Raw genomic sequence first — 57,671 nt, 5'->3', positions numbered from 1 at the left:
ACGCGGCACGCTGATCGGGACACTCTGGTTGTAAACGACGAGTACGATGCACAAGACTTACTGCATGCGTTACTGCAGGTCTACTTCGAAGATATACGCCCAGAAGAGTGGACGCCAAGTTATGCAGGAGGTAGCTCCAGAGTTGACTTCCTCCTGAAAGACGAACAGATCATCATCGAAGTCAAGAAAACTCGCGCAACCTTAAAAGCAAAGAACGTCGGCGAAGAATTAATCATTGATTCTCAACGTTACAGAGCGCATCCAGACTGCAAGAAGTTGCTTTGTTTTGTATACGACCCCGAAGGATGGATCGCCAACCCGAGGGGGCTGGAGAATGACCTCAATAAGAAAGAAGAAGGCTTCGAGATCAAAGTTCTAATTGTTCCAAAAGGTCATTGATTAAATTGAATTCATGGCCAGTGTCGGTGCGCTTCGCGCTCCGGCGCCGGTTAACCTGGGCGTTGAGCGTCACTTTCACCTGCCACCACCGACTAATCCTGGCCGCTAGTACGTGTTCCCCGTAAATCCGTAGATCACTGCACCCATCTCGCAGTGGTCGCCCCCATCTGGCTAAGCGTCTCAGACCCTATAGCCCGTGAACCTTCAGGATTGATCCGGCAACTGCCCGCTGCGGCTCGCAGCCTTTGGCAAATGATCTGCCTGCTCCTCCGTTGCCAAAGCCAGCAGCCGCGCCAGCGCCCGGTCGTGGATGCCCATTTTCAGCAAGCCTTCGTAGGTGGCGCGGGCGTAGTCGTGCGTGGTGCCGTACCGGCCCCGGGCCTGGGCAAAGATGCGGGTGTATTCAGGGTCGGGCAACACGCCCGTGTGGTTGGGGCTGCGGCGTGAGAGGGTGAAGGCGAGGGCGCGCACGGTGCCGTGGGGCGTTTCGCAGTCCAGCCAGCGCGGGTCGTACACGGCGTTGACCATTTCGCGGGCCCACAGCGGGGGCATGACCTCGGGCACCCGGTGCCGCTCGATGCGAAACACCATGCCCCGGCAGCTGCCCCCGGTCAGCAGCGCAAACACCAAGCCTGGGCATTCCGGGGTGCCCCGGTTCACGCGGCTCCACATCTTCAGCGCCCGGTGCCAGCCATGCACCTTGGCCGGGCGCTGCTCGGCATAGTCAAACTCGGGCCGCCAGATCAGCGAGCCATAGCCAAACAGCCACAGGTCGTGCCGCGCATCCCACTGCGCCATCGTCTGGGCCAGCATGGCGGCGGGGTCACGGCGGTGGGGGGCGGGCAGGGGTGTCATGCAAAGAAGGAAGCAGGAACGGGGCCAAAAATCAAAGCCAACGGGGCGTGAGGCGCATTATTGGAGGACGGCGCCGAGCGTGCCGCCAGCGTGGGGGAACCCTTGGATGCTGCTCGGCCATCGGATGGGGGATGAAATGCTCCTATATTCATAGCTGCCAGCGCTTATCCATAAAGCGCTAGAGCCCGATTTGGCTTGAAATACCGCCCAGCCTTGTTGCAGTGCGTCATGGCGCTGCCCCAGAGGAGGCTTGTGCCACGGGCTGGCACCTTGCGGCGCGGTATCATCCGGGCCTGCCCAGGTCGCCTGCAGCTTCCTGGTCAGCCTCTTTTGCATTGTTTGCGCTGTTGCCCTTGCCCCCAGCCCCCATCTGCCTGACCCGTGCGTCTTACCTCCATCAAGCTCTCCGGCTTCAAGTCGTTCGCTGAACCCACCAACTTCATGCTGCCCGGGCAACTGGTCGGCGTGGTGGGGCCGAATGGCTGCGGCAAGTCCAACATCATGGATGCGGTGCGCTGGGTGCTGGGCGAGAGCAAGGCCAGCGAGCTGCGCGGCGAGAGCATGCAGGACGTGATCTTCAGCGGCACCACCACCCGCAAGCAGGCCAGCCGCGCCAGCGTGGAGCTGGTGTTTGACAACTCCGACCACCGCGCAGGCGGCCAGTGGGGCCAATACGGCGAGGTGGCCGTGCGCCGCGTGCTCACCCGCGACGGCACCAGCAGCTACTTTTTGAACAACCAGCCCGTGCGCCGCCGTGACGTGCAGGACGTGTTTTTGGGCACGGGCCTGGGGCCACGCGCCTACGCCATCATCGGGCAGGGCACCATCAGCCGCATCATCGAGTCTCGCCCCGAAGAGCTGCGCCTGTTCCTCGAAGAAGCGGCCGGGGTCTCCAAATACAAAGAGCGCCGCCGCGAGACGGAAAACCGCCTGGCCGATACGCGCGAAAACCTCACGCGGGTGGAAGACATTCTGCGTGAGCTCAACGCCAACCTCGAAAAGCTGGAAAAGCAGGCCGAGGTGGCTGCCAAATACAACGCGCTGAACGCCGACGCCACGCTCAAGCAGCACCAGCAGTGGTTCTTGAAGCGCGCCGACGCCGAGGCCGAGCAGACCAAGGTGCGCCTCGATGGCCTGCAGGCCGTGAACGACCTCGAATCGCGCATGGCCGACCTGCGCGCCGTCGAATCTGACTTGGAAACCATCCGCCAGGCGCACTACGCCGCAGGCGACCAGGTCAACCAGGCGCAAGGCAAGCTGTACGAAGCCACGGCCGAAGTGGGGCGGCTCGAAGCCGAAATTCGCTACGTGGTGGAAGGCCGTGTGCGCGTCGAGCAGCGCCTGGTCACCCTGGCCGAGCAGATCGCCCAGTGGCAGGCCCGCAAGGAAGAGGCCGACATCGAGCTGGAAAACCTGGCCGGTGCGGGCGTGGACGCCGAAGAGCGTGCCGAGCTGCTGGCCGCCCAGATGGAAGAGCAGGCCATGCAACTGCCCGACCTGGAAGAAGCCCTGCGCCAGGCCCAAAGCCGCGCCAGCGAGCAGCGTGCCAGCGTGGTGCAGGTGCAGCAGCAAATTGGCGTGCTGGCCGCAGAGCAACGCAGCATTGACGAGCAAAGCCGCCAGCTCGACACCCGCTACGAGCGCTTGCGCACCGACCGCAACGCGCTGGCCGCGCCGGACGAAGCCCGCCTCATCAACCTGCGCAGCCAGCTCGAAGCCGCGCAGGAACTTGCCGAGACCACCGAAGCCCGCCTGGCCGAGCTGCAAGAAAGCGTGCCCCAGCTGGACGACGACCGCCGCGCCCGCCAGCAAGATGTGAACACCGAAAGCGCCCGCCAGACCGACCTGTCGGCCCGCATGGAAGCCCTCAAGGCGCTGCAGGAAAAGGTCAAGACCGACGGCAAGCTGCGCCCCTGGCTGGCCAAGCACGGCCTCGATGGCATGCAGGGCCTGTGGAGTCGCATTCACATCGAGCCCGGCTGGGAAAACGCCCTGGAAGCCGCCCTGCGCGAACGCCTGGGCGCGCTGGAAGTAGGGCGCCTGGACATGGTGCGCGGCTTTCTCGGCTCGAACGAAAGCGATGCGCCCCCGGCCCGTCTGGCCTTCTACAGCGCCCCCGCCGCCGGTGTGCCCGAGCCCACGGGCACGCACACCCGCCTGGCAGACCTGCTGCGCATCAACGACGCCAGCCTGCGCGCCGTGCTGACCGACTGGCTGCAGGGCTGCACCATTGCCCAGACGCTGGACGAAGCCCTGAACCGCCGCGCCAGCCTGCCGCCCGGCGAAGTGATCTACGTGCCCACGGGCCACGCCGTCAGCAGCCACAGCGTGAGCTTTTACGCGCAAGACTCTGAACAATCGGGCCTGCTGGCGCGCGCGCAAGAAATTGAGCACCTCGAGAAAGAACTGCGCGCCCAGGCCCTGATTGCCGACGAATCGCGCACCGCGCTGGTCCGCGCCGAAGCCGCCTACGCCGACGCATCGCAGCGCCTGGTGGCCGCCCGCCGCGAAGCCACCGAGGCCCAAAGCCGCGCCCACGAGCTGCAGGTCGAAACCCTGCGCCTGACGCAACTGGCCGAGCAGACCCGTGCGCGCAGCGAGCAAATTGGCGCCGACATTGCCGAGGTGGAAGCCCAACTGGCCGACCTGCAAGAACGCCGCGTGGCCGCCGAGGCCCGCTTTGAAGAGCTGGACATGCAACTGGCCGACAGCCAGGAGCGCGAAGCCCAGCTGGGCGACCGCGTGATCGAGACCGAGCGCAAGCTGAACGCCTGCCGCGAGCAGCAGCGCATGCTCGAGCGCCAGGTGCAAGAGGCCACGTTCTCGCAGCGCAGCCTAGAAGCCCGTCGCGCTGAATTGAACCGCTCCATCGAAACCGCCACCCAGCAAGCCACCGCACTGACCGACGAGCAGCAGCGCGCCCGCGACGAGCTGGCCCGCCTGTCAGACGCCGCCGCCCAGGGCGGCCTGCAGCAGGCGCTGGACTTGAAGATGGAGCGCGAAAAAGCCCTGTCGGCCCAGCGCAGCGAATACGACGAACTGACGGCCAAGCTGCGCGGCAGCGACGAGCGCCGCATGCAGCTCGAACGCGCGCTGGACCCATTGCGCCAGCGCATCACTGAATTCCAGCTCAAGGAACAGGCTGCGCGCCTGGGCCTGGAGCAATACACCACGCTGCTGACCGACGCCCAGGCCGACCTGGAGGCCGTGGCCCAGTCCATTGCCGACGGCAACGTGCGCATGCACGGCCTGCAAGGCGAAATCGACCGCCTGCACCGCGAGATTGCCGCGCTGGGCGCCGTCAACCTGGCCGCGCTCGATGAGCTGAACCTCGCGCGCGAACGCAAGGTGTTTCTGGACGCGCAAACGGCCGACCTGACCGAGGCCATGAACACGCTGGAAGACGCGATCCGCAAGATCGACGGCGAAACACGCCAGTTGCTGTCGGGCACGTTCGAGACGGTGAACGGGCACTTTGGCCGCATGTTCCCCGAGCTGTTCGGCGGCGGGCAGGCCAAGCTCATCATCACCGGCGATGAAATTCTGGACTCGGGCGTGCAGGTGATGGCGCAGCCGCCCGGCAAGAAGAACCAGACCATTCACCTGCTGTCGGGCGGTGAAAAAGCCCTCACGGCGATTGCGCTGGTGTTTGCCATCTTCCAGCTCAACCCCGCGCCGTTTTGCTTGCTGGACGAGGTGGACGCGCCGCTGGACGACGCCAACACCGAACGCTACGCCAAGCTGGTCTCCAGCATGAGCAAAAGCACCCAGTTCCTGTTCATCAGCCACAACAAGATCGCCATGGAAATGGCTGAGCAACTGATCGGCGTGACCATGCAGGAACAGGGCGTCTCGCGCATCGTGGCGGTGGACATGGAGTCCGCCCTGTCCATGGCCGATGCTTGACCATGACGGACGCACACCGAGGCTCAGCCCACCGGCCTGCCGCAAAGCAAGGCCCGTGCGGCATCCCCGTTTGCGCAAGTCCTATCGATTTGAACTGACTCCCCCATGAACTCATCCCTGTTACTGAGTCTGGCAATCACCGGTGGTTTGGTGCTGGCGGTCATCGTGGCCTACAACGCCTGGACCTTGCACCGCAACGCACCCAAAAAAGCCCTGCCACCAGACACCCACGGGTCCTTGCCCGGCGCGGGCGACGCCTTGACCGAGCCCACGCTGCGCCAGGAGCCATCGCTGGACGCTGATTTGGGGCCAGAGGCTGCCGCCATCTACGGAGGCCTGGACCGTGGGCCAGAACCCCACGAACATGCTGTGGACGCAAACGATGCCCTGCGCATGCCCGCTCCCTTGCCCATGCTGGAACGCCGCCCGGGGCTGGACCCGCTGATCGACGTCATCGCCGTGATGCAACTGGACCACCAGGTGTCTGGCGATGCCGCGCTGGTGGCCTTGCCTCCGACCCGCCGTGCGGGCAGCAAGCCCTTCGCCATCGAAGGCCTGAACGACGCCACCCAGCACTGGGAAACGCCCGCGCCCGGCCAACGCTACCGCAGCTTCCAGGCCGGGGTGCAACTGGCCAACCGCATGGGCGCGCTCAACGAGATCGAGTTTTCTGAATTCGTGATGAAGGCCCAGGGCTTTGCCGACGCCATCAACGCCGCCCCCGACTTCCCCGACATGCTGCAGGAAGTGGCCCGCGCCCGTGAGCTGGACCAGTTCGCCAGCGACCATGACGCGCAGCTCATGTTCATGCTGCGCGCCCGCCAAGCCGCCTGGAGCCCCGGCTACCTGCTGCAAAACGCCGCCCGTGTTGGCTTTGTGGTGGGCTCCATGCCCGGGCGCCTGGTGCTGCCCTCCAGCGCACCCGGCATGCCGCCCGTGCTCACCCTGGGCTACGACACGCAGGCCGCACTGGCCGACGACCCAGACCAGTCCGCCATCCGCGACATCAGCCTGAGCCTGGACGTGGCCCAGGTGCACCGCACCGAACAACCCTTTGCCCGCCTGCGCGACGTAGGCGCCGCCCTGGCCCAGGCCATGGATGGCGTGCTGTGCGACCAAAACGGCCAGCCCCTGCCTGCGATGGCCATGGACCCGATTGCCGCCGATCTGGAACTGTTGTACGACCAGCTCGATGCGCGCGATTTGTCGGCAGGGTCGGTGCTGGCGCGGCGGTTGTTCAGTTAGGACATGAAACACCCCCTGAGCCGCCTTCGGCGTCTTCCCCCTCCAGGGGGACGACACCTTTGCTGCGGGGCGGCCCTTGCTCGGTGTCTCTGGCGCTTACAGCGCCTTTTGCATGCACCGTGCCTTACTCAGCCGATGGCCCATCATGACCGAGAGTTTTGACCTTTTTTCGGCTCCAGCGCCTGTGAATCAAGCGCAAGCAGCTATCAATTTGGAAGCGCAAGCTGCCGCATTGCGCGCCCAGCTCAATGCCTGGGCGCACCAGTACTACGTGCTGGACGAGCCCACCGTGCCCGATGCCGAATACGACCGCGTGTTCCGCGAGTTGCAGGCGCTGGAAGCGGCGCACCCGCACCTGCTGACCCCCGATTCGCCCACGCAGCGGGTGATTGGCGCGGTGATGGAGGGGCTGGCCTCGGTGCGCCATGTGGTGCCCATGCTCAGCATCCACACCGAGACCGACACCGAAGCCACGGGCGCGCAGGCGTTTGATGCCCGCGTGCGGCGCGAGCTGGGGCTGAGCGATGCTGATCCTGCCATCGAGTACGTGGCCGAGCCCAAGTTTGATGGGCTGGCGATGAGCCTGCGTTATGAAAAGGGCCGCTTGGTGCAGGCCGCCACGCGGGGCGATGGCGAGGTGGGTGAGGACGTGACGCACAACATCCGTACTATTCGCCAGATCCCATTGAGCTTGCCCGAGGGCGTGCCCCCGGTGCTGGAAGTGCGTGGTGAGGTCTACATGCGCCGCGCCGATTTTGATGCGCTCAACGAGCGCCAGCGCGAGCAGGGCGGCAAGACCTTTGTGAACCCACGCAACGCCGCTGCGGGGGCGGTGCGCCAGCTCGACTCGAACATCACCGCCCAGCGCCCGCTGAGCTTTTTTGCCTACGGCCTGGGCGCCATCACGCCGCCCGACCAGGGCGGGCCGGTGTTTCGCACGCATTACGAGATGCTGCAGACCCTGAAATCATGGGGTTTTCCGGTCGCAGCGCAGGTGCAGATTGCGCAAGGTGCTACGGAATTGGTAGCGTTTCACCAGCAGGTGGGCGCCAGCCGCGATGCACTGCCGTATGACATTGATGGCGTGGTCTACAAGGTCAACGCACTGCAGTTGCAGCGCGACCTGGGCTTCAAGACCCGCGAGCCGCGCTGGGCCGTGGCGCACAAGTACCCCGCGCAAGAGATGGCCACCCGCATCGAAGGCATCGACATCCAGGTGGGCCGAACGGGCAAGCTCACGCCCGTGGCACGCCTGGCGCCGGTGTTTGTGGGTGGTGTGACGGTGACGAACGCCACGCTGCACAACGTGTTTGAAATCCGCAAAAAGAAGGTGCGCGTGGGCGACACCGCCATCGTGCGCCGTGCGGGCGATGTGATTCCTGAAGTGGTGGGCGTGATGGCGTCGGGCCCGCGCCCGGCCTACGTCCACAACTTCCGCATGCCCCGCCAATGCCCCATTTGCGGCAGCGATGTGGTGCGCGAAAAGGGCGAGGCCAACCACCGCTGCACGGGGGGGCTGTTCTGTGCAGCCCAGCGCAAAGAAGCCATCCTGCACTTTGCCGCCCGCCGAGCCATGGATGTGGAAGGCCTGGGCGACAAGCTGGTGGACCAGCTGGTGGACGCCAACGTGATCCGTACGCTGCCCGACCTGTACCGCCTGGGCCTGAGCGCCCTGGTGATGCTTGAGCGCATGGCCGACCGGTCGGCCCTGAACCTGCTGGCCGCGCTTGAAAAGTCCAAGCAAACCACGCTGCCGCGCTTTTTGTTTGCCCTGGGCATTCGGCATGTGGGCGAGTCCACCGCCAAAGACCTGGCCAAGCACTTTGGCACCCTGGATGCGCTGATGGGCGTGGATGCCGAGTCTGCCGCGACAGAAGAGCAACTGCTGCAGGTGCCCGATGTGGGCCCCATCGTGGCGCGCAGCGTGCACACCTTTTTCCAGCAGCCCCACAACCGCGAGGTGGTGGAGCAACTGCGCGCCTGCGGCGTGACCTGGCCCGAGGGCGCCCCCACCGAACGCGGCCCGCAGGTGCTGGCGGGCAAGACCATTGTGCTGACGGGCACCTTGCCCACGCTCAGCCGCGACGCGGCCAAAGACATGCTGGAAGCCGCAGGCGCCAAGGTGTCGGGCTCGGTCAGCAAAAAAACCAGCTACGTGGTGGCCGGTGAAGAGGCGGGCAGCAAGCTCGCCAAGGCCGAGGAGCTGGGCGTGCCCGTGCTGGACGAGGCGGGCATGCTGGCGCTGCTGGCAGGCACAGGTGAGGGCGGTGCTGCGTGAGCGTGGCTATGACTGCTGCCACTACCGCTGATTTAACGGTGGCCGAGCCGTGCCGATGTGGCTTGGCGTACCTTGGCTCGGCAACCCAACTCCCATGCGACAACCCCGCTGACCCCCAACCGTTCGGGCTGAGTCTGTCGAAGCCGGGGCACTACCGGCACCACCCCCAGCCGTTCGGGCTGAGCCTGTCGAAGCCTGGGCGCTCCTTGGCGCATCCCCTATCTCCCTCTATCGCGCAGCCCCATCCGGGCTGAACTGAACCATGCTCCGTTTTCTCTCCACACTGCGCACGGGCCTGCTGGCCGGGGCGCGCTGGGTGCTGCAAACCCTGCGCACCCTCTGGGGCCGCTTCCAACCCCGCAGCTGGCGCTCCTGGCTGCTGCTGGTGCTGGCCTTGCCGGTGCTGCTGGCGGTGTACACGCTGCTGCTCATCCCGTTCACCCCGTCGATTGCCGACATCACCAAGGCCAAGACCGAGCGGCCCGCGCAGCTCTTGTCGGTGGACGGCAAGGTGCTGGCCGAGTACCGCTGGGCCAACCGCGAATGGGTGGCGCTGAACCGTATCTCGCCCCATGTGGTCAACGCCCTGATTGCCACCGAAGACCACCGCTTTTACGAGCACTCGGGCATGGACTTCCGGCGTACCGCGTCGTCGGTGCTGCACACGCTGCGGGGCGATCCGCAGGGCGGCTCCACCATCACGCAGCAGCTGGCGCGCAACCTGTTCCCGGAAGAAATCGGCCGCTCGCGCACCCTCACGCGCAAGCTCAAGGAGGCCATCACTGCCTTCAAGATCGAATGGGCCTACTCCAAGGACGAAATCCTGGAGACGTACCTGAACACCGTGCCGTTTCTGTACAACGCCTACGGCATCGAAATGGCCGCGCGCACGTACTTCGACAAATCGGCCGACAAGCTCAACCTGCTGGAGAGCGCCACGCTGATTGGCATGCTCAAGGGCACGGCCTATTACAACCCCGTGACGCAGCCCGAGCGCTCGCAGGCGCGGCGCAACATCGTGCTGGCGCAAATGGTCAAGCGCGACAAGCTCGAACAAGACAAGCTGGCCGCCCTGCAAAAGCGCCCCCTGCGCATCGACTTTGAGCGCCAGACCGAGGCCATGGGCCTGGCCCCACACTTTGCGCAGCAGTTGCGCAAGCAGCTCATTGCCTGGGCCGATGCCAACGGCTACAGCCTGCATGCCGATGGGCTCATCGTGCGCACCACCATCGACTCGCGCCTGCAGGCCATGGCCAACCAGGCCGTGGTGCGCCAAGGCCGCCAGTTGCAAGGCATTGCCGACAATGCCTGGTCGGCCCGCAACGGCTGGAACCCCAAGAGCGAGCTGGTGCACACGCTGGTGCGCGAGACCAACGACTACCGCAACGCGCTGGCCGAAGGCGCGCCGCCGGACGAGGCCCTCAAAACCCTGCTGGTAGACAGCCGCTTCATGGCCGCGCTGAAGCAGGAAAAGACCCGCGTGCAGGCGGGTTTCATGGCCATGGACCCAGTCACCGGCCACGTGCTGGCCTGGGTGGGCAGCCGCGACTTTGCGGCCGACCCGTTCGACCACGTGCAGGCGGCCCGCCGCCAGCCCGGCTCCACCTTCAAGCCCTTTGTGTACGGCGCGGCCTTCATGCAAGGCGCGCTGCCCACCGACGAGCTGATGGACGAGGCGGTAGAGATACCGCTGGGGGGCAACCAGGTGTGGCGCCCCACCGATGGCGGTGCGCCCAGCAACGCCCCCATGACGCTGGCCGATGGCCTGGCGTTCTCCAAGAACACCATCACCGCCCAGGTCATGTACAAGGTGGGCCCCCAGCGCGTGGCCGAGCTGGCCCGCGCCATGGGTGTGCGCGAGAGCAAGCTCGAAGAAGTGCCATCGCTGGCCCTGGGCACCAGCCCCGTCACCCTGCGCGAAATGGTCACGGCCTACAGCAGCATCGCCAACGCGGGCCGCTACATCGAGCCCATCCTCATCACCAGCATTGAAGACCGCCACGGCAAGGTGCTGCAGATCTTTGCCCCGCCCGCGCCCGAGCAGGCCATGCCCCTGCAGGCCGCGCAAACCCTGCGCAACGCCATGCGCGGCACCATCGACCGGGGCACGGGCGCGGCCCTGCGCAGCCGCTGGGGCCTGCGCGCTGACCTGGCGGGCAAAACCGGCACCACGCAAGACAACACCGACGGCTGGTTCATCGCCCTGAACCCCCGCGTGGTGGCAGGCGCCTGGGTGGGCTTTAACGATGGGCGCATCACCCTGCGCAGCGATTACTGGGGCCAGGGCGCCCACAGCGCGCTGCCCATGGTGGGCGAGTTCTTGCAACAGGCCTTCCGCACCAACACCCTGGACGGCCGCGACCGCTTCATCGACGAAGAAGCCCCAAGCGTGCTGGGCGACGCCATGAACGGCGTGCGCAGCTGGGTGCGCGATTTGTTTGGCCGCGATGTGCCGCCACCGCCCGAGGTGGGGGCCGACCCCGTACCGCAACCGCAGCAACCCTTACCACCTGGCTCGCTGCCACCGGTGATCCGTGATGGCGACCCCTACACGCCGGGCGCACCACCGGGCGCTATGGGCAGCCAAGGTGGGCAGGGCGGTGCCGTGTTCGGCGGCCAGGTGCCGTTGACACCGACCGAGGCTGCGGCCAACCCCGTGCCTGGGGTGGTGGTGCCTTCAGCGACCGAGCGGCCTGGGGAGCAGTGACGCTGCGTTTCGGTTTGTAACGATTTTGGGGTGATTGGAATTAACGAATTGGCTAAGTGATTTTTAAGATAATAGTTAATGCATTCTGTTTTATGGTGTTTTTGATATTCTAGTTTATGCAAAATTTTAAAATCAGTGGCTGAAATTGCACTAGTATGTATTTTAATTCCGGGTATGAGGTTGAATATTGGGGTGCCAGAGCGCATTGGCTATGGGGTTTTGTTACTTAATTTATATCTTTGTCCACGCGTTCATTGTCCATCGGATCGTCAAATTGCGTCTGCAGCTAAAAGTTAAAATTTTGATGTGAATGTTTTTTGAAAATTAATGTGCAATGTGCGCTTAATGGATTGTGTTATAATTTTCATGCTATTTGAATTTCAATTTTGGTGTTGGCTTTTCAAGGTTGGATTCAATAGCTTAATAAAAATCCACTGAATTTTATCGGAGTGCAATGTAAATGAGGCGTTTTTTCACCGTTCTGGCTTTATTTTTGTCGACCCTTGTTGTTGGTTGTGCGACTTCGCCACAGCAGCCCTTACCAGTTTCCCCTGATTTGGCTACATCTGGTGGTCGCATTGCAGTCGCGATGACTAGCTTGCCCAAAGTGGATACTCAGTTCCCTGGAGCTAGTTGCTTGCTTTGTTTGGCCGCAGCTTCGATGAATCACCAGACTCTCACTAAGCATGTGCAGACCTTGTCCTATGAAGATCTTCCGCAGCTGAAGGAACGCATCGTGAAGCTTTTGGAGGCCAAAGGTATGCATGCAGTAGCGATAGCTGAACCTCTGGATATAAAATCTCTGCCAAGCGCAAGTTCTAAAGAACCAAACATTGCTCAGGCAGATTTCACCGGGCTGAAAAGTCGTTATAAAGCTGAGAGACTTCTGGTTGTTGATATTTCATCTTTGGGAATTTGGCGGAATTACAGTGCATATATTCCAACCGGCGACCCTAAGGCAGTTTTCAAAGGTGTGGGCTATATTGTTAACTTGAATACGAATGCGCTGGAGTGGTATCAGCCGGTTGATGTGCAGAAGGGTACTGACAAAAGTTGGGACGAGCCATCAAAGTTCCCGGGCCTGACTAATGCTTACTTTGAGGCCTTGGAGGTGGGTAAAGATGCGCTTAGTGCGCCTTTTTCCAAATAGGGTGCCGAGGTTAGGTGGATATTGTGCTTAATTTCCAACAGACAACCGCAATCATCGTTGCACTCCTGAGTTTGTGCGTCGTTTCGCCAAGTCAAGCAGTTCAGCCAGTCGAATCGACCGCAGACGTGCGGTCGATTGATCTCACCAGCTTTTTCCTTCGACCACCGTCATCTGGGACTATCGAGTACCGTGGCATCGTCGATCGAGATAAAGGCGCTGGTCAAGCTGGCGCCATGCTTTATCCCGCGTATGGTTTGGCCGGTTTTGTCGCTGCAATTGCTACTCATGGAGCCATGAGTGAGGTCAGTAAAAGTAGCGAGAGACAGAGGTTGCAGGCATCAGCTGACGAGGTTCTAAGACCCTATCAGGATGATATCGCTGGCTTTCAAGCCAAGGAGTTGATGCAGTCAGCCCTCATTAATTTAGGTGGTACTGGTGACCGCCGGCTAGTTGAGGGGACCGAGGGAAGTGAAAAAGGTTGGGTTATCGACAGTGCTCCGCAGTTTTCGCTTTCCAATGACCAGTCAGCGCTGGTTCTCGATAATATGGTTCAGGTTTACCGTGCCGAATCTCCTGCTCATATTCGGTATCGGAACTTGATCCGTGTGATTTCGGAAATCCGTGAGGTCGGAGAGGACTCAAAAGCGAATTGGCTACTTCTGAAAGAGGATAGTATGCGTTTAATGACTCATTCTCTACAGCTTCTCGTTTCTGAGTTGGGGATAGATCGCAGTGGTATGCCTGAAATAAATAAAACTTTCCGTTATCACGAAGGAAAGACTTTCCGTACTGAACGCGGACTTTTTTTGGGCGAAGTCTGCGGACGCGTGCATATCAAGACCCTCCGTGGATGGCTGATGTCGGTGCCGACTGGTCCAGAGACTATAGCCAATCCGAAAGAAGGAGCTAATAAATGCTAGCCTTCACTCAATATCAATGCAATGCAGCCCAAACGCCCCCGCCTTGCGGTCGGCAAAGTAGGCCTGCAGCGTCTCCTTGACGGTGCGGAAGGCGATCTCGTCCCACGGCACTTCGTCTTCGGTGAACAGGCGCGCTTCAATGGTTTCAAAGCCGGGGTTGAACTGGTCGCTGAGCAAGCGGGCCAGATAAAAGAAATGCACCTGACCCACACGGGGCACGTTCAGCACGCTGAAGAGGGGGCCCATCTCGATCTGTGCACCGGCTTCCTCATCGGTTTCGCGGGCGGCGCCTTGGGCGGTGGTTTCGTCCAGCTCCATGAAGCCTGCGGGCAGTGTCCACTTGCCCCAGCGCGGCTCGATGTTGCGCTTGCACAGCAGCACCCGGCCGTCGGCCAACACGGGCACGGTGCCGACCACGTTCAGCGGGTTTTCGTAGTGCACGGTGTTGCACGCGGGGCACACGGCACGCAGCTTGGTGTCGCCATCGTCGGGCTGGCGGTACACCACGGCGGTGCCGCAGTTGCGGCAGTGTTTGATGGGGCTGCGGAAGGTCATGCGGGGATTTTTAACCAAATCGGCCCGCAGCGCTGATCTAACATGCGCTGCCAGCTATGAAATATGTAGTGCCACAGGTGAAGAATTCGCGGTGTAGGCAGGTTCGGCTGCATGCATGGGGGCTGGCGTGGCGCTTGAGCGTCGCTGCCAGCCCCAGGCGGGCTTACACCAGCTTCAGGCGAATGCTGCCCAGGCCGTCCACGCCACCTTCCAGCACATCGCCCGTGACCACGGCGCCCACACCTTCAGGGGTGCCGGTGTAGATGAGGTCGCCGGGTTGCAGCTCCCAGGCGGTGGAGAGGTGCTCAATGGTTTCGGCAATGTTCCAGATCAGCTGGGCCACGGTGCTGCGCTGGCGGTCTGCGCCATTGACTTGCAGCCAGATGGCGGCCCGGCCCACGTCGCCCGCCTGCGCTGCAGGGGTGATGGGACCAATGGGGGCGCTGTGGTCAAAGCCTTTGCCAATGCACCAGGGGCGGCCTTGCTTTTTCATGTCGTTTTGCAGGTCGCGGCGGGTCATGTCCAGGCCCACGGCGTAGCCGTAGATGTGCTGCAGGGCGTCGGCCGCGGCGATGTTCTTGCCGCCCTTGCCAATGGCCACCACCAGCTCAATCTCGTGGTGCAGGTTGGCCGTTAGGCTGGGGTAGGGCAAGGGGGTGGTGTCGCCCGTGGCGGCGTACACGATGGTGTCGGCGGGCTTCATGAAGAAGAAGGGCGGCTCGCGGCCGGTAAAGCCCATCTCTTTGGCGTGCTCTTCGTAATTGCGGCCCACGCAATAAATGCGGTGCACGGGAAACTGCGCACCGCTGCCCACCACGGGCACGCTGGTGACGGGGGCGGGTTGAAACACGTAGCTCATGTCTGCCTTTCCTGGTTGTCTGTGTGAATGCGGTTTGGAAACGGGGCCAACGCATGGTCGTTTGCAAGGACTTTGCAGTGTGCCACGGGCTACGGTGGCTTGCTGTCGCTCGAGGTGCGCGGTGGGCTCTGCGGGGCGCTGTGGGCGGCTATCGCCACCAGGGTGGGGCGCTACACTCGCGCGCATGCCCCAGAGCTTCGATTTACACACCGCGCCAGGCCATTTGGTCAGGCGGGCGCACCAGCGGTCGGTGGCGCTTTTCATGGAAGAAGCCGCTGATTTTGACGTGACCCCTGTGCAGTTCGCCATCTTGCATGCGCTGCTGGAGCAGCCCGGCGAAGACCAGGTGACGCTGGCCGCCCGCGTGGCGTTTGATGCGGCCACCTCGGGCTCGGTCATTGGCCGCTTGGAGGCCCGTGGCTGGGTACGGCGCGAGCCCGACACCCAGGACCGCCGCCGCAAGCTCCTGTGGATCACCCCCGAGGGCGAAGCCGCCGTGCTGAAAATGCGCCCCGCCGCCCAGCGGGTGCAAGAGCGCCTGGTGGCCCCACTGACGCAGGAAGAACAACGCCAGCTCAATGCGCTGCTGACCAAGCTCGTGTTCAGCGGCAACCCGCTGGGGGGCGCTGCCTCCGCCTCCTGATCGGCCTGCCACCCCGTGGATGCCCGCGACGGTCCACGCCACCGCGCCTTCTTTCGTCTTTTGTTGCCTGTCTATGGGCCACTCACCATGAAGCTCTACAACTACTTTCGCTCTTCGGCCTCTTTCCGTGTTCGCATTGCGCTGCACATCAAGGGACTGCCGTATGACTACCTGCCGGTGCACTTGCTGCGCGGCGAGCACCGCGACCCGGCCTACGCCAGCCTGGTAGGGGATGCGCTGGTGCCCGCGCTGGTGACGGACGAGGGCGCCGTGCTGCCCCAGTCCATGGCCATCATGGAATACTTGGAAGAGCTGCACCCCAGCCCTGCCTTGCTGCCCAGCACCCCGCTGGCGCGTGCCCGCGTGCGCGGCCTGGCGCAAATGGTGGCGTGCGAGATCCACCCATTGAACAACCCCCGCGTGCTCAAGTACCTGACCGGCACCCTGGGCGCAGACGAAGACGCCAAGACCACCTGGTACCGCCACTGGGTGCGCCAGGGGCTGGAGGCTTTTGAGCGCCAACTGGTGCTGCTGGCCACTGAGCGCGCCGCCGCTGGCCTGGCCCCGTCGGTGTATTGCTGGGGCGATGCGCCCACGCTGGCCGACTGCTGCCTGGTGCCGCAAATCTTCAACGGCAAGCGCTTTGATGTGAACCTGGACGGCTTGCCGCTGACCATGGCCGCATTTGATGCGTGCATGGCCTTGCCCGCATTTCAGCAAGCCCAGCCCTCGGCCTGCCCGGACAACGCGGCGTGACGCGCGCAACCGACGCTGAGCCCACGCAGCCTGCCGCATGGGCCCTGCCCGAGCACTGGCTGGTGCCCCACTGGCCCGCGCCGCCCGGCGTGCACGCGCTGTGCACGGCGCGCACGGGCGGAGTGAGCCAGGGGCCTTACGCCAGCATGAACCTGGGCAGCCATGTGGGCGATGACCCGCAGGCCGTGCAAGCCAACCGCGCCCGGCTGCAGGCCCTGCTGGCCCAGCGCACGCCAGGTGCCCGCTCCGTTTTCTTGAGCCAGGTGCACGGCACGGCGGTGGCCGCGCTGAGCGAATCCTCCCCCGATGGCACCGAGGCCGATGCCTGCGTAGCCACCGACCCGGGCGTGGTCTGCACCATCATGGTGGCCGATTGCCTGCCGGTGCTGCTGGCCCACCGCAGCGGCACGGTGGTGGCCGCGGCCCACGCCGGTTGGCGGGGGCTGGCGGGGCAGGGCGGGGTGGGGGTTCTGGAATCTGCGATGCGCTCCATTTTTGAACAAAATACGGCGCTAGCGCTCATGCAACAAGCGCTATTAGCTATAAAAAATGTAGCAAATGATAGGGCTGGGATTGCGGCTGTGGCTGCCGACACCCTGGCCTGGCTGGGGCCTTGCATTGGGCCCGATGCGTTCGAAGTGGGGGCTGAAGTGCGTGAGGGGTTTTGTGCGCACGCGCCGCAATACACCACCTGTTTTGCCCCGTCGCCCACCCAGCCCGGCAAGTGGCTGGCAGATTTGGCCGCGCTGGCCCGTTTGCGCTTGCAGGCCCTGGGCGTCACGGCCATCTACGGCAACGACAGCAGCCCAGGCTGGTGCACCGTCACGCAGTCGTCACGGTTCTTTTCGCACCGGCGGGACACTGCGGTGCTCGGCGGCAGCGGGCGGCTGGCCGCTTGCATCTGGCGCGGCTGAAGCTGCTGCGTCCTCAGACTTGCGCGCCTGGGCTTCTTCGTAGGCCGCTTGCTCTGCCATCTCACGCGCCTTGATGGCCCGCTTGCGCGATGGCGTGCCCAGGATGTAACCCACGATGCCCATGGGCAGCAGGCCATACAGCACAAAGGTCATGATGGCGCCAAACAGGGTGCCCGTGGGGCTGCTGGCCTCGGCCACCGCCATCATCAGGGTGACATAGAGCCAGGCAATAAGGACAAGGTACATTGGTGTATGTGGGTGAAACGCTGAATGCGGGTTGCCATGCCCCAGGCAGTGGGCAACAATGACTTCAAAGCCCCGTGCGACTGACTAACCTTTGAGGAAGCAGCATGAATTCTGAAGCACTCTGGGCCCAAAGCGCCCAGCAATTCCAACAGATCTTTGGAGACAGCTGGGCCAAGGCACTGCAATCCTTCCAGCACTTGGACCTGGGCGGCGCGCCGGGCAAGGCGCCTTCCGTGCAGTTGGCCCCTGCCAAGTTGCAGGCGCTGCAAGATCAGTACATGAAAGAAGCCCAGGCGCTGTGGGCCCAAAGCCTGCAAGGCACGCCTGAGGTGAAAGACCGCCGCTTCAGCGGCGAAGGCTGGGCCAGCAACCCGGTGGCGGCATTTTCAGCCGCCGCTTACCTGCTTAACGCGCGCACCCTCATGGGCTTGGCCGATGCGGTGGAAGGCGACGAGAAAACCCGGGCGCGCATCCGTTTTGGCGTAGAGCAGTGGATGGCGGCCATGGCCCCCAGCAACTTCCTGGCTTTCAATGCCGAGGCGCAGAAAAAAGCCATCGAGACCAAGGGCGAGAGCATTGCCAAAGGCATGCAGAACCTGCTGCACGACCTGCGCCAGGGCCATGTGTCGATGACCGACGAAAGCCTGTTTGAAGTGGGGCGCAATGTGGCCACCACCGAGGGCGCGGTGGTGTTTGAGAACGAGCTGTTCCAACTGCTCGAATACAAGCCGCTCACGGCCAAGGTGTACGAGCGGCCCTTTTTGCTGGTGCCGCCCTGCATCAATAAGTTCTACATCCTGGACTTGCAGCCCGACAACTCGCTCATCCGTTACGCGGTGGAGCAAGGCCACCGTACTTTTGTGGTGAGCTGGCGCAACCCGCAGGACGAGCTGGCCCACAAGACCTGGGACGACTATGTGGAAGACGGCGCCATGGCTGCGATCGACGTGGTGCAGAGCATCACTGGGGCCGACCAGATCAACGCGCTGGGCTTTTGCGTGGGGGGCACCATCCTGAGCAATGCCCTGGCCGTGTTGGCAGCACGGGGGCAAGAGCCCGTGGCCAGCGCCACCTTCCTCACCACGCTGATCGACTTCACCGACACCGGCATCCTGGATGTGTTCATTGATGAAGCCTTCGTGAAGTTCCGAGAGATGCAAATGGGCCAGGGCGGGCTGATGAAGGGGCAGGATTTGGCGTCCACCTTCAGCTTCTTGCGCCCCAATGACCTGGTCTGGAACTACGTGGTGGGCAACTACCTCAAGGGCGAAACGCCACCACCGTTTGACTTGCTGTACTGGAACAGCGACAGCACTAACCTGCCTGGGCCTTTTTACGCTTGGTACCTGCGTAATTTCTACCTTGAAAACAACCTAGTGCAGCCCGGCAAGCTCACCGTGTGTGGCGAAAAAATGGACCTGGGGCAGCTCACCCTGCCGGTGTACATCTACGGCTCGCGCGAGGACCACATCGTGCCGATCAACGCAGCCTACGCGTCCACCCAGGTGCTGCCAGGCAAAAAGCGGTTTGTCATGGGCGCATCGGGGCACATCGCAGGCGTGATCAACCCCCCGGCCAAAAACAAGCGCAGCCACTGGATACGTGCTGATGGCAAGCTGCCTGCCACGCTGGACCAATGGCTCAGCGGCGCTACTGAACACCCCGGTAGCTGGTGGACCGACTGGTCGATGTGGCTCAAGACCCATGCGGGCAAGCAGATTGCGGCGCCCAAGGCCTATGGCAAGGGCGCCAAATTCAAGGCGATTGAGCCCGCTCCGGGCCGCTACGTTAAGCAAAAGTCCTGACTGCAAGGGCTGCGAGAATATTCACCGAGACAAGCCCCGCAGTGGCAACAGCGTTGGCCGGCTGCCGCTTCGGGCACATCTATTCACCTAGAAAGGACTTTCATGGAAGACATCGTTATCGTTTCTGCTGCCCGCACTGCGGTGGGCAAGTTTGGTGGTTCTTTGGCCAAGACGCCTGCGACCGAGTTGGGCGCGGTAGTGATCCGTGAGGCCATCGCACGCGCGGGGCTGTCGTCCGACCAGATCGGTGAAGTCATCATGGGCCAGGTGCTGGCCGCGGGCGTGGGCCAAAACCCTGCGCGCCAAGCCATGATGAAGGCTGGCGTTGCCATGGAAACCCCGGCGCTGACCATCAACGCCGTTTGCGGATCTGGCCTGAAGGCCGTAATGCTGGCGGCCCAGGCTGTTGCCTGGGGCGACAGTGAGATCGTGGTGGCTGGTGGCCAGGAAAACATGAGCCTGTCTCCCCACGTGCTCAACGGCTCGCGCGACGGCCAGCGCATGGGCGACTGGAAAATGGTGGACACCATGATTGTGGACGGCCTGTGGGACGTCTACAACCAGTACCACATGGGCATCACCGCCGAAAACGTGGCCAAGCAATACGGCATCACCCGTGACATGCAGGACGCCCTGGCCCTGGCCAGCCAGCAAAAGGCAGCAGCGGCGCAAGACGCAGGCAAATTTGCCGATGAAATCGTGGGCGTGAGCCTGGCGCAAAAGAAGGGCGACCCGATTCTGTTCAATGCCGACGAGTTCATCAATCGCAAGTCCAACGCTGAAGCCCTGGCCGGCCTGCGCCCCGCCTTTGACAAGGCAGGCAGCGTGACGGCGGGCAATGCCTCGGGCATCAACGACGGCGCTGCTGCTGTCGTGGTGATGAGCGCCAAAAAGGCCGCAGCCTTGGGCCTCAAACCCCTGGCCCGTATTGCCGCTTTTGGCACCAGCGGCCTCGACCCCGCCACCATGGGCATGGGCCCTGTGCCCGCATCGCGCAAGGCGCTGCAGCGCGCGGGCTGGAATGCGGCCGATGTCGATCTGTTTGAGCTGAACGAGGCATTTGCCGCGCAAGCCTGCGCCGTCAACAAAGAACTGGCCATTGACCCTGCCAAGGTCAACGTCAACGGCGGCGCCATCGCCATTGGCCACCCCATTGGTGCCTCGGGCTGCCGCATCCTGGTGACGCTGCTGCATGAAATGCAGCGCCGTGACGCCAAGAAGGGCCTGGCCGCACTGTGTATTGGCGGTGGCATGGGGGTTTCGTTGGCGCTGGAACGCTAAGTTCTTCGGCTGACTTGATCGTGTCAAGGCCGCGCACCACGCAAGGTGCGCGGCCTTTTTCATGCCCGTTGTAGCCATGCGACGGCTCAGCTGTTTCCGTACTTTTTTTCAAAAAGACCACATGCCCCAGTGTTTACCTGCACTGGGAGCACATAAATCTTGGGTAGAGTGGTGCGAGGCAGATTACTAACACAAGGAGAAATCGCATGAGCCAAAAAGTAGCGTATGTAACCGGTGGCATGGGCGGCATTGGTACCGCCATCTGCCAGCGTTTGCACAAAGATGGCTTCAAGGTCATCGCTGGCTGTGGCCCTACACGCGACCATGGCAAATGGCTGGCAGAACAAAAGGCGCTGGGGTACTCGTTCTACGCATCGGTTGGCAATGTGGGCGATTGGGATTCCACCGTGGAGGCCTTTTCCAAGTCCAAGGCCGAGCACGGCACCATCGATGTATTGGTGAACAACGCCGGTATCACCCGTGACCGCATGTTCTTAAAAATGTCCCGCGAAGACTGGGATGCGGTGATCGAAACCAACCTCAACAGCATGTTCAACGTGACCAAGCAAGTGGTTGCCGACATGGTGGAAAAGGGCTGGGGCCGCATCATCAACATCAGCAGCGTGAATGGCGAGAAGGGCCAAGCAGGCCAGACCAACTACTCCGCAGCCAAAGCGGGCATGCATGGCTTCTCCATGGCCTTGGCGCAAGAGTTGGCCACCAAGGGCGTAACGGTGAACACTGTAAGCCCTGGCTACATCGGCACCGACATGGTCAAGGCCATTCGCCCGGACGTTCTGGAAAAAATTGTGGCCACCGTGCCCGTCAAGCGCCTGGGTGAGCCCAGCGAAATCGCGTCCATCATTGCCTGGCTGGCCTCGGAAGAGGGGGGCTACGCCACGGGGGCCGACTTCTCCGTAAATGGCGGTTTGCACATGGGCTAAAGCCGATGCCGGTGGGCGTGCTGTATGGATCTGCTCTTTGAGTGAATCCCACAGCCATCGCCCAAGCTACAGGGCAAAGCGCCCAATAAAAAACCCCGCTCAGCGGGGTTTTTTATTGGGCGCTTAGATGACACCGTATGTGGATTGATGCGCTTTCGTTGTCAAGCGTGGGCTGGAGCGCGCTTGCGATCGCGCTCATCGTCAGGCCAGGCGTTCAAAATTGCGGTGGTTGTCATGCTGAAAAGCTCCTTAGATGGATCTTTAACGCGGCTCAGAAACAGACGGTTGACAGGTCAATCGAGAAAAAACATGGCACCAGCCCATGAAAAAACCCCGCAAAGCGGGGTTTCAGGAGGATGTGATCTTAAATCGCATCCGTTCTTGGGAACGGTATCCTGCTTCAGCAGCGGGCTGGGGCACGCTTGCGATCGCGTTCGTCGTCGGGCCAAGCGGTCAAGATTGCAGTGATGTTCATACGAGAAAAACTCCTGAGATAGACCTACAACGCACACCGTTTACCTTGGGTTGACAGGCTGCTGCAATATTTTTTAAAGCAGCTGGGGTGAAAGGCATAAAAAACCCCGCAGAGCGGGGTTTAAGGAATGAAGGGGGAGGTTCAGGCGCAAAGCGGTCCTGTGAGGGGCCGCATAACGCTTCAGCAGCGCGCTGGGGCGCGTTTGCGATCGCGTTCGTCGTCGGGCCAAGCGGTCAAGATTGCGGTGCGGTTCATACTGGAAAACTCCTGTGATAGACCAACAACGCGCTCGCCGCAGTACAGGTTGACGCCATTCTGCAAAAAAATGCAACGATTTTGCGATGGGTGGGTTTGCTATAAAAAATGTAGCCACCTACACCCGATATGTAAGCGATAGCGCCCAATATGATTGCAAAAAATATACACTTTATTGCACATTACAGTGTGCTTGTGGCGCCCATTTCTTCCAGGGCCCCTGAAACTTCCAGCCACCGTTCCTCCAGCGCCTGAGTTTCATCGTTTCCTTGTTTGAGCCGTTTGCCGCAGTCTGCAATCTCTGCAGGGGGCAGCGGTTGTGTCAGACGTTCTTCCAGGTCTGCGCGTTCGGCAGACAGTGCCGCCAGCCGTTTGTCGATTTGCTCCAGCTCTTTCTTGAGGGGGCGGGCCTTGTCTGCGAGTTGCTGGCGGGTTTGGGCATCCAGGCGGCGCTGCTCTTTGCTGTCGCGCACTGCAGGGGTTGTCGCCGGTGGTGGGGCTGCGGGGGGCTTGGCCACTTCGGCGGTCTTTTCAAGCGCAGGCGCTGGGGTCGATGGTGTTGTGGTCCCCACGGAACGTGAAGCCACTTCATCCAGTCGGGCCTGCTCGCGCAGGCGCTTGGATTCTTCCAGCAGGTAACGCTGGTAGTCGTCCAGATCACCATCGAAGGGCCCCACGACGCCACGGCCCACCATCCAGAAGTCTTCGCAGACCGAGCGCAGCAGCGAGCGGTCATGGCTGACCAGCATGACGGTGCCGTCAAAGTCGTTGAGGGCCATGGCGAGGGCTTCGCGGGTGGCCAAGTCCAGGTGGTTGGTAGGTTCGTCCAGCAGCAGCAGGTTGGGACGCTGCCAGACGATCATGGCCAATACCAAGCGGGCTTTTTCGCCCCCGCTCATAGTGCCCACGGCCTGCTTGACCATGTCGCCCGTGAAGTTGAAGGTGCCCAGGTAGCTGCGCAGATCTTGCTCGCGGCTGGGTTGCTTGGCGTCGGCCCCCAGTTCCTTGGCCAGACGGATCATGTGCTCCAGCGGGTTTTCGCTGGGGCGCAGCACGTCAAGTTCCTGCTGGGCAAAGTAGCCGATGTTCAGGCCCTTGCCTTCGGTCACGCTGCCGCCCAGGGCTTTCATGGTGCGGGCGATGGTTTTGACCAGAGTGGACTTGCCCTGGCCGTTGGCGCCCAAAATACCAATGCGCTGACCGGCCAGCACCGAGCGGTTCACACCCGTGAGGATGGTGGTGGGCGTGCCTTCGTCGTCCACATAGCCGAACGATGCATCGCTGATGGCCAGCATCGGGTTGGGCAGGTTGGCCGGTTCCTTGAACTCAAAGGTGAAGTCGGCTTCGGCCAGCACCGGTCCAATCTTCTCCATGCGTTCGAGTTGTTTGACGCGGCTTTGCGCCTGCTTGGCCTTGCTGGCCTTGGCCTTGAAGCGGTCGATGAACTTCTGCAAGTGGGCCATCTTCTCTTGCTGCTTGGCGAAGCTGGCTTGCTGCAATTCGAGCTGCTGGGCACGCAACTCTTCAAATTTGCTGTAGTTGCCGCCGTAGCGGTTCAACTCGCCCTGCTGGATTTGCAGGGTGACGTTGGTGATGGCATCGAGAAATTCGCGGTCATGGCTGATCACGATCATGGTGCCTGCATAGCGCTTGAGCCAGGCTTCAAGCCAGACGAGGGCGTCCAAGTCCAAGTGGTTGGTGGGCTCGTCCAGTAGCAATAAATCGCTGGGGCACATCAGTGCGCGGGCCAGTTGCAGGCGCATGCGCCAGCCGCCCGAAAAGCTGTTGACGGGGTGGTCCAGTTCGCTGACGCGAAAGCCCAGGCCCAAAATCAATGCCTGTGCACGTGCTACGGCATCGTGGGCGCCGGCGTCGTGCAGGTCTGAATAGGCATGGGCGATGGCCATGCCGTCGTCGCTGGCTTCCGCGTCGAGCAACTGTTGCTGGACTTCGGCCAGGCGGGTATCGCCCTCCAGCACAAAGTCGGTGGCCGATTGGTCGGTCTCGGGCATGTTCTGCGCCACCTCGGCCATGCGCCAGCTGCTGGGGATGTGGAAATCTCCGCCGTCTTCATGGAGTTTGCCGCTGAGCAAGGCAAACAGGCTCGACTTGCCTGCACCATTGCGGCCTACGAGGCCCACGTTTTCGCCAGGGTTGATGGTGGCGGAAACGCTGTCGAGCACGACTTTGGCGCCGCGTCGCAAGGTAACGTTCTTGAGGGTGATCATCCGGAGTTCAGAAAAAAGCGCACCCGCACGGGGCGGGTGGCGTTAAGAAGCTGGGGCTATAGGCTGCCGTAAAGGGGCAACCGACGCAAAATTGGGTGGCCCGTAACCCTCTATTGTGCCGTGAGCCGGGATTGGGCGGTTAAGGCCTGCCGAGTCACCAGCAAAACCTGGTCTTCACCCGCGCTGGTATTCAGCCAAAACACAGGCAATGTGGGGAAGGCTGCTTCAAAGAATTCGCGCTCGTTGCCGATCTCCAGCACAAGCACGGCATGCTCACCCATGCGCGATGGGGCGTCTTGCAGCAGTTGGCGGATGAAGTCCATGCCGTCAGTGCCACCCGCCAGCGCCAGCTCAGGCTCGGCCCGGTATTCAGCAGGCAGGCTAGACATGCTTTGGGCGTTGACGTAAGGCGGGTTGCAGAGAATCAAATCCCAAGGACCGGGTAGCGCGGACAAGCCATCTGACAACTGCAGCGTAATGCGCGACTCCAGGTCATGCTTGTCTACGTTGATGCGCGCGACAGCCAGCGCATCGGGCGAAATGTCAGCGCCGGTGACTTCAATGTCTGGGTAAGCCATGGCCGCCAACACAGCCAAGCTGCCGTTGCCGGTGCACAGGTCCAGGACTCGGTGCGTGTGTTCACCCAAAAAATCGTCAATGCTGCCGTCGGCCAGCAACTCGGCAATGAAGCTGCGCGGCACGATGGAGCGCTCGTCCACATAGAACGGTACGCCTTGCAGCCAAGCCTCCTGGGTCAGGTATGCGGCAGGTTTGCGGGTATGAATGCGCTGCTCCAGCAATGCGGCCACTGCGGCCTGCTCGTCGGCCGACACCAGGCGCTGCGCTTCGGAGTCCGGTGCCTCTGACAAGTCGGTGTCCAGGGCCAAGCCCAGGCGCCACAGCACCAGCCAAGCGGCCTCATCTTGCGCATTGGTGGTGCCGTGGCCAAACGCCAGGCCGGCAGATTGCAGTTGCTGGGCGGCCTGTGCGACGAGTGCCGCCAGTGTGGTGGGGGCGCTCATGCTGCTACCGCCGCGCGGTCCAGGGCTTGGGTGCGCAGGTTTTCCAGCGTGCGGCGGTAGATGTTTTTGAGTGGCTCAATGTCGGCCACCACCACATGCTCATCGATTTTGTGGATGGTGGCGTTGGGCGGGCCGAGTTCAATCACTTGGGGGCAGATTTGGGCAATGAAGCGGCCATCGCTGGTGCCGCCGGTGGTGGACAGCTCGGTGGTCAGGCCTGTCTCGCCCACGATGGCTTGCTGCACGGCGGTGACCAATTCGCCCGGTGTGGTGAGGAAGGGCTGACCACCTAGCGTCCAGCGCAGGTCGTATTCGAGGCCATGGCGGTCCAGCACGGCGTGCACGCGCTGTTGCAGGCCGTCGGCCGTGGATTCAGTGGAAAAGCGGAAGTTGAAATCCACCACCACATCACCCGGGATGATGTTGGTCGCACCGGTGCCGCCATGGATATTGCTGACCTGCCAGCTGGTGGGCGGAAAAAAGGCGTTGCCTTGGTCCCACGTGGTAGCGGCCAGTTCGGCCAAGGCGGGCATGGCTTGGTGAATGGGGTTGCGCGCCAGTTGGGGGTAGGCGATGTGGCCCTGGATGCCGCGCACGGTGAGCTTGCCGCTGAGCGTGCCACGGCGGCCATTCTTGATCATGTCGCCCGTGTGCTCGACCGAAGTGGGCTCGCCCACGATGCAATAGTCCAGCACTTCGCCCCGCGCCTTGAGCTGCTCCACCACAACCTTGGTGCCGTCGACGGATGGGCCTTCCTCGTCGCTGGTCAGCAAGAAAGCCATGTGCAGCGGGGCATCCGGCGAAGCTGCCAGGAATTCTTCGACCGCCACCACAAAGGCGGCGATCGAGGTTTTCATGTCGCTGGCGCCTCGGCCATACAACTTGCCGTCTTTGTGTGTAGGCGTGAACGGGTCACTGCTCCACTGGGCCAAGGGACCCGTGGGAACCACATCGGTATGGCCTGCGAATACTATGGTTTTGATAGCTGCTTGTGCTTTTGCAGCGGGCGCTGCAGGCCGTTTTGCCCACAAGTTGCTGACCCGGAAGTCTGCGGGGCCACTGTCCAGCCGTTCACACACAAAACCCAGGGGCTGCAAGCGCGCTGCCAACAGTTCAAGGCAGCCCTCGTCCAAAGGTGTGACGGAGGGCAGGGAGATCAGCTGTTCAGCCAGTTGCAGGGTACGGGTCATTGGCAATCACAAGGTTTCGAGGGGCGCTGTGCCGTTGAGGCTCAGCTGCCTTTGACGTCCAGCACGATCTCGGTGAAAGAGGGCTGGTCATCGGGGGTGTCGCGGGCTTCTTTTTGCGCCTTGGCTGCGTTGGCGGCCAGGGCAAAGTCGTTTTGCAGGCGCCACATCAGGTTGGTTGGCGAATCCGCGTAGGCCATGCCTTCCTTGCGGTCGATCTTCTTTTCCATGATCAGATGGGCCAGCGCTTCTTCAAAGGTCTGCGAGCCTTCAGCCATGGATTTTTCCATGGCCTCTTTGACGCCAGAAAAGTCGCCTTTTTCCACCAGATCAGACACCAGCTTGGTGTTCAGCATCACCTCCACCGCTGGCACGCGGCCGCCGTCGGTAGTGCGCACCAGGCGCTGCGAGATGACGCCTTTGAGTGCTGAGGCCAGGTCGCCCAGCATGGTGGGACGCACTTCCACGGGGTAGAAGCTCAAAATGCGGTTGAGGGCCTGGTAGCTGTTATTGCCGTGAAGGGTGGCCAGGCACAGGTGACCGGATTGCGCATAGGCAATGGCCGAGGACATGGTTTCGCGGTCGCGGATTTCACCGATCAAGATCACATCGGGGGCCTGGCGCAGCGCGTTTTTGAGTGCGGTTTGCAGTGACTGGGTGTCGCTGCCGATTTCGCGCTGGTTCACGATCGATTTCTTGTTGCGGAACTGGTATTCCACAGGGTCTTCGATGGTGAGGATGTGCCCTGACATGGCGGCGTTGCGCGTGTCGATCATCGACGCCAGGGTCGTGCTCTTGCCTGAGCCCGTGGCGCCCACCACCAGAATCAAGCCGCGCTTTTCCATGATCAGCTCGGTCAGCACCGATGGCAGATTCAGGGATTCAAACTCTGGAATTTGCTGTGAGATGAAGCGAATCACCACTGCGTAGCTGCCGCGTTGGCGCATGGCACTGACGCGAAAGCGCCCCACACCATTGAGCGGCACGCCCATGTTCAACTCACCCGTTTCTTCCAGCTCTTCGATGCGTTCTGCGGGAACGATCTCAGACAGTAGGTTGCGCGGTGCATCCGGCGGAAGGATCTGGTTGTTGATCGGGATGCACTCGCCGTTGATTTTGATCAGCGCCGGGGCGTTGGCAGACAGGTAAACGTCTGACGCTTTTTTCTCGCTCATCAGGCGAAGAATCCGCTCCATCGTACTCATGGTGTATCCCTCTCGTATCGGTCTGCCAACAGCCTCAGCGGGCTCTGTTCAAATTTTCGGCGGCAATCACGCAGGCGCGTCGCAGGTGGGCGAAATCAGTCGCGCAGCAAGTCGTTGATGCTGGTCTTGGAGCGCGTTTGCGCATCGACCTGCTTGACGATGATGGCGGCATACATGCTGTAAGGCGCGCCGTTGGCGGCCGTCTTGGGCAGGTTGCCACTGACCACCACGGAGCCGGCAGGCACGCGGCCGTAGCTGATTTCGCCCGTGGCGCGGTTGAAGATGGGGGTGCTTTGTCCCAGGTACACGCCCATGCCCAATACCGAGTTTTCTTCGACCACAACGCCTTCGACCACTTCAGAGCGGGCGCCGATGAAGCAGTTGTCTTCAATGATGGTGGGGCCTGCTTGCAGTGGCTCCAGTACGCCACCAATGCCTACGCCACCCGACAGGTGAACGCCTGCACCGATCTGTGCGCACGAGCCCACGGTGGCCCATGTGTCCACCATGGTGCCTTCGCCCACGTAGGCGCCGATGTTGACGTAAGAAGGCATCAGGATGGCGCCCTTGGCGATGTAGCTGCCACGGCGTGCCACGGCTGGAGGCACCACGCGCACGCCAGTGGCCTTGAGTTCATCAGCGCTCAGGTGCGCAAACTTGGTTTGCACCTTGTCGTAGAAGGTCAGGTCGCCCGACTGGATCACTTCGTTGTCTTTGAGTCGGAAGGACAGCAGCACGGCCTTCTTGATCCATTGGTGCACGGTCCATTGGCCAACGGCTTCACGTGTTGCCACGCGCAAGGTGCCGTTGTTCAGTTCGGCAATCACCTGGTCCACGGCGTCAGCCACTTCCTTGGGGGCGGACGCTGGAGACAGGCTGGCACGGTTTTCCCATGCGGTTTCAATGGTGTTTTGCAGTTGTTGGCTCATGTTGTTCAAGCAGTACGGGATTGGATGAATTGGACGATGCGCAGTGCGGCTTCCACGCATTCTTCGGTGTCGGCCACGAGGGCCATGCGCACGCGCTGGGCACCGGGGTTGCTGCCCTGGGCCTCGCGGGCCAGGTAGCTGCCGGGCAGCACCGTCACATTGTATTGAGCCAAAAGCGCCTTCGCGAATTCGGCATCGGTCATGCCCAAGGCATCGGGCACTTTGGCCCAGAGGTAAAAGCCAGCGTCGGGCAGGGCCACCTCCATCACGCCCGCCAGCAGCGGGGTGACCTGGGCAAATTTCTTGCGGTACAGGGCGCGGTTTTGCACCACATGCTCTTCGTCGGCCCAGGCGGCAATGCTGGCTTCTTGCACGATAGGGCTCATGGCGCTGCCATGGTAGGTGCGGTAGAGCAAGAAGCTCTTCATCAGCGCTGCATCGCCCGCCACAAAGCCGCTGCGCAGGCCCGGCACGTTGCTGCGCTTGGACAGGCTGGTGAAGGAGATCAGGTTTTTGAAATCGTGGCGCCCCAGCTTGTGAGCAGCTTCGAGTCCACCCAAAGGCGGCTCGTCACGGAAGTAGATTTCGCTGTAGCACTCGTCCGATGCGATCACAAAACCGTAACGGTCACTCAGCGCAAACAGTTTGTGCCACTCGCTCAGTGGCATGACAGCACCTGTGGGGTTGCCGGGGGAGCACACAAAAATCAGTTGCGTGCGCTTCCAGATTTCCTGTGGAACGCTGTCCCAATCCACCGCAAAGTTGCGCGCCGGATCGCTGGGCGCATAGTAGGGCGTGGCCCCCGCCAGCAAAGCCGCTCCCTCATAGATTTGATAGAACGGATTGGGGCATACCACGACTGGGTCGGGTTGGGCTGCATCCACCACCGTTTGCGCAAAGGCAAACAGGGCTTCGCGAGAGCCATTGATAGGCAGCACCTGGGTGGCTGGGCTCAGTGCAAGCTGGTAACGGCGGGCAATCCAGTCGGTGAATGCCGTGCGAAGGCGAATATCCCCTGCGGTGGCGGGATAGCTAGCCAATCCCTCCAAATTGTTGCAAAGTGTGTCTTTGATGAATTGCGGGGTGGGATGGCGAGGCTCTCCCATGCCCAGGCTGATGGGTGAGTAGTGGGCTGGAGGCGTGACCTCAGCGAAAAGTTGCCGCAACCTTTCAAACGGATAAGGCTGCAAGTGAGAGAGCAGGGAATTCATGGGGTTGCATTATGGTGGATGCATGCACTACCTTGATTGCGTCATGGAAGGCTGTTGGCGGGTCGGCATTGGGGCGTTGCTTCAGTCTCACCCAGGCGGCGTGAATAAAACTGTTAGGCTGGGTTTGGGTTTGGGTTTGGCTTCAGTACCTTATCGTTTACCCGCCTGCCTCGCCTTTCGTCAACCGAGCGTAAGAGCGGCCTCCTAGCATGGCCCATATACAAATAGAGACAAGGGACAAAAGACATGGCGGCGTTTTCTCCATTGAGCCCGGGGTTGTGGCTGATGCGGCGCATGCGCTGGCTTGGCAAAGTGGCATGGGGTACTGTGCTTGCCTTACTGGCCGTGGTGTTGGCAGGGCTTTCTGCACCGTATTGGCTGACGGCCACTGCGTGTGCGTTGATGCTTTATGTGCAACTGGCGCTGTGGGTGAGCATGGCCCAGGACATGGAGGCGGTGGCTGGCTCCATGCGCAAAACGACCCAGGGTGACCTGACCGTGCACGCCAGCCTGCAAAGCCGTGACGAGATGGGTGATATGGCCCGTTCGCTGGACCAGATGGTCTACAAACTTTCGGCCATGGTGGCAGACATTCGCAGCAATGCAGCGCTGGTTGCCCACGCAGGACAAAGCCTGGCGCAGGGCAATCGGGCTCTGGCCGACCGTACCGAGCAGCAGGCTGCCAACCTGGAGGAAACGGCGGCGAGTGTTGAGCAGTTGTCGTCGACCGTGCAAAACAATGCCCACACAGCCCTGAGCGCCGATCAAAAGGCCGCCCAGGTGCGGCAGGCCGCAGACAGCGGTGCTCAGTCCATGGGCCTAGCCGTGCAATCCGTAGAGGCTATCCAACAAGGTGCGCGCCGCATGAGCGAGATCATTGGCGTGATTGACGGTATCGCCTTTCAGACCAATATCTTGGCCCTGAACGCTGCTGTGGAGGCTGCCCGCGCGGGCGAGCAGGGTCGGGGCTTTGCGGTGGTGGCCAGCGAGGTGCGCATGCTGGCCCAGCGCTCTGCCGAGGCCGCCCGCGAGATCCGTGACCTGATCCAGACCTCTGTGGGGCAGGTGGAAGGCAGCGCAGGCCTGATTCGCTCCGCGGGCGAAGGGATTTCGGCCATGGCTGGGGGCATTCACAGTGTGGCCGCCAGCATGAGTGAGATTGCCAACTCCAGCAACGAACAAAGCACAGGGCTCAAAGAGATCAGCGGTGCGGTGCAGCAGCTGGACCAGATTACCCAGGACAACGCGCAGATGGTGGGGCTGGCTGTGCAGCAGGCCGAGGCTCTGGAGCAGCGTGCCAGCACCCTGAACCAGGCGGTGGCCGCTTTCAGGCTGCAGCAGGGTACGGCGGAAGAGGCGGTAGCGCTGGTGCGCAAGGCGGTGGCATTGCGCCGCTCCAGCCCACGCGAGCAGTTTCTGGGCCGGATCACAGACAAGGCGGCAGGCTTTCATGATCGCGACATGTATGTGTTCGTGCTCGATGAAGCGGGCCGCTACCTGGCCTTTGGAGGCAACCCCTCCAAAGTAGGCACGCGGGTGCAAGACATTCCGGGCATTGCCGGGGACCAATTGGTGCACGACATCGTGACCCAGGCCCAGCAAGGGCCCGGCTGGGTGGAATACGACATCACCAACCCCGCCACTGGGGTGGTACAGACCAAGATGTCGTTCGTCAGCCAGGTGGACGACTGGTATGTGGGGTGCGGCGTCTACAAAACCTTAGCAGCCCGGTAACTTGGCAAGTTGGGCAAGGTGCAGGCCCGGTCAGTGTGCCCGGCCGGCGGTGTCGGGGCGCCTCAGCTGCCGCCCGCACGCAATTGTCTTGCGCGCTCCATGGCTGCGGCAATCGCTGCGCGCCGAGTGGCCGCTGCGTCCTGCAATGGTGGCTCCGCAGGTGCATCAGCAGGGCCCGCGTCTTCTTCCAGTAAGGTGCGCCGGATGTCTGCGGCTGTTTCGTCCTGCGCCCCGGTTTGGGCGAGGCGCTGTTGGCGTGCAGCGTAACGCTCGCGCGCCTCGTTGGCTTGCTCCGCACTCCAGGCGGCCCAGCCTGTACGTTCGCCGGTCACGCTCTCCAGCTCAATGCAATCCACCGGGCAGGCGGGCACGCACAACTCGCAACCTGTGCAATACGGCTCTATCACCGTGTGCATCAGCTTGTTGGCCCCCACGATGGCATCGGTGGGGCAGGCTTTGATGCACAACGTGCAGCCGATGCACCAGTTTTCGTCAATGAACGCCACGGCACGAACCGATTCTTGTCCGTGCTCAGGGTTCATTGCCAGCGGTGGCACTCCCATGATGCCTGCGAGCCTCTCAATGCCCTGTGCACCGCCCGGTGGGCATTGGTTGATGCCAGCCTCGCCGACGGCTACGGCCTGCGCATAGGTGGCGCAGTCAGGGTAGCCGCAGCGGGTGCATTGGGTTTGGGGCAGCGCCGCATCAATGCGGCGCGCCAGCTCGGCGGTGGTGGCGCGGCCCGCTGTGGCGGGCTGGGCAGGGCTCAAGCCTTGCGTGCCGAGGTGGCTCGGCGGGATCGCTGCGTCGGCGTTGACGTAACGGCCACAGCCGTTGCCGATTCTGCGGGAGCAGGTGCTGCCGCCCCGGTGCGAGAGGTCGCCGTTTTGCTCGCCGGTGCGGCGCTCAACTGGTGTTCCACAATGAACGCCTTGACCTGGGGGTACACGAGTTCGCGCCAGCGTCTGCCGCTGAAGATACCGTAGTGCCCGGCACCTTTGGCTTCCAAATGGCGCTGCTCTTTGCGCACAATGCCAGTGCACAGGTCGTGGGCGGCCTCTGTCTGGCCCGAGCCGGAGATGTCGTCCAGCTCGCCCTCTACCGTAAACAAGGCGGTGGTGGTGATGTCTTGGGGGCGCACCCGTTCTAACTTGCCATCGGGGGAGCGCACATCCCAGGTGCCATTGACCAGCCTGTACTCCTGGAAGACGGTGCTGATGGTCTCCAGGTAGTAATCCGCATCCATGTCCAGCACAGCGTTGTACTCGTCATAGAACTTGCGGTGGGCTTCGGCGCTGGCGTCGTCACCTTTGATCAGGTCTTTGAAATAGTCGTAATGGCTGGAGGCGTGGCGATCAGGGTTCATCGCTACAAAACCGGTGTGCTGCAAAAAGCCGGGGTACACGCGCCGGCCAGCCCCAGGGAAGTTGTCTGGCACCCGGTAGATCACGTTGTTCTCAAACCATTCAAAGCTGCGGTTCATCGCTAGGTTGTTCACCGATGTGGGTGACTTACGGGCGTCGATGGGGCCGCCCATCATGGTCATGGTCAACGGTGTGGTCTCGCCCCGGCTGGCCATGAGGGACACAGCGGCCAGCACGGGCACGGTGGGCTGGCACACGCTGATGACATGGCAGTTGCCATAGGTCCCTTGCAGGTAGCGAATGAACTCCTGCACGTAGTTAACGTAGTCGTCCAGGTGGAATTCACCTTCGGACAGGGGCACCAGGCGTGCATTCTTCCAGTCGGTGATGTAGACCTTGTGGTCTTTGAGCATGGTGCGCACGGTGTCGCGCAGCAGCGTGGCGTAGTGGCCAGACAGGGGGGCCACGATCAGCACCACCGGCTGACCCTTGATCTTGGTCAGGGTGGCAGGATCGTCTGAAAAGCGCTTGAAGCGGCGCAGTTCGCAAAATGGCTTGTCCAGCTCAATGCGCTCATGGATGGCCACCCCCACGCCGTCCACATCTACACTGGGAATGTCAAAGGTGGGTTTTTCGTAGTCTTTGCCCAGGCGGTACAGCAGGTCGTAGCCAGCCGACAGGCGCTGTGCCAGCGGGACCTGGTTGAACGGCGAAACCGGATTGCTGAAGAGTTTGGATGCTGCTTGCGCAAAGTCAGCAAAGGGCTCCATCAGGGAGCGCTGGGTTTCGTAGATCTGGTAGAGCATGGGGCGAAACTCCGTTATGTTGCAGTGCAATATAGCAGCACTCCGCAACAAATGAATGGAGTAAAACCACCAATCGCGAGTCGCCTTGGCGACAACTTGGCGCCCGGGATTGCCATGCTACCTGCCCATTTACAAGGGATTTTTGCTATAAAAAAATATAGCTTCCAGCGCTTTTCCATAGGGCGCTGGTAGCATATTTTTTTGATGAACTAAGCCTTGCCAAGCGTTCAGGTCTGGTTTTCTAGCAGCCAGCTCTCAAAGGCCTGTCGCGCCACATTGCGCAAAGCCGGGCGAAACTTGCCCTTTTGGCCCAGGTACAGGCAGTGGCGCATCACCGTAAACGGGTTGAACGAGGCCTGCGGGTTTTGCTCTTCAAAATGCTGCTTGTAGCGTTTGATGGTGCCAATGGTGTGGCGCAGCAGTTCATTGAATTGCGAGCGGGTCATGCCGGGCTGCCACAGCTGGATATCGGCCACAAAACTGTCCACCTTGGAGGCCTCGAACTCGAAGTCTTTGAAAAAGTGGTTGGCAATCTTGAGGAAGGTGAACGCGTTGAGCTCGCTACCCAGTGCCGATGCCTTGGGCGCCTGTAGGGCATCTTGCTGCGCTTCGGTTGCGGGCTCTGCGGTTTCGTCTGGCGCTTGCAGCAACTCTGCTGCCGTGGCATCTCTGATCTGCAAGAACTCGCGGTCTGCCAGCTCAAACAACGCCGACAGCACATTGATGCGCCGCTTGAGCTGCCCCGGAATGGACTTTTTGTACTTGATCTTGTGGTCCAGCACACTCCACGAGTCTTGGATGATGGTGCGGATCTGTAGCTCGAAAGGCCAGGGGGCTTCTGTTGCTGATTCAGCCTGGGCTTTTGGGGAGGCTTTGGCACGCAGGTCCAGGTGCAGGCCTTTGTAGCCAAACTCGGTTTCCGTGCTTTCCACGGCTGCGGCCTTGTTGGTGACCTCGATCACGGCGTATTGCGACTGCACGAGTTGGGCCACTTTTTCCAGCTCGTCTTCATACAGGCACACCACCCGCACGCCGATCAAGTCGGTGATCCATGGCTGGATTTCATACGGCGTGTTGCTCTCTTCCAGGGCCGCCCGGTACTTGCGGCGGAACTTGCGAATGCACTCGTCAACGTCTTTGACGCGGCCCTCCACCTTGGAGACCTCTATCCCCGGGGCAGCCGCCACCAACTGCTCCAAAGTGTGGATCACGCCAGCGCATGCCGCCTGCAATTGGGGCAGGTGGTCCGCATAAAAGGCACGAAACTGAGATTCTTCGAATTCCAAATCAATCGGTGACATGGTGCGATGTTCTGAGGGTTATCTTGGTGGGCGGTGCTGTGCTTGGGTGATGTCACCCTGCAATCGGCCATCGGCCATCGGGCTGGGATAGCGTACACACTCGCTGGCGCCACCACCGCACCAGCCTGCGCCGTAGGTGTGCACACATTGTAAAAAATCATGTCTGAGCTATCTGGGCATGTTGATAATGCGCTGGTGCAGGCGGCTATGCTGTTTGCTGCGTGCCGGCCAAAAGGCTGGTTGGGCCCCTAGACCGAACGATGCTCCCACCCCCACAAGCAATCCCCACCTTACCGGGACATTCTTCAGCACTACAGCGCCTCTGGGGCTGGGTGTTGGCGCCTGTGCTGTCGCTGGTGATGCTGGGGCTGACCTATGCCCACTGGCGAAGTGAGGAGCGCGGCAGCAGAGACCGGCGGGACGTGAACTTTCAGGTCGCTGCGGAGCGCATTGGCTACAACCTGGCTGACCGCATGGCCACCTACGAGATGGTTTTGCGTGGCACGCGCGGTTACTTCGAGGGCTCGGAGCGCATTGACCGCCAGGAGTTTCGCTCCTATGTCAGCTCACTGCAGTTGCAAGAGACTCGCCCGGGGCTCAAGGGAATATCGCTCATTTTGAAGCTCCCTGCGGCGTCTCTGTCATCGCACATTGAGGACATGCGACAGCGCGGCTTTCCCCAGTACACCGTGCGCCCGCCGGGCGATCGGCCCACCTACGCTGCAGTCACCCACATCGAGCCCCTGGATGCTGAAAACCAGCGTGTTCTGGGGCTGGATGCCTATATGGTTCCTGCGGCCCGCGAGGCGCTGGACCGCGCGGCAGACACGGGTGCCCTGGCGGTGTCCGCCCTGTTGCCGCTGGCGCAAGACGAACCAGCGGGGGGCGCCAGGGGTTTGGTGATGTACCTGCCCATCTATGCCAACGGTGCCGCGCTGGACACGTTGCAACAGCGCCGTGCTGCATTGTTGGGCTGGGTGTCTGCCCCCTTTCATTTGGCAGAGGTGGTTGCCGGGCTGTCCAGAGAGTTTGACTCTGACATCGGCCTGGATGTGCTGGACGGTGATGCCCAGGACGGTAGCAGCTACTTGTACACCGATGCCCGCCTTGAGCACGGGCAGGCACAACGGCAGGTCATTCGCCCCATGGTGTTCGGGGGGCATACCTGGAATCTGCGCATGGTGCCGCTGCCTGCCTTTGAAGATCGCTATGAGTACGAAACGCACCACCTTTCTGCATTGATTGGTGCCTTGCTCAGCTTGGTGCTGGGCTGGTTTGCCTGGCTGCTGGCCACCGGACGCGCCCGGGCTGAGGCATTGGCTTATGCCATGACGGCTGAGCTGCGTGGCGCGCGCGACGAGTTGGCCAGCACACTCAATGCCATTCCAGACTTGCTCATGGAAATCGGCTCCGATGGGCGCATTGCTTACTGCCGCAGCGGGCACCTTGCCCCACTGGCCGAGCCGGCCCGCCACTTCGTGGGCATGCAGCTGGAAGACATTGTTCAGCCTGACGCAGCCGCTGGCTGCCGCGCCGCCATTCAGGCGGCAACAGCCACCGGCTACTCGGCAGGCCATCAATTTCGCCTGGACTTGCAAGGCCAACCCTACTGGTTTGAGTTGTCCATAGCCCGCAAACCCGGGGGGGGACCTGGAGAGCCACCGTGTTTCATCGCGCTGTCGCGAGACATCACCGAGCGCAAAAACGCCGAGGCCCGCTCGCACCAGCTCGCCTACTTTGATGCGCTCACCCAGCTGCCCAATCGCCGCATGCTGATGGACCGCATGGAGCAGGCTGTCGCGGCCGCACAAATCTCCAAGCAGATGGGGGCGGTGCTGTTTGTCGATCTGGACAATTTCAAGCAGATCAACGATGCCCGTGGCCACACGGTGGGTGATGCCATGCTCAAGCAGGTGGCGCAGCGCCTGTTCAGCCTGCTGCGCCCGGGCGACACGGTGGCGCGCCTCAGTGGGGACGAGTTTGTGATGCTGATCGGGCATTTGGGGGCTGACATCGAAGGGGCGGGCAGGGCTGCATTGCTTGTGGCCGAGACCGTGCGTGCCGCCCTGGAGGTGCCCTACAGCATCCAGACCCATCTCTACAGCAGCACCAGCAGCATCGGCATCACGCTGTTTCCCAAGCAAGCCGAGGGCACCGAAGACCTGCTGCGCGAAGCAGACACCGCCATGTACCGCGCCAAAGACATGGGGCGCAATCGCATCCGTTTTTATGAAGCCGCGATGCAGGCCGATGTGCAAGAGCGCCTGGCGCTGGAACAAGACCTGAAGAAAGCCGCAGCCGAAGGGCAATTGGCGGTGTATGTGCAACCCCAGGTCAATGCCCAGGGCGCCGTGGTGGGCGGCGAGCTGCTGATGCGCTGGAACCACCCCGAGCGCGGTAACGTGCCGCCCAGCCGCTTCATTCCCCTGGCAGAGGCATCAGGGCTCATCCTGCGCATGGGCGACTGGATGATTGGCCAGGCCTGTGATGCCCTGGCCAAGCTGCAGGCCCAAGGGCAGGCGCTGTCAATCTCTGTCAATGTGAGCGAGCGGCAGTTTCGGCAAGAAGACTTTGTGGAGCGTATCCGCAATGTGCTGGCCGCCACCGGCGCCAAGCCCGAGTTGCTGATCCTGGAGGTGACCGAAAGCCTGCTGATTGAGAACCTGGACGACACCATCGCCCGCATGACGGAGCTGGTGCAGCTGGGCGTGCGGTTTTCCATCGATGACTTTGGCACCGGCTATTCCAGCCTGGCCTACCTCAAGCGGCTGCCGCTGTACGAGCTCAAGATTGACAAGAGCTTTGTCCAGGATACCCCGGGGGACCCCAACGATACGGCCATCGTGCAATCTATCCTGGCGGTCGCTGGCCACCTGAAGCTGCGGGTGGTAGCCGAAGGGGTCGAGACGCAGGCGCAGGCAGACTTCCTCATCCAAAGCCATTGCGAGTGCCTGCAGGGGTATCTGTTCGGGCGCCCCCAGCCACTATTGGCCTGGCTGGACAAGCAAATGGCCCTTGGCGCATAGCGAGGATGGGCTGGGTCGCCGGGCACAAACCTAAACGCAGACCCAGACCCAGACCCAGCAGGTCATTGAACGATCAATGCTCTTGGTGGTGGAGCAAGGACTCTGCCACTGCCTGTTGGGCCAGTGCAAACACTTCGCGAGCAGGGCGGTCTTTGAGCAGGTGATTGCTCCACACTTGGCGCCAGATGCGCGCGCCCGGCAAACTGTGGCGCAGGCCCAGCATGTGGCGGGCAATGTGCGCCCAGGGCGTGCCATACAGTGCAGCTTCGCGCTCCATGTACTCCACCATCGCGAGTTCCACCTCTTCACGGCTCAGGGGGCAGGGCACACCGCCCTGGCTGCCGTAGTAGAGCGAGTCCCAGCGTGCCAGCCACCAGGGGTTGTGATAGGCCTCTCGGCCAATCATCACGCCGTCCAGGTGCTCCAGCTGCTGCTGCACCACCGCATCTGTGGTGATGCCTCCGTTGATGGCGATGGTGAACTGCGGAAACTCTGCCTTCAGGTGGTGCACCACCTCATAGCGCAGCGGTGGGACATCGCGGTTTTCCTTTGGGCTCAGGCCTTGTAGCCAGGCATTGCGCGCATGCACGATGAACACGGTGCAGCCCGCGTCCGCCACGGTGCCGATGAAGTCGCGCACAAAGCCATAGCTCTCGTCTTTGTCGATGCCAATGCGGTGCTTCACCGTCACGGGCACCGTCACCACGTCCTTCATCGCCTTCACACAGTCGGCCACCAGTTGGGGCGCTTTCATCAGGCTGGCGCCAAACGCACCGCGCTGCACACGGTCGCTGGGGCAGCCGCAGTTCAGGTTGATCTCGTCATAGCCCCATTCCTCGCCCAGCCGCGCGGCCTGGGCCAGTTTGTCGGGTTCGTTGCCGCCCAGCTGCAGGGCCACCGGGTGTTCCTCGGCGTTGTAGCGCAGGTGCCGTTCGGTGCCGCCATGGATGATGGCCCCTACATTCACCATTTCTGTGTACAGCAGCGTGTGTTGCGTAAGCAGGCGGTGAAAGTAACGGCAGTGGCGATCCGTCCAGTCCATCATCGGGGCGATGGACATGCGCCAAGGGCTGAGTTTGGTTTCCACAGGATTCAAAAAAGAAAAAACAAAGTGAGCGCGGCGGCGCAGGAGCGCGCCAGGTCCGGGTGAGGCAGCCGTGCTGCAATCCCCTCGTGCAGCGGCGGATTATCCCATTTGCCCAGGTGCTGCAAAGTAGGCGTTGTGGGTGAAAATGCCATCCAAGCCTTTATTGGAAAGCGCTAATAGCTATTAATTTAATAGCTAAATGGCCTGACCAATCCGCAGCTATGCCCCTGCAAATGTCGCAAAAAGTTTCGGCGATACTTGCGGCAGATCCCTGTCAGGGGGCGTTTCCTTTTTGTCCATGCACCACACCATTTTTGACACCCCGGTGGTCAACACCTTGCTGCGCGCCTTTTCTGTGGCTACTTTGCGTTTGACCGGCTGGCGGATAGAAGGCGCTTTGCCATCCCACGCGGCCAAAAGCGTGTTGATTGCCGCACCCCACACCAGCAATTGGGATTTGCCATACACGCTGATGCTCGCTTTCACACTGCGCCTGCGCGTGTACTGGATGGGCAAGCACAGCCTGTTCCGAGCGCCGTTTGGTGGCGTGATGCGCTGGCTGGGGGGCATCCCGGTGAACCGGGAGCAGTCCACCAATCTCGTTGCGCGTTCTGCCCAAACCATCAGGGACGCAACAGGCCCCATGCAACTCATCGTGCCGCCCGAAGGCACGCGCGGCAAAACGCGGCACTGGAAGACGGGTTTCTATTTCATCGCCCAACAGGCAGGCGTGCCCATCGTGCTCGCGTTTGTGGACTACGGCCGCAAGGTGGGCGGCCTCGGGCCGGTGTTCGAGCCCACCGGCGATTTGGACGCCGACATGGCCGCCATCAAGGCGTTCTATGCCCCCATCCAGGGCAAGAACCCGACGCAGTTCGAGGCCTGAGGGCTTGCGCAAAAAAATGCCTGATTAGCGACATATCTCAGAGTGAGCAGAACAAAGCCTAGGCGCAGGACTCCAACGGACATGCCGAGTTCTCGGCGCCAAGGAGCAAGCGATGTCCATCAACGCGATCCAGTTCCAACGGGGCCTGTCACTGCCTCAGTTTCAGAGCCTTTACTGCAGCGAGCAGCAGTGCGAGCAGGCCCTGGTGGGCGCACGATGGCCCTTGGGCTGGCGGTGCGCGCACTGCGGCTGCAAGCGCTTTTTTCACACCCGCAATGGCACGGGTCGACTGCTGTGGGAGTGCTTCCTTTGTGGCTACCAAAGCTCCTCCATCGTGGGCACTGTAATGGAACACTCCCATGTGCCCCTGAGGCTGTGGTTCCTGGCCATGTACCTGCTGACGCAGAACAAGAATGCCATCAGCGCCCTGGCGCTCAAGCGCCAGTTGGGCGTGTCCTACAAAACGGCATGGCTGATGAAGCACAAACTGATGCAGGCCATGGCCCAGCGCGATGCGCGCTACCTGCTGCAAGGGCGGGTGGAGATTGACGATGCCTACCTTGGGGGCGAGCGGGCAGGACACATCAACGGCGGGCGCCGCGCAGCCAACAAGACGGCCTTCGTCGCTGCGGTGCAGACCAGCACCGATGGCCGGCCCCTGTACATGTGCCTGACACCTGTGGCGGACTTCACCAACGAGCACATGCGGCAATGGGCACAGGCTCACCTAGCGGCGCGCTGCCACGTGGTCAGCGACGGCACTCGGGCCTTTGCGCAAGTGCAGCAGGCGCAGGCTACGCATGAGCGCTACGTGACTGGCGGTGGGCGCAAGGGGGCACAGACACCTCAGCTGCGTTGGGTGAACACCTTGCTGGGCAACCTCAAGACCAGCATGGCGGGCACCTATCACTCGTTTGACCATACCAGGTATGCACAGCGCTACTTGGCCGAGTTCTGCTGGCGATTCAACCGCCGCTTTGATCTGCCTGCCATGCTGCCCAGGCTGTTGAAAGCCTTGGTGACTGCTGGGCCACTGCCTTTGAAAGTGCTGCGGGTATCTGAGGTAAGTAGCTAATCAGGAAAAAATGGCCTCTAGCGCCTGATAGATAGGCGCAGGCAGCTCCTATATTCATAGTATTCAGTGTTTGATTGCGGGCGTGCTGGTCATGACTGATGCGGCCCAGGCCAGGGCTGCCGCGCAAGGGCCTACGCCGACCGCACCGCACCGCCCCGCCGCGCTGGCTGCGTCCCCCTTCCCGATGCGCGCAGCGAGTCGAGAGAAGGGGTGGCGCGGCGCAGCCGCTCAGGGGAATGTCACCCAATAGTTCGCCGGTCAATCTTGCGGCTGAGCACGATACTGGTCTGCGTCTGGTGCACGCCCTCGAGCTGGCCCACGCGGTCGAGCAATGTGTCTAGCTGCTCGTGGCTGCCACAGCGCAAAAACACCAGGTAGTCAAACGGCCCGCTCACGGCCGACACCTCTTCAACCTCGGCCATCGCCTCGAGTGCACGCAGCACGGCGGGCGCAGCCTTGGGCAGCACGCTGATGCTGCACCAGGCCCGCACAGTGGTGGCATCGAGCCGGGTGCCCAGCCGCACGCCATAGCCTGCCACCACGCCTGTGCGCTCCAGCCGTGCAATGCGCGCCACCACGGTGGTGCGCGCCAGGCCCAACCTGCGCGCCAACTGGGCTGTTCCCTCGCGGGCGTTGGCTTGCAGCAGGCTCAGCAACTGGCGGTCGGTGGCGTCCAGCACGGGCAAAGCGGGTGGGGCGGCGTGGGTGGTGGTATCAAACGTCATAGTGGCCATGATATTCGCCGGTATGACAAAACAAAACCCATCTTTCGACGGTTTGGCGGCTACACATTGACAGCACCCTTGCCTAGCATCAAGGCATCTCTACCCCAGCTTGCGGGCATGCCGCAAGCCCATACCAGGAGCACTGCCATGACCACCCCATCCACCCGCCACGCCATCACCATCCTCGGCGCTGGCCACATTGGCTTTGCCATGGCGCTGTTGCTGCAGCAAACCCGCGACTACGACGTTCTGGTGGTGGACCGGGATCCTGCGCGCCTGGCCGAGGTGGCTGCCTTGGGGGCGTCCACCCAATGGGCGACCGACGACGCCAGCTTGCAGGCCGCCATCAACGGTCGTTTTGCCGTGCTCAATGCACTGCCATTTCACCGCGCTGTGCCGGTGGCGACGCTTTGCACCGCCGCTGGGGTGCACTACTTTGACCTGACCGAGGACGTGGCCAGTACCCAGGCCATCCGCGCCCTGGCGGCCAGCGCCCGCAGTGTGCTCATGCCCCAATGTGGCCTGGCGCCAGGCTTCATCGGCATCGTGGGCAACGATCTGGCCCGGCGTTTTGACACCCTGCACACGCTGCGCATGCGCGTGGGGGCACTGCCACGCTACCCCCAGGGCGCCTTGCGCTACAACCTGACCTGGAGCACCGAGGGCCTCATCAACGAGTACTGCAACCCCTGCGAAGCCATTGTGGACGGCGTGCGCACCACCGTGCCCGCCCTCGAAGGCCTGGAGACCTTTGCACTGGATGGGGTGGAGTACGAGGCCTTCAATACCTCGGGTGGCTTGGGCACGCTCACCGAAACGCTCGCAGGCAAGGCCCGGCAGGTGGACTACCAGTCCATCCGCTACCCAGGCCACAACGCCATCCTCAAACTGCTGCTCAACGACCTGCGTCTGCGCGAGCGGCGCGATTTGCTCAAAGACATTCTGGAAACCGCCATCCCCACCACCGATCAGGACGTGATCGTGGTGTTTGCCACGGCCTCGGGTCTGCGCGGTGGGCGTTTGCTGCAAGAGTCGTACTCGGCCCACATTGTGGGCACCGAACTGGCGGGCCACCGGCTCAGCGCCATCCAGCTCACCACTGCCGCAGGCATTTGCACCGCGCTGGACCTGGTCGCCCAGGGGCGGTTGCCGCAGCAAGGCTTTGTGGGGCAAGAGGCCGTGGCGTTGGCAGACTTTGTGTCCAACCGGTTTGGAGTGGCCTATGCGGGAGACCATGCGCTGGTGCTTTAAGGCCTCAGTGCGTCAGCGCCCGCCGGGCTTTTGGTACATGCCTTCAATCGCCTGCTCAAAATGCCCCATCAGGTTGGTGCGCTTGAGCTTGAGGGTGGGCGTCATGAAGGTGTTCTCAATCGTCCAGGGCGCCAGCGTCAGGTGCACGGCGCGGGGCACGGCGTAGCGTGCAAAGCTGGCGGTGTTCTTTTCAATGCGGGCCAGCACGGCGCGGTGCACGCTGGGGTGTTGCAGGCTGTCGGCCTCTTGCGGGTTGAGCCCCAGGTCGGCGGCCAGGTGCTGCCATTCCCGCGGGTTGAGCACGGCCACGCAGGCGATGAAGGGGCGGTTCTCGCCCACCACAAAGGCTTGCTCCAGCAACGGGTCGGCCAGCATGGCCAGCTCCAGGTCGCCCGGCGGTACCTTTTCGCCGGTGGAGGTGACGATGATCTCCTTGATGCGGCCCTTGATGTAGATACGCCCGTTCACGATTTCGGCTTGGTCGCCCGTGCCCAGCCAGCCGTCGGCGTTCAAGATTTTGGCGGTGTCCTCCGGGCGCTTCCAGTAGCCCTTCATCACGATGGGGCCACGCACCTGCAGCTCGCGGTTCTCGCCAATGCGCACCTCCACGCCGGGCAGGGCCTTGCCCACGCAGGCGGGGTCGTTGTCTTCTGGCGCGTTGACCGACACCACGGGCGATGTCTCCGTCATGCCGTAGCCCTGGATCAGCGGCAGGCCCAGTCCCAAAAAGCACTTGGCAATGGTGGGTGACAGTGGGGCGCCGCCACTCACCGCCACCCGCACGCGGCCACCAAACTGGGCCATCAGCGGCGCAGCCACCAGGGCGCGCAGCAAGGGCCAGGGCAGGGCGGCCATCCAGCCTGCGGCCTTGGCATCGTCCGGCGCAGGGGCGGGCAGGCCCTGCGCGGCACAAAAGCGTGCCCAGCCCTTGCTTTGCGCAGCTTCGTACAGCTGCATTTTCCAGGGCGAGCGCGACAGCTTCTCTTGCACCTTGGCATGGATGCGTTCGTAAATGCGGGGCACTGAGATCAACACCGTGGGCCGCACGGTTCGCAGGTCTTCTGCCAGCAGCGGCACCGAGCGGGCATAGGCCACGCAGCTGCCCGCTGCAATGGGCAGGTAGTAGCCCCCCGTACGTTCAAAGGTGTGTGACAGCGGCAGGAACGACAAGAACACGTCTTGCGCCGTGGGCGCAATGCGCTCCAGTACGGCCTTCACATCGCTGACCACATTGCTGTGGGACAGCATCACGCCCTTGGGTTTGCCGGTGGTGCCTGAGGTGTAGACGATGGCGGCCAGGTCATCGGCCCCTGGGGGCGTGGGAGTGGGCCACTGGGCCAGCGAGGGGGCTTGGGCCGCCCCCTCCAGCCACTGCGCCAGCGAGCCGACCCGTGGGCCATCCTGCGGCGGTGGTGTGCCTGCCGTGTCGGCCGCGCTTGGCGAGGCGTCTTCGTCCGTGAAGACGACGGCGCGCAGGGCCGGGAAGGGCGTGCCCACAGCGCATATCTTGTCCCACTGCGCCCGCTGGCCCACGATGAGCATCGAGGCTTCGCAGTCGGCCAGGATGTAGGCAATGCTGCCGGGGTTGTCGATGGCATGCAGCGGCACGGGCACGCAGCCCGTGGCCAAGGTGGACTGGTCTGCGCACAGTGCGTTCAGCCCATTGGGCAGCAGGATGGCGATGCGGGCCGCCTGCGGCAGTTGCATGGCGCCAATGGCTGCTGACCAGCGCTGCACCCGCAGCGACGTGTGTTGCCAGCTCCAGCTCTCCCAGGCATGGGTGGCCGGGTTGAAGGCGCGATAGGCCTCGCCCTCAGGGGTGCTGGCCACGCGGTAGGCCAGGAGTTGGGGGAGCGTCTGGACGCTGGCGATATCGCGAGGGGAGGGTGTCATAGGGCTGAGGAAAGCGGGGCGCCAAGAGGCTCTCTGCACGCATCGGATGGACCGTGTGCTCGGAGAAGACTTGGTACAAACCCTAATTTTGGGTGCCGGGCATGATAACCACCGTGCAGGCTTCGTTACGTCCTGCAATGACTGCTGTGCTCAGGAATGCCGCGCAGGTCCTGGCCCGCCCAAGTGGTCAGCCTATGTGGTCAGCTTAAGTCGCGGCTTCCAGCCCTTGCGCGAAGTGGGTCTGCATGGCCTGCATGGTGCGGGCGGCATCCCGCGCCAGCAGGGCCTCCAGAATGGCCCGGTGTTCCGTCAATGAATCCTCGATGCGCCCTTGTTTGAACAACGAGTTGTGGCGGTTGAGCTTCATCACCTTACGCAGGTCGGCCACCATCTGGCTGCGCCAGCGGTTGTCCGCCATCTCCAGCACCAGCATATGAAAGCGCTCGTTGACGGCAAAGAATTTTTCGCGGTCGGCCACAGCACCTTCCAGCTCGGCGTGCAGCGCTTGCAGGGTCTGCTGCTGCTCGGGCGTAGCGCGCTCGGCCACCACGCCGGCGGCGTCGCTCTCCAGCAGGCTGAGCAGGTGGTACACGTCGCGCAGGTCTTTTTCGCTCATCTCCGTCACATAGGCGCCACGGCGCACCTTCATCGTGACCAGGCCTTCGGCGGCCAGCACCTTCAGCGCCTCGCGCAAAGGGGTGCGGCTGATACCAAACTCTTCCGCAATCTTGAGCTCGTCAATCCAGCTGCCGGGCTGCAGCTCGCGCCGGAAGATGCGCTGGCGCAATTGCTCGGCAACTTCTTCGTAAAGCGCGCGGGGAGTGAGGGTGACGGCAGACATGGCCCGGATTGTAAGCTGGCTGGAATATTTTGAATCAATAATTATGAATGATGTAAACTCGCCGCCACATCGGGACCAGCCCTCGCGCCGTTTTACGCACCTACGCCATCTTCGGAGAAGCTTTCGCCATGAGTGACAAACCCCACAACAACGCCCCCGAGTTCGCTGCCGCTTCGCTAGAGACATGGGCCAAGGCGGCGGCCAAGTCGGCCCCCGGTGGCGATGTGAACGCCTTGAACTGGGTGACACCCGACGGCATCACCGTCAAGCCGCTGTACACCGCCGAAGACACGGCCAGCCTGCCGTACGCCAACACCTTGCCCGGTTTTGAGCCCTACCTGCGCGGCCCCCAGGCCACCATGTATGCGGTGCGGCCGTGGACCATTCGCCAATACGCAGGCTTTTCAACCGCTGAAGAATCCAACGCCTTCTACCGCAAGGCCCTGGCTGCGGGCGGGCAGGGTGTGAGCGTGGCGTTTGACCTGGCCACCCACCGCGGCTACGACAGCGACCACCCGCGCGTGACGGGCGACGTGGGCAAGGCCGGGGTGGCGATTGACTCGGTCGAGGACATGAAGATCCTGTTCGACCAGATCCCGCTGGACAAGGTGAGCGTGTCGATGACCATGAACGGCGCCGTGTTGCCCGTGCTGGCGGGCTATGTGGTGGCGGCGGAAGAGCAGGGCGTCTCGCAAGACCAACTCTCAGGAACCATTCAGAACGACATTCTGAAAGAGTTCATGGTGCGCAACACCTACATCTACCCGCCCAAGCCCTCGATGCGGATCATTGGCGACATCATTGGCTACACGGCCAAGAACATGCCCAAGTTCAATTCGATCTCGATCTCGGGATACCACATGCAGGAGGCGGGGGCCAACCAGGCGCTGGAGCTGGCCTTCACGCTGGCCGATGGCAAGGAGTACGTGAAGACGGCCATTGCCTCCGGCCTGGACGTGGACGAGTTCGCCGGGCGGCTCTCGTTCTTCTGGGCCATCGGCATGAACTTCTACCTCGAAGTCGCCAAGATGCGCGCGGCGCGCCTGCTGTGGTGCCGCATCATGAAGGAGACCGGTGCCAAGAACCCCAAGAGCCTGATGCTGCGCACCCACTGCCAGACCAGTGGCTGGAGCCTCACCGAGCAGGACCCTTACAACAACATCGTGCGCACCACCATCGAGGCCATGGCCGCCGTGTTTGGTGGCACGCAAAGCCTGCATACCAATGCGCTCGATGAAGCCATCGCGCTGCCCACCGAGTTCAGCTCGCGCATTGCACGCAACACCCAGCTCATCATCCAGGAAGAAACGCACATCACCAACGTGGTGGACCCCTGGGCTGGCAGCTACATGATGGAAAAGCTGACCCAGGACATGATGGACGCCGCCTGGAAGATCATCGAAGAGGTCGAGGCCATGGGCGGCATGACCCAAGCGGTGGACAGCGGCTGGGCCAAGCTCAAGATCGAAGCCGCTGCGGCAGAAAAACAAGCGCGCATCGACAGCGGCAAGGACGTGATTGTTGGCGTTAACAAGTACAAGCTGGCCAAGGAAGACCCCGTCGATATCCTGCAGATCGACAACGTGAAGGTGCGCGACGGCCAGATTGAGCGCCTGGCCAAAATCAGGGCCAATCGCGATGCAGCCAAGGTGCAGCAGGCGCTGGATGCTCTTACTTCTGCAGCAGAAAGCGGCGAAGGCAACCTGCTGGAGCTGTCCATCAACGCCGTGCGCCTGCGTGCCACGGTGGGCGAAGTGAGCGATGCGCTGGAGAAGGTTTACGGGCGCCACCGCGCCGATACACAAAAGGTGACCGGTGTGTACGCAGCTGCCTATGACTCGGCCGAAGGCTGGGACAAGCTCAAGACCGAAATCAACGAATTCGCCGAAGCCCAGGGCCGCCGCCCCCGCGTGATGATCGCCAAGCTGGGCCAGGACGGGCATGACCGTGGAGCCAAAGTGGTAGCCACCGCATTTGCCGACCTGGGTTTTGACGTGGACATGGGCCCGCTGTTCCAGACCCCCGAGGAATGCGCCCGCCAGGCGATTGAAAACGACGTGCATGCGGTAGGGGTGAGCACGCTGGCAGCAGGGCACAAGACGCTGGTGCCCGCCATCATCCAGTCGCTCAAGGACCAGGGCGCGGACGACATCATTGTGTTTGTGGGCGGGGTGATTCCTGCGCAGGACTATGAGCACCTGTACGAAGCGGGCGTGAAGGGCATCTATGGCCCCGGCACACCGATTCCGGCCAGCGCGAAGGATGTGCTGGAGCAGATTCGCAAGGCCTTCGTAGCATGAGTGAGGCAAAGGCCAGACTATCACCCACGCGCTTAGAGTGGTGCCGTTTGGAGATGTTGCATTGAACACCCCTGCATTCACCTTGCATCCCGTGGCCGAGGCTGACTTCGAGCCCATGCTGGTGTTGCGCACGGCTGCCATGCGTGAAAGCCTGGAGCGAGTGGGGCGGTACACACCAGAGCTCTCACGCGAAAGACTGCGCGCGGCCTTTGTGCCCGAGCACATGCAACATTTGGAGGCACCCGACGGACGTCGTATGGGGTTCGTCACGGTGCGTCCTGAGGGCGAGCGCGCTTTGAGGCTGCAGCACCTGTATTTGCACCCTGAATGGCAGTGCGCTGGTGTAGGCGCTGCAGTGCTGTCCCAAGTGCAGGACAGGGCGCGCCGTGAAGGCAGGGTGCTGCGCGTGACTGCGCTGCAGCTCAGTGACGCCAACCGTTTCTACCAGCGCCACGGTTTCGTGAAGACGGGCGAGGAAGGCGTAGATGTGCACTACGAGTGGCGGTCTCAGGAGAGCGCCGAATGACCACGTCCCCGACCACGCTTGCGCGGCAGCCTTCGGTCAGCGGCTTGCTGGACGGTATCGCCGGTGATGCGGGTGCCGTGCAGCGCCGCGCCATGTCCAAGGCCATCACGCTGCTCGAATCCACCCGCAACGACCACAGGGTTCAGGCCGACGAGTTGCTCACGCAGCTCCTGCCCCACACCGGCAAATCCTTCCGCCTCGGCATCAGCGGCGTACCCGGCGTGGGCAAAAGCACCTTCATCGAAGCGCTGGGCCTTTACCTCATCGCCCAAGGCCACCGCGTGGCCGTGCTCACCATCGACCCGTCCAGCACCGTTTCAGGCGGCTCCATCCTGGGCGACAAGACGCGCATGGAACACCTGTCGGTCCACGAAAAAGCCTACATCCGCCCCAGCCCCTCCAGCGGCACACTGGGCGGAGTCGCAGAGAAGACCCGCGAGGCCATGCTGGTCTGCGAGGCGGCGGGTTACGACGTGGTCATCGTCGAAACCGTGGGCGTGGGCCAGAGCGAGATTGCAGTGGCAGGAATGACGGACATGTTCGTGCTGATGCAGCTGCCCAATGCGGGCGACGACCTGCAGGCCATCAAGAAGGGCGTGATGGAGATTGCCGACCTGGTGGTCATCAACAAGGCCGACATCGACAAGAACGCCGCCACGCGGGCCGAGGCGCAGATCACGTCGAGCCTGCGCTTGCTCAGCCAGCACGGCAACCCCGAGAACGCCCACCACGACGAAACGCTGTGGCACCCCAAGGTCGTGCAGATCAGCGCGCTGCTGGGGCAGGGCGTGGACAGCTTCTGGGCTGCGGTCACGCAGTTTCGCCAGTTGCAGACCGCCAATGGCCGGATCGGCACACGGCGCGAAAAGCAGGCGCTGTCCTGGATGTGGGAGCGCATCGACGCGGGCCTCAAGCTCGCGTTTCGCCAGCACCCGCAGGTCAAAGAGCTGCTGCCGCAATTGCAGGCCGACGTGGCTGCAGGGCGCATTGCCGCATCGACTGCAGCACGAAATCTGCTGCTAGCGCAATCAAATCATGCGCAAGCAGCTATCAAATAAATAGCATTTCCAAGCAATAAGCCATTTCACCAAAGGACGACCATGCAAGACATCCTGGAGCAACTGGAGAAAAAGCGTGCGCTGGCACGCCTGGGCGGCGGGCAAAAGCGCATTGATGCGCAGCACGCCAAGGGCAAGCTCACCGCGCGCGAGCGCATCGAGCTGCTGCTGGACGACGGCACGTTCGAGGAATGGGACATGTTCGTCGAGCACCGCTGCACCGACTTTGGCATGGAAGACAACAAAATCCCTGGCGACGGCGTGGTGACGGGCTACGGGATGATCAACGGCCGTCTGGTGTTTGTCTTCAGCCAGGACTTCACGGTGTTTGGCGGTGCCTTGTCTGAAACCCATGCTGAGAAGATCTGCAAGGTGATGGACCAGGCCATGAAGGTCGGTGCACCGGTGATTGGGCTGAACGACTCCGGCGGCGCCCGCATCCAGGAAGGCGTGGCGTCCCTCGGCGGCTATGCCGACGTGTTCCAGAAAAACGTGCTGGCCAGCGGCGTGATCCCGCAGATCAGCATGATCATGGGCCCCAGCGCCGGCGGCGCTGTGTACTCACCCGCCATGACGGACTTCATCTTCATGGTGAAAGACAGCTCGTATATGTTCGTGACCGGCCCTGAAGTGGTGAAGACCGTGACCCACGAAGAAGTGACGGCCGAGGAACTGGGCGGCGCCGTGACCCACACCACCAAGAGCGGTGTGGCCGACATGGCGTTCGAAAACGACGTGGAGGCGCTGATGATGCTGCGCCGCCTGTACAACTACCTGCCGCTCAACAACCGCGAAAAGGCCCCCGTTCGTAAGAGCAACGACCCGGCCGACCGCATGGACCGCAGCCTCGACACCCTGGTACCCGAGAACCCCAACAAGCCCTACGACATGAAGGAGCTGATCCTCAAGACCGTGGACGATGGGGACTTCTTTGAGCTGCAGCCCGAATACGCCAAAAACATCCTCATCGGTTTCGCCCGCATGGAGGGCCAGACCGTGGGCATCGTTGCCAACCAGCCGCTGGTGCTGGCCGGTTGCCTGGACATCAAGAGTTCCATCAAGGCCGCGCGCTTCGTGCGGTTCTGCGATGCGTTCAACATCCCGGTGGTCACGTTTGTGGACGTACCCGGCTTCATGCCCGGCACTTCTCAAGAGTACGGCGGCATCATCAAGCACGGCGCCAAGCTGCTGTACGCGTATGCCGAGTGCACCGTGCCCAAGATCACCGTCATCACCCGCAAGGCCTACGGCGGCGCGTACGACGTGATGAGCTCCAAACATTTGCGCGGCGACGTCAATCTTGCCTGGCCCAACGCCGAAATCGCGGTGATGGGCGCCAAGGGCGCGGTGGAGATCATCTTCCGCGAAGACAAGAACGATCCGGTGAAGCTGGCCGCGCGTGAGGCCGAATACAAGCAGCGCTTTGCCAACCCGTTTGTGGCCGGTGCGCGGGGGTTTATTGACGATGTGATCTTGCCGCATGAAACGCGCAAGCGCATCTGCCGGTCGCTGGTGATGTTGCGCGATAAAAAGCTGGAAAACCCATGGCGTAAACACGGAAACATTCCGCTGTAACAGCCTAAGGAGAACAAGAACATGTTTACCAAGATCCTGATTGCGAATCGCGGCGAAATTGCTTGCCGAGTCATCGCCACCGCAAAAAAAATGGGCATCGCCACCGTCGCCGTCTACTCCGACGCCGACAAGGAAGCCCGCCACGTCAAGCTGGCCGACGAGGCGGTGCACATTGGCGCCGCGCCCTCGCGCGAGTCGTACCTGCTGGCCGACCAGATCATTGCAGCCTGCAAGCAGACCGGCGCGCAAGCGGTGCACCCCGGCTACGGCTTCCTTTCGGAAAACGAAGCCTTTGCCAAGCGCTGCGAAGACGAGGGCATTGCCTTCATCGGCCCCAAGGCGCATTCGATTGCGGCCATGGGCGACAAGATCGCGTCCAAGAAGCTGGCCAATGAGGCCAAGGTCAACACGATTCCTGGTTACAACGACGCCATCGCGGGCCCCGAGCAGGCGGTGGAGATCGCCAAGGGCATTGGCTACCCCGTGATGATCAAGGCCTCGGCCGGTGGCGGCGGCAAGGGCCTGCGCGTGGCGTTCAACGACAAGGAAGCGTTTGAAGGCTTTGCCAGCTGCCAGAACGAAGCCCGCAACAGCTTTGGCGACGACCGCATCTTCATTGAGAAGTTTGTGCAGGAGCCGCGCCACATCGAGATCCAGGTGCTGGGCGACAGCCACGGCAACGTGATTTATCTGAACGAGCGCGAGTGCTCCATCCAGCGCCGCCACCAGAAGGTGATCGAAGAGGCGCCATCGCCGTTCATCAGCGACGCCACGCGCAAGGCGATGGGCGAGCAGGCCGTGCAACTGGCCAAAGCCGTGAAGTACCAGAGCGCTGGCACGGTGGAGTTTGTGGTCGGCAAAGACCAGGACTTCTACTTCCTGGAGATGAACACCCGTCTGCAGGTGGAGCACCCGGTGACGGAATGCATCACCGGCCTCGACCTCGTGGAGCTGATGATCCGCGTGGCGGCGGGCGAGAAGCTGCCGTTGACACAGGCCGACGTGAAGCGCGACGGCTGGGCCATCGAGTGCCGCATCAACGCCGAAGACCCGTTCCGCAACTTCCTGCCTTCCACCGGCCGTCTGGTGCGCTTTCAGCCGCCGGAGGAAACCATGTTCCAGTCCGACACCAGCAAGAAGCTGGGCGTGCGGGTGGACACGGGCGTGTACGAAGGCGGCGAGATCCCCATGTATTACGACTCGATGATCGCCAAGCTCATCGTGCACGGCACCGACCGCAACGACGCGATTGCCAAGATGCGTGCGGCGCTCAACGGCTTTGTGATTCGCGGCATCAGCAGCAACATCCCGTTCCAGGCGGCGTTGCTGGCGCACCCCAAGTTCGTGACCGGCGACTTCAACACCGGCTTCATTGCCGAGAACTACGGCAAGGGTTTCCACGCCGAAGACGTGCCGCACAGCGATCCGCTGTTCCTGGTGGCTCTGGCCGCGTTCATGAACCGCCGCTACCGCGCGCGCGCTTCGGGCATCAGCGGCCAGCTGGCGGGGCACGAGGTGAAGGTGGGCGAGCAGTTTGTGGTGGTCACGCTGGGCGCCGAGGGGCAGAACCAGCACCACGAGGTGACGGTGTCTGACTTTGAAGATAAATCGGGCTCTAGCGCAGTCACAGTGGGCGGTAGCAGCTACCAAATCAGTAGCAATGCCACGCTGGGCCAGATTCGCGTGCAGGGCGCCTGCAACGGCCAGGGCTTCACCGCCCAGGTGGAGCGGGGCGTGGGCAAGAACCCGCTGGCACTGCGCATTGCGCACAACGGCACGCAGATCGACGCACTGGTGCTGTCGCCGCTGGGCGCGCGCCTGCACAAGCTCATGCCCTTCAAGGCGCCGCCAGACTTGTCCAAGTTCCTGCTCTCGCCCATGCCGGGCCTGTTGGTCGATGTGGCGGTGCAGCCCGGCCAGAAGGTGCAGGCGGGTGAAAAGCTGGCCGTGATCGAAGCCATGAAGATGGAGAACATCCTCTTTGCCGCGCAAGACGGCGTGGTGGGCAAGATCACGGCGGGCAAGGGCGATTCGCTGGCCGTGGACCAGATCATTCTGGAATTCCAGTGATCCAACCCTCGGGCATGGGGGCCAGTGATTCCGGGCACGGGGGTGGGCGCCGCCATGGCTGGCCTTGGGCGCGCATGGCCTGCCTGCTGGTGGGCGGTGTGTTGCTGGCCGATGCCCTGGTGCTGATGGCCATGGGCTTTTTCATGGTGGGCGTGACCGTGCCTGCGGCCCTGGGGCTGGTGATGTGCTTTGTGGGTGCGCGCTGGCACGAGGTGCGGGCCGGGCTTGATCGCCTGCGCTGGGGCCGCTTCGCGTGGAGCGCCGGCTGGCTTTTCTTGGCCCTCTGGGTGTGCAGCGTGGGAGCGTTCTGGGCGGTGCTGGTGCAGCAGGTGAACGCCTTGGGCCAGGCGGACAAAGCTGCGGTGCCGCAAGCCATTGTGGTGCTGGGCAGTGGCACGCCCAAAGGGCAGCCGTCGCCCGCACTGCGGGCGCGGCTGGACACAGCGCATGCGCTGGCCGCTGCGCACCCACAGGCCTGGGTGGTGGTGTCGGGCGGAGTGGACTTTGGCGAAACGCTGAGCGAGGGCGAGGTGATGGGCAACTACCTGCGCCAGCAGGGCCTGGACCCGGCGCGCATTCTGCAAGAAGAGCGCAGCACCAGCACCGAGCTGAACCTGCAGTACAGCCTGCCATTGCTGCAAGCCCAGGGCTTGGGGCTGGACTCTGCCGTGGCGGTGGTGACCAGCGACTTTCACACCCTGCGCGCACAGCGCATTGCCCAGAAGATCGGCTACACCCGCGCCCTTGCCGTGGCGGCGCCCACACCGCTTTACATCCGCTACAACGCTTGGCTGCGCGAGTATTTCGCCATGGCCAGCAGCTGGTTACTGCGTGAGCTGTGAGCGGGGATATGGCCCATATTTCAGTTCATATTTCAAATCAAATTAGCCTCTAGCGCTTATCCTAAAAGCGCTAGCAGCTATCAATTCAGGAGTAATTCATGAGCGCTAATATCCGCCCGTTCAAAGTCCTCGGCATCCAGCAAGTCGCCATTGGCGGCACCGACAAGCAGCGCATGAAAACCCTGTGGGTGGACATGCTGGGCCTTACACAAACCGGCACCTTCCAGAGCGAGCGCGAGAACGTGGACGAAGACATTCTGGCCATGGGCAAGGGTGCCTTCAAGGTGGAGGTGGACATCATGCAGCCCCTGGACATCGACAAAAAACCCGCCGTGCACACCACGCCGCTCAACCACATTGGTCTGTGGATTGACGACCTGCCCAAGGCTGTGGAATGGCTCACTGCCCAGGGCGTGCGCTTTGCGCCCGGCGGCATTCGCAAGGGGGCTGGTGGCTATGACATCACGTTTTTGCACCCCAAGAGCAATGACGAGTTTCCGATTGCGGGCGAGGGTGTGTTGATTGAGTTGGTGCAGGCGCCTGAGGATGTGATTGCCGCATTGGGCTGAGCCTCTGCGCTGACCGCGCCAAAGCCAACGCCTTGCTGCCTCGCGCAGCAAGGCGTTTTGTTTTGGCGCGCCATCGTGTGCAGTTTTTCACCCTTGGCCCGGGCACTTCACGCGGGCCCGGGGCATGGTGCTTTGCGCCGTTTTACATTCGCAGCTTCTTTGTTCAAGCCTTGTGCGAATGCCCATGAAACTCTCTTTGTTGGCCGTAGGTGCGGTCTCGGTGTTGATGACCTTCTCTTTCTCCACCCAGGCACAAAGCCAGGGGCAGGGGGGCAAGATCAAGGACAAGGTCTACAACATTGCTTCGCAAGACGCGGAAATGGAAGAAGCGATTGGCAAGGCCCGCGCCACGCTGGATGATTTTTTGAAGATCCACGCCAAGCCGCCCGCAGGCGCTGACGGCTTCAAGATCAAGGTGAAGTTCTCAGGGGGCGGGAATGATGAGCACATCTGGGTCACGCCGTTCCAGGTCACTTCCAAAGGCTTCACAGGCACCCTGGCGGGCCAGCCGCGCTATGTCACGCACCTGGAGAACGGGCAGAGCGTGCAGTTCACCCGGGCCGATGTGTCGGATTGGGGCTATGTGCAGGGCGGCAAGCAAAAGGGCAGCTACACCGTGTGCGTCATGTTCAAACACATGCCCGCCGCCGACGCTCAGCGCTACCGCCGCGACTACGGTTTTGAGTGCTGAGCCTGGGCAGGGCTGTGTGAGTTTGCATGAGGCTGCTGGGTGCTGCCTCTGCCATCTTTTCGCTGCGGTTTTCGCCAATGGGCGGCCATCACGCAGGCATCGCAGGCCAAATCCACCCAACTTCACGTGCAAACCTGCGCTATCTCCCAGTGCTTGCCCTGCGTGTTGACAGCAGTTGATGCGGGTATGTCTGCAGTTACCGCGGGGTTTTGCCAAGCGGATCCAGCTGCGCATTCAATTGCATCGAAGTTGGCGTCAACGGCTGTCTTTGTGCGCAGAAAAATCACTGAAATTGCCTGCTGATAGAGCACCATTTTTCTTGGCACTTTTTGTGACCCTGTGGCGCGCTGCTGCACCTCTTTTCGTTTGAGAATCCGCACTTCATCGCGATGCGTGGCCCAAGCTGTACCTCACGGCCCGGGCTGCTGGCATCGCATCACCCTCACTGCCCGCGTGCCGCTTTGTGCGGCGGGTGCAGGCAGACGCATTGAAGGAGCACCCCATGTCCGGATTCACCACCCCCACTGCCGCCGCGCCACAAGCTGTGCAGTTGCACCGCCGCCCCGCAGCCACGCCGCAGCCCGCAGGCCCCTGGTCGGTCGAGGCCATCCAGGCGCTGCTCGACAAGCCGCTGATGGACTTGCTGTTTGAAGCCCAAACCGTGCACCGCCAGCATTGGCCCGCAGGCGATATTGAGCTGGCCACGCTGCTGTCGGTCAAAACCGGCGGCTGCCCTGAAAACTGCGGCTACTGCCCGCAGGCCGCCGAGTTCGACACCGGCGTGAAGGCCGACAAGCTGATGGAGGTGGATGAGGTGGTGCGCGCCGCCCAGGCGGCCAAGGACGCGGGCGCCACCCGCTTTTGCATGGGCGCCGCCTGGCGCGCGCCCAAGGACCGCGACATTGAAAAAGTCAGCGCGTTGATTGGCGCAGTGAAGGGCCTGGGCCTGCAGACCTGCGCCACGCTGGGCATGCTCGAATCGCACCAGGCGCAGGCGTTGAAAGACGCGGGGCTGGACTACTACAACCACAACCTGGACACGGCCCCCGAGTACTACACCGACGTGGTCAGCACCCGTGCCTACCAGGACCGGCTGGACACGCTGCAGAACGTGCGCAGCGCAGGCATCAGCGTGTGCTGCGGCGGCATTGTGGGCATGGGCGAGGCGCCTGTACACCGCGCTGGCCTGATTGCGCAACTGGCCAACCTGCAGCCCTACCCTGAGTCGGTGCCCATCAACAGCCTGGTGCGTGTGCCCGGCACGCCGCTGGCCGACAGCGATCCCATCGATCCGTTTGACTTTGTGCGCGTGATTGCGGTGGCCCGCATCACCATGCCCAAGGCGCGCGTGCGCTTGTCGGCTGGGCGCCAGCAGATGGGTGAGGCGGTGCAGGCGCTGTGCTTCATGGCCGGGGCCAATTCCATTTTTTACGGCGACAAGCTGCTGGTGACGGGCAACCCCGATGTGGACGCCGACGTGCAATTGCTGGCCAAGCTGGGGCTGAATGGGCACCGAACGCAGGCCCAAGAGGACGGAGCGAAGGACGGCGCAGCACACCACGCTGTGCCGTGCGAGAGCACCTGCGGCTGAGGCCATGCGCAGGGCGGGTGGCTGCCCGCGAGACTACGTGCGAGTGTCCAGCACGATAGTTTCGATGGCCTCGGCGGGCAGATCGGCCGCCATGCGGTCGACTGCCTGGTGCAGGGAGGGCTCGCCATCGGCAAAGCGCAAGGCGATGCGCCGAAACTCTTCAGACAGCGTCAAAAAGGCGTCCACCATGTCGGGGTCGAAGTGGCTGCCGCGCCCGTCCTTGATGATCTGCACCGCTTGCTCATGGCTGTAGGCCGGTTTGTACACGCGCACCGAGATCAGCGCGTCGTACACATCGGCCACCGCCATGAGGCGTGCAGACAGCGGAATGGTGTTACCCACCAGGCCCAAGGGGTAGCCTGAGCCATCCCATTTTTCCTGGTGGCTGTAGGTGATCTCTTTGGCGTAGCGAAAAAACGGGTTGTCCTGCGTGGTCCCGCGCTCGGCCGCGAGGATGGCTTCCAGCCCTAACGTCGTGTGCGTCT

The 57,671-nt window shown here is 62.3% G+C and carries 47 protein-coding genes (2 of these 47 running past the window's edge); 28 read left to right on the top strand and 19 right to left on the bottom strand.

What is annotated here, in order from left to right:
* Nucleotides 1–399 carry the 3' portion of a DUF2321 domain-containing protein gene (locus tag C8C98_RS19230; protein ID WP_121455580.1) on the top strand. It extends 354 nt beyond the left edge of the window, so only the last 399 of its 753 coding nucleotides appear in the window; its start codon lies off the left edge, out of view; its stop codon occupies nt 397–399.
* 204 nt (nt 400–603) lie between these two features.
* Here C8C98_RS19230 and C8C98_RS19225 read toward each other — a convergent pair whose 3' ends face one another.
* Nucleotides 604–1,254 carry a gamma-glutamylcyclotransferase gene (locus C8C98_RS19225; protein WP_121455579.1) on the bottom strand — a complete coding sequence of 217 codons (651 nt, stop codon included), beginning with the start codon at nt 1,252–1,254 and terminating at the stop codon, nt 604–606.
* Nucleotides 1,255–1,635: 381 nt separating this feature from the next.
* On the opposite strand from C8C98_RS19225, the gene smc reads away from it, so the two are divergent.
* The 6 genes from smc to C8C98_RS21665 all read left to right on the top strand — a co-directional run bounded on the left by smc (nt 1,636) and on the right by C8C98_RS21665 (nt 13,460).
* The gene (gene smc / locus C8C98_RS19220) at nt 1,636–5,160 is read left to right on the top strand and encodes a chromosome segregation protein SMC (RefSeq protein WP_121455578.1); all 3,525 of its coding nucleotides are present in this window, start codon (nt 1,636–1,638) and stop codon (nt 5,158–5,160) included.
* A 105-nt stretch (nt 5,161–5,265) separates the two neighbouring features.
* Nucleotides 5,266–6,405: a cell division protein FtsZ gene (locus tag C8C98_RS19215; RefSeq protein ID WP_121455577.1), complete on the top strand. Its 1,140-nt coding sequence runs from the start codon at nt 5,266–5,268 to the stop codon at nt 6,403–6,405.
* Nucleotides 6,406–6,550: 145 nt separating this feature from the next.
* Entirely contained in the window at nt 6,551–8,683 is a 2,133-nt protein-coding gene (gene ligA, locus C8C98_RS19210) for an NAD-dependent DNA ligase LigA (protein WP_121455576.1), read from the top strand.
* A gap of 262 nt (nt 8,684–8,945) precedes the next feature.
* Nucleotides 8,946–11,390 carry a penicillin-binding protein 1A gene (locus C8C98_RS19205; RefSeq protein ID WP_121455575.1) on the top strand — a complete coding sequence of 815 codons (2,445 nt, stop codon included), beginning with the start codon at nt 8,946–8,948 and terminating at the stop codon, nt 11,388–11,390.
* 460 nt (nt 11,391–11,850) lie between these two features.
* A complete protein-coding gene (locus C8C98_RS19200) occupies nt 11,851–12,540 on the top strand; it encodes a hypothetical protein (RefSeq protein ID WP_199726619.1) in 690 nt (229 codons plus the stop codon).
* 23 nt (nt 12,541–12,563) lie between these two features.
* Entirely contained in the window at nt 12,564–13,460 is an 897-nt protein-coding gene (locus tag C8C98_RS21665; RefSeq protein WP_147436420.1) for a hypothetical protein, read from the top strand.
* Nucleotides 13,461–13,463: 3 nt separating this feature from the next.
* Here the strand turns inward: C8C98_RS21665 and C8C98_RS19195 are convergent, their stop codons facing one another.
* The gene (locus C8C98_RS19195; RefSeq protein ID WP_121455573.1) at nt 13,464–14,015 is read right to left on the bottom strand and encodes an NUDIX hydrolase; all 552 of its coding nucleotides are present in this window, start codon (nt 14,013–14,015) and stop codon (nt 13,464–13,466) included.
* 163 nt (nt 14,016–14,178) lie between these two features.
* The gene (locus C8C98_RS19190) at nt 14,179–14,874 is read right to left on the bottom strand and encodes a fumarylacetoacetate hydrolase family protein (RefSeq protein ID WP_121455572.1); all 696 of its coding nucleotides are present in this window, start codon (nt 14,872–14,874) and stop codon (nt 14,179–14,181) included.
* Between the two features lie 262 nt (nt 14,875–15,136).
* Between C8C98_RS19190 and C8C98_RS19185 the strand changes: the two genes are divergently transcribed.
* The 3 genes from C8C98_RS19185 (at nt 15,137) to C8C98_RS19175 (ending at nt 17,187) form a co-directional block, all read left to right on the top strand.
* Nucleotides 15,137–15,517 (top strand): MarR family winged helix-turn-helix transcriptional regulator, encoded by a 381-nt coding sequence (locus C8C98_RS19185; RefSeq protein ID WP_233574610.1) that lies wholly within the window; start codon nt 15,137–15,139, stop codon nt 15,515–15,517.
* 87 nt (nt 15,518–15,604) lie between these two features.
* Nucleotides 15,605–16,273 (top strand): maleylacetoacetate isomerase, encoded by a 669-nt coding sequence (gene maiA, locus C8C98_RS19180; protein WP_121455570.1) that lies wholly within the window; start codon nt 15,605–15,607, stop codon nt 16,271–16,273.
* Nucleotides 16,270–17,187 (top strand): polyphenol oxidase family protein, encoded by a 918-nt coding sequence (locus tag C8C98_RS19175; RefSeq protein ID WP_233574609.1) that lies wholly within the window; start codon nt 16,270–16,272, stop codon nt 17,185–17,187. The genes maiA and C8C98_RS19175 overlap by 4 nt, the downstream gene beginning before the upstream one ends.
* Here the strand turns inward: C8C98_RS19175 and C8C98_RS19170 are convergent.
* Nucleotides 17,107–17,433: a hypothetical protein gene (locus tag C8C98_RS19170; protein ID WP_121455569.1), complete on the bottom strand. Its 327-nt coding sequence runs from the start codon at nt 17,431–17,433 to the stop codon at nt 17,107–17,109. The two genes, C8C98_RS19175 and C8C98_RS19170, sit on opposite strands and share 81 nt — an antisense overlap.
* Before the next feature lie 104 nt (nt 17,434–17,537).
* Here C8C98_RS19170 and C8C98_RS19165 point away from each other — a divergent pair, with 104 nt between their 5' ends.
* From C8C98_RS19165 to C8C98_RS21660, 4 genes are all read left to right on the top strand, one after another.
* Nucleotides 17,538–19,238 (top strand): alpha/beta hydrolase, encoded by a 1,701-nt coding sequence (locus C8C98_RS19165; protein WP_121455568.1) that lies wholly within the window; start codon nt 17,538–17,540, stop codon nt 19,236–19,238.
* Between the two features lie 102 nt (nt 19,239–19,340).
* Nucleotides 19,341–20,519: an acetyl-CoA C-acetyltransferase gene (locus C8C98_RS19160; RefSeq protein ID WP_121455567.1), complete on the top strand. Its 1,179-nt coding sequence runs from the start codon at nt 19,341–19,343 to the stop codon at nt 20,517–20,519.
* A gap of 206 nt (nt 20,520–20,725) precedes the next feature.
* Nucleotides 20,726–21,463, top strand: coding sequence for an acetoacetyl-CoA reductase (phbB, locus tag C8C98_RS19155; RefSeq protein WP_099655533.1), 738 nt, complete (start codon nt 20,726–20,728; stop codon nt 21,461–21,463).
* A 322-nt stretch (nt 21,464–21,785) separates the two neighbouring features.
* On the top strand, nt 21,786–21,992 hold the full coding sequence (locus C8C98_RS21660; protein WP_147436418.1) for a hypothetical protein: 207 nt from the start codon (nt 21,786–21,788) through the stop codon (nt 21,990–21,992).
* A 383-nt stretch (nt 21,993–22,375) separates the two neighbouring features.
* On the opposite strand, the gene C8C98_RS19150 is transcribed toward C8C98_RS21660, so the two are convergent.
* From C8C98_RS19150 to dapC, 6 genes are all read right to left on the bottom strand, one after another.
* The gene (locus C8C98_RS19150) at nt 22,376–24,421 is read right to left on the bottom strand and encodes an ABC-F family ATP-binding cassette domain-containing protein (RefSeq protein WP_121455566.1); all 2,046 of its coding nucleotides are present in this window, start codon (nt 24,419–24,421) and stop codon (nt 22,376–22,378) included.
* Nucleotides 24,422–24,531: 110 nt separating this feature from the next.
* Nucleotides 24,532–25,443, bottom strand: a complete 912-nt coding sequence (gene prmB / locus C8C98_RS19145; protein ID WP_121455565.1) for a 50S ribosomal protein L3 N(5)-glutamine methyltransferase — start codon at nt 25,441–25,443, stop codon at nt 24,532–24,534.
* Complete coding sequence (gene dapE / locus C8C98_RS19140) at nt 25,440–26,633, bottom strand: succinyl-diaminopimelate desuccinylase (protein ID WP_121455564.1); 1,194 nt, start codon at nt 26,631–26,633, stop codon at nt 25,440–25,442. Before dapE ends, prmB begins: the two co-directional genes overlap by 4 nt.
* 41 nt (nt 26,634–26,674) lie before the next feature.
* Nucleotides 26,675–27,835, bottom strand: a complete 1,161-nt coding sequence (locus tag C8C98_RS19135) for a PilT/PilU family type 4a pilus ATPase (protein ID WP_121455563.1) — start codon at nt 27,833–27,835, stop codon at nt 26,675–26,677.
* Between the two features lie 95 nt (nt 27,836–27,930).
* Entirely contained in the window at nt 27,931–28,764 is an 834-nt protein-coding gene (dapD, locus tag C8C98_RS19130) for a 2,3,4,5-tetrahydropyridine-2,6-dicarboxylate N-succinyltransferase (protein WP_121456396.1), read from the bottom strand.
* 5 nt (nt 28,765–28,769) lie between these two features.
* Nucleotides 28,770–29,975 carry a succinyldiaminopimelate transaminase gene (gene dapC, locus C8C98_RS19125; RefSeq protein ID WP_121455562.1) on the bottom strand — a complete coding sequence of 402 codons (1,206 nt, stop codon included), beginning with the start codon at nt 29,973–29,975 and terminating at the stop codon, nt 28,770–28,772.
* Nucleotides 29,976–30,221: 246 nt separating this feature from the next.
* On the opposite strand from dapC, the gene C8C98_RS19120 reads away from it, so the two are divergent.
* A complete protein-coding gene (locus tag C8C98_RS19120; protein WP_121455561.1) occupies nt 30,222–31,709 on the top strand; it encodes a methyl-accepting chemotaxis protein in 1,488 nt (495 codons plus the stop codon).
* 62 nt (nt 31,710–31,771) lie between these two features.
* Here C8C98_RS19120 and rsxB read toward each other — a convergent pair whose 3' ends face one another.
* The 3 genes from rsxB to C8C98_RS19105 all read right to left on the bottom strand — a co-directional run bounded on the left by rsxB (nt 31,772) and on the right by C8C98_RS19105 (nt 35,180).
* Nucleotides 31,772–32,479 (bottom strand): electron transport complex subunit RsxB, encoded by a 708-nt coding sequence (gene rsxB / locus C8C98_RS19115; RefSeq protein WP_121455560.1) that lies wholly within the window; start codon nt 32,477–32,479, stop codon nt 31,772–31,774.
* Nucleotides 32,476–33,879, bottom strand: coding sequence for a polyhydroxyalkanoate depolymerase (locus C8C98_RS19110; protein ID WP_121455559.1), 1,404 nt, complete (start codon nt 33,877–33,879; stop codon nt 32,476–32,478). Before C8C98_RS19110 ends, rsxB begins: the two co-directional genes overlap by 4 nt.
* 227 nt (nt 33,880–34,106) lie before the next feature.
* On the bottom strand, nt 34,107–35,180 hold the full coding sequence (locus C8C98_RS19105) for a GTP pyrophosphokinase family protein (protein ID WP_121455558.1): 1,074 nt from the start codon (nt 35,178–35,180) through the stop codon (nt 34,107–34,109).
* A gap of 260 nt (nt 35,181–35,440) precedes the next feature.
* Between C8C98_RS19105 and C8C98_RS19100 the strand changes: the two genes are divergently transcribed.
* Nucleotides 35,441–38,206, top strand: coding sequence for an EAL domain-containing protein (locus C8C98_RS19100; protein ID WP_121455557.1), 2,766 nt, complete (start codon nt 35,441–35,443; stop codon nt 38,204–38,206).
* Nucleotides 38,207–38,279: 73 nt separating this feature from the next.
* Here C8C98_RS19100 and dusA read toward each other — a convergent pair whose 3' ends face one another.
* Nucleotides 38,280–39,293, bottom strand: coding sequence for a tRNA dihydrouridine(20/20a) synthase DusA (dusA, locus tag C8C98_RS19095; RefSeq protein WP_255423181.1), 1,014 nt, complete (start codon nt 39,291–39,293; stop codon nt 38,280–38,282).
* A gap of 298 nt (nt 39,294–39,591) precedes the next feature.
* On the opposite strand from dusA, the gene C8C98_RS19090 reads away from it, so the two are divergent.
* On the top strand, nt 39,592–40,179 hold the full coding sequence (locus tag C8C98_RS19090; RefSeq protein WP_121455555.1) for a lysophospholipid acyltransferase family protein: 588 nt from the start codon (nt 39,592–39,594) through the stop codon (nt 40,177–40,179).
* A gap of 112 nt (nt 40,180–40,291) precedes the next feature.
* Complete coding sequence (locus tag C8C98_RS19085) at nt 40,292–41,254, top strand: IS1595 family transposase (RefSeq protein ID WP_121452643.1); 963 nt, start codon at nt 40,292–40,294, stop codon at nt 41,252–41,254.
* A 239-nt stretch (nt 41,255–41,493) separates the two neighbouring features.
* Here C8C98_RS19085 and C8C98_RS19080 read toward each other — a convergent pair whose 3' ends face one another.
* On the bottom strand, nt 41,494–41,979 hold the full coding sequence (locus C8C98_RS19080; RefSeq protein ID WP_121455554.1) for an Lrp/AsnC family transcriptional regulator: 486 nt from the start codon (nt 41,977–41,979) through the stop codon (nt 41,494–41,496).
* A 147-nt stretch (nt 41,980–42,126) separates the two neighbouring features.
* On the opposite strand from C8C98_RS19080, the gene C8C98_RS19075 reads away from it, so the two are divergent.
* Entirely contained in the window at nt 42,127–43,230 is a 1,104-nt protein-coding gene (locus tag C8C98_RS19075) for a saccharopine dehydrogenase family protein (protein WP_121455553.1), read from the top strand.
* A gap of 12 nt (nt 43,231–43,242) precedes the next feature.
* On the opposite strand, the gene C8C98_RS19070 is transcribed toward C8C98_RS19075, so the two are convergent.
* Both C8C98_RS19070 and C8C98_RS19065 read right to left on the bottom strand, forming a co-directional pair.
* Entirely contained in the window at nt 43,243–45,123 is a 1,881-nt protein-coding gene (locus tag C8C98_RS19070; RefSeq protein ID WP_121455552.1) for a long-chain fatty acid--CoA ligase, read from the bottom strand.
* A 205-nt stretch (nt 45,124–45,328) separates the two neighbouring features.
* Nucleotides 45,329–45,964 (bottom strand): GntR family transcriptional regulator, encoded by a 636-nt coding sequence (locus C8C98_RS19065; RefSeq protein ID WP_121455551.1) that lies wholly within the window; start codon nt 45,962–45,964, stop codon nt 45,329–45,331.
* Nucleotides 45,965–46,092: 128 nt separating this feature from the next.
* Between C8C98_RS19065 and scpA the strand changes: the two genes are divergently transcribed.
* The 8 genes from scpA (at nt 46,093) to C8C98_RS19025 (ending at nt 55,595) form a co-directional block, all read left to right on the top strand.
* Nucleotides 46,093–48,264: a methylmalonyl-CoA mutase gene (gene scpA / locus C8C98_RS19060; protein ID WP_121455550.1), complete on the top strand. Its 2,172-nt coding sequence runs from the start codon at nt 46,093–46,095 to the stop codon at nt 48,262–48,264.
* A gap of 61 nt (nt 48,265–48,325) precedes the next feature.
* Nucleotides 48,326–48,790 carry a GNAT family N-acetyltransferase gene (locus C8C98_RS19055; protein WP_233574608.1) on the top strand — a complete coding sequence of 155 codons (465 nt, stop codon included), beginning with the start codon at nt 48,326–48,328 and terminating at the stop codon, nt 48,788–48,790.
* Nucleotides 48,787–49,848 carry a methylmalonyl Co-A mutase-associated GTPase MeaB gene (gene meaB, locus C8C98_RS19050; protein ID WP_255423180.1) on the top strand — a complete coding sequence of 354 codons (1,062 nt, stop codon included), beginning with the start codon at nt 48,787–48,789 and terminating at the stop codon, nt 49,846–49,848. Before C8C98_RS19055 ends, meaB begins: the two co-directional genes overlap by 4 nt.
* Before the next feature lie 42 nt (nt 49,849–49,890).
* Nucleotides 49,891–51,423: an acyl-CoA carboxylase subunit beta gene (locus C8C98_RS19045; protein ID WP_069105802.1), complete on the top strand. Its 1,533-nt coding sequence runs from the start codon at nt 49,891–49,893 to the stop codon at nt 51,421–51,423.
* Nucleotides 51,424–51,444: 21 nt separating this feature from the next.
* Nucleotides 51,445–53,493, top strand: coding sequence for an acetyl/propionyl/methylcrotonyl-CoA carboxylase subunit alpha (locus C8C98_RS19040; protein ID WP_121455549.1), 2,049 nt, complete (start codon nt 51,445–51,447; stop codon nt 53,491–53,493).
* A complete protein-coding gene (locus tag C8C98_RS19035; protein ID WP_233574607.1) occupies nt 53,490–54,335 on the top strand; it encodes a YdcF family protein in 846 nt (281 codons plus the stop codon). Before C8C98_RS19040 ends, C8C98_RS19035 begins: the two co-directional genes overlap by 4 nt.
* A gap of 98 nt (nt 54,336–54,433) precedes the next feature.
* Nucleotides 54,434–54,904 (top strand): VOC family protein, encoded by a 471-nt coding sequence (locus C8C98_RS19030; RefSeq protein ID WP_121455548.1) that lies wholly within the window; start codon nt 54,434–54,436, stop codon nt 54,902–54,904.
* A gap of 184 nt (nt 54,905–55,088) precedes the next feature.
* Entirely contained in the window at nt 55,089–55,595 is a 507-nt protein-coding gene (locus C8C98_RS19025) for a YegJ family protein (RefSeq protein ID WP_158600186.1), read from the top strand.
* A 122-nt stretch (nt 55,596–55,717) separates the two neighbouring features.
* On the opposite strand, the gene C8C98_RS21655 is transcribed toward C8C98_RS19025, so the two are convergent.
* Nucleotides 55,718–55,975: a hypothetical protein gene (locus C8C98_RS21655; RefSeq protein WP_147436416.1), complete on the bottom strand. Its 258-nt coding sequence runs from the start codon at nt 55,973–55,975 to the stop codon at nt 55,718–55,720.
* A 122-nt stretch (nt 55,976–56,097) separates the two neighbouring features.
* On the opposite strand from C8C98_RS21655, the gene bioB reads away from it, so the two are divergent.
* A complete protein-coding gene (bioB, locus tag C8C98_RS19020; protein WP_233574606.1) occupies nt 56,098–57,186 on the top strand; it encodes a biotin synthase BioB in 1,089 nt (362 codons plus the stop codon).
* Between the two features lie 33 nt (nt 57,187–57,219).
* On the opposite strand, the gene C8C98_RS19015 is transcribed toward bioB, so the two are convergent.
* Nucleotides 57,220–57,671, bottom strand: the final stretch of a protein-coding gene (locus tag C8C98_RS19015; protein WP_121455546.1) for a two-component system response regulator. Its footprint extends 739 nt past the window's final position; 452 of the gene's 1,191 nt are visible here — the last part of the coding sequence; its start codon lies beyond the right edge, outside the window; it ends in the stop codon at nt 57,220–57,222.

It is taken from the genome of Acidovorax sp. 106 (assembly GCF_003663825.1).
Lineage (GTDB): Bacteria > Pseudomonadota > Gammaproteobacteria > Burkholderiales > Burkholderiaceae_C > Acidovorax.
Note: the sequence above shows the minus strand (reverse complement) of the source record. Positions and strands in the feature narration are given on the sequence as shown.

Bases quoted from the DNA above. Each gene is read 5' to 3' on its own strand.
- C8C98_RS19150 (WP_121455566.1), bottom strand. From the start codon at position 24,421: ATGATCACCCTCAAGAACGTTACCTTGCGACGCGGCGCCAAAGTCGTG.
- meaB (WP_255423180.1), top strand. From the start codon at position 48,787: ATGACCACGTCCCCGACCACGCTTGCGCGGCAGCCTTCGGTCAGCGGC.
- C8C98_RS19215 (WP_121455577.1), top strand. From the start codon at position 5,266: ATGAACTCATCCCTGTTACTGAGTCTGGCAATCACCGGTGGTTTGGTG.
- C8C98_RS19025 (WP_158600186.1), top strand. From the start codon at position 55,089: ATGAAACTCTCTTTGTTGGCCGTAGGTGCGGTCTCGGTGTTGATGACC.
- dapC (WP_121455562.1), bottom strand. From the start codon at position 29,975: ATGAATTCCCTGCTCTCTCACTTGCAGCCTTATCCGTTTGAAAGGTTG.
- C8C98_RS19120 (WP_121455561.1), top strand. From the start codon at position 30,222: ATGGCGGCGTTTTCTCCATTGAGCCCGGGGTTGTGGCTGATGCGGCGC.
- C8C98_RS19030 (WP_121455548.1), top strand. From the start codon at position 54,434: ATGAGCGCTAATATCCGCCCGTTCAAAGTCCTCGGCATCCAGCAAGTC.
- dapD (WP_121456396.1), bottom strand. From the start codon at position 28,764: ATGAGCCAACAACTGCAAAACACCATTGAAACCGCATGGGAAAACCGT.
- C8C98_RS19080 (WP_121455554.1), bottom strand. From the start codon at position 41,979: ATGACGTTTGATACCACCACCCACGCCGCCCCACCCGCTTTGCCCGTG.
- dapE (WP_121455564.1), bottom strand. From the start codon at position 26,633: ATGACCCGTACCCTGCAACTGGCTGAACAGCTGATCTCCCTGCCCTCC.
- ligA (WP_121455576.1), top strand. From the start codon at position 6,551: ATGACCGAGAGTTTTGACCTTTTTTCGGCTCCAGCGCCTGTGAATCAA.
- C8C98_RS19040 (WP_121455549.1), top strand. From the start codon at position 51,445: ATGTTTACCAAGATCCTGATTGCGAATCGCGGCGAAATTGCTTGCCGA.
- C8C98_RS19190 (WP_121455572.1), bottom strand. From the start codon at position 14,874: ATGAGCTACGTGTTTCAACCCGCCCCCGTCACCAGCGTGCCCGTGGTG.
- C8C98_RS19075 (WP_121455553.1), top strand. From the start codon at position 42,127: ATGACCACCCCATCCACCCGCCACGCCATCACCATCCTCGGCGCTGGC.
- C8C98_RS19045 (WP_069105802.1), top strand. From the start codon at position 49,891: ATGCAAGACATCCTGGAGCAACTGGAGAAAAAGCGTGCGCTGGCACGC.
- C8C98_RS19110 (WP_121455559.1), bottom strand. From the start codon at position 33,879: ATGCTCTACCAGATCTACGAAACCCAGCGCTCCCTGATGGAGCCCTTT.
- C8C98_RS19225 (WP_121455579.1), bottom strand. From the start codon at position 1,254: ATGACACCCCTGCCCGCCCCCCACCGCCGTGACCCCGCCGCCATGCTG.
- C8C98_RS21660 (WP_147436418.1), top strand. From the start codon at position 21,786: ATGAAAAAACCCCGCAAAGCGGGGTTTCAGGAGGATGTGATCTTAAAT.
- C8C98_RS19085 (WP_121452643.1), top strand. From the start codon at position 40,292: ATGTCCATCAACGCGATCCAGTTCCAACGGGGCCTGTCACTGCCTCAG.
- prmB (WP_121455565.1), bottom strand. From the start codon at position 25,443: ATGAGCGCCCCCACCACACTGGCGGCACTCGTCGCACAGGCCGCCCAG.
- phbB (WP_099655533.1), top strand. From the start codon at position 20,726: ATGAGCCAAAAAGTAGCGTATGTAACCGGTGGCATGGGCGGCATTGGT.
- C8C98_RS19160 (WP_121455567.1), top strand. From the start codon at position 19,341: ATGGAAGACATCGTTATCGTTTCTGCTGCCCGCACTGCGGTGGGCAAG.
- maiA (WP_121455570.1), top strand. From the start codon at position 15,605: ATGAAGCTCTACAACTACTTTCGCTCTTCGGCCTCTTTCCGTGTTCGC.
- C8C98_RS19165 (WP_121455568.1), top strand. From the start codon at position 17,538: ATGAATTCTGAAGCACTCTGGGCCCAAAGCGCCCAGCAATTCCAACAG.
- C8C98_RS19200 (WP_199726619.1), top strand. From the start codon at position 11,851: ATGAGGCGTTTTTTCACCGTTCTGGCTTTATTTTTGTCGACCCTTGTT.
- C8C98_RS19205 (WP_121455575.1), top strand. From the start codon at position 8,946: ATGCTCCGTTTTCTCTCCACACTGCGCACGGGCCTGCTGGCCGGGGCG.
- C8C98_RS19170 (WP_121455569.1), bottom strand. From the start codon at position 17,433: ATGTACCTTGTCCTTATTGCCTGGCTCTATGTCACCCTGATGATGGCG.
- C8C98_RS19105 (WP_121455558.1), bottom strand. From the start codon at position 35,180: ATGTCACCGATTGATTTGGAATTCGAAGAATCTCAGTTTCGTGCCTTT.
- C8C98_RS19070 (WP_121455552.1), bottom strand. From the start codon at position 45,123: ATGACACCCTCCCCTCGCGATATCGCCAGCGTCCAGACGCTCCCCCAA.
- C8C98_RS19065 (WP_121455551.1), bottom strand. From the start codon at position 45,964: ATGTCTGCCGTCACCCTCACTCCCCGCGCGCTTTACGAAGAAGTTGCC.
- C8C98_RS19185 (WP_233574610.1), top strand. From the start codon at position 15,137: ATGGAAGAAGCCGCTGATTTTGACGTGACCCCTGTGCAGTTCGCCATC.
- C8C98_RS19195 (WP_121455573.1), bottom strand. From the start codon at position 14,015: ATGACCTTCCGCAGCCCCATCAAACACTGCCGCAACTGCGGCACCGCC.
- C8C98_RS19090 (WP_121455555.1), top strand. From the start codon at position 39,592: ATGCACCACACCATTTTTGACACCCCGGTGGTCAACACCTTGCTGCGC.
- C8C98_RS19135 (WP_121455563.1), bottom strand. From the start codon at position 27,835: ATGAGTACGATGGAGCGGATTCTTCGCCTGATGAGCGAGAAAAAAGCG.
- C8C98_RS19100 (WP_121455557.1), top strand. From the start codon at position 35,441: ATGCTCCCACCCCCACAAGCAATCCCCACCTTACCGGGACATTCTTCA.
- scpA (WP_121455550.1), top strand. From the start codon at position 46,093: ATGAGTGACAAACCCCACAACAACGCCCCCGAGTTCGCTGCCGCTTCG.
- bioB (WP_233574606.1), top strand. From the start codon at position 56,098: ATGTCCGGATTCACCACCCCCACTGCCGCCGCGCCACAAGCTGTGCAG.